This window comes from Pseudomonas sp. Marseille-P9899, assembly GCF_903166565.1.
GTDB classification, from domain to species: Bacteria; Pseudomonadota; Gammaproteobacteria; order Pseudomonadales; family Pseudomonadaceae; genus Aquipseudomonas; species Aquipseudomonas huaxiensis.
Genome location: NZ_CAESCG010000001.1, coordinates 1,547,118 through 1,604,788, shown reverse-complemented (window position 1 = coordinate 1,604,788; position 57,671 = coordinate 1,547,118). Strand labels below are relative to the sequence as shown.

Here is a 57,671-nt window from a genome sequence, read left to right as displayed (position 1 = left end):
AGGAAGTCGCGCAGCGTGTCGATGCTGTCCTGCCAGGCGCTGCCCGTCGGCCAGACCAGGTAATAGGCATCGCCGGTCGCCACCGCCCGAGGGAACGGCAACGCCAGCCGGCCATCGCGCAGATGGGCGCCGATCAACGCCAGATCGCCGACAGACAACCCATGTCCAGCCATCGCCGCAGCCATGCCCTGGTCGAGCGTGTCGAAGCAGATGCCGCGCATCAGGTCGATATCCGCCTCCAGCCCGCTGCCGCGCAGCCAGCGTTGCCAGTCGCGGCGGTCGCTGGACGGGTGCACCAGCGCAGCGCTGCTCAGACGCTGTGCATCCCACGGCGTTTGGCCCAGCAGCGACGGCGCGCAGATCGGAATCAGCCACTCTTCGAACAGCTTGCAACTCTGCACCTGCTCACCGAAATGGCCGTTGCCCAGCAGCACTGCGCAGTCATAGGGCTCACTGGAAAAATCCACGGCGTCCTGGTCCATCCACACGCTGGCCAGTTGCACGGCGACATGTTGCGGGTCTTGTCGGAAATGCTCCAGGCAGCTCAGCAGCCAGTGCATGGTCAGGGTCGACGGGGCTTTCAGACGCAATTGCCGACGCGCCCCGCGAAACGGCTGGCAGGCTTGTTCGATCAGGGTGAAGCCGGCGTTGAGCTGCCGGGCCAGGCGCTGCCCAGCGTCGGTCAGGCGCAGGCGCGGGCCGTGGCGTTCGAACAGGCGGCAGCCCAGGTGGCTTTCCAGGCTGCGGATGTGCCGGCTGATGGCGCTTTGGGTCAAGGCCAGTTCATCGGCGGCGCGGGTGAAGGAGCAGGAGCGGGCGGCGACCTCGAAGGCGCGCAGGGCATACAGCGGGGGCAGGCGGTCAGCCATGGCAAAGGCTCATGATGAGTTTGACTCATAGTAGGCCAGCGCTTTTTGCGTTTTTCAAGGCAGCGCGATCTGCCCAGAATGCGCGGATTCAACGCTACGAGAGCCAGACATGAACACACCGCTGCTGATCGCCTACCTGGGCACTGTCATCCTGTTGATCGCGACGCCGGGCCCGGTGGTGCTGGTGGTGGTGGAAACCAGTAGCCGCGCCGGCACCGCCACGGCGGTGAAAACCGCGTTGGGCGCCAACGCCGCATCGTTGATTCTGGTCGCGGCTGCCGCCGCAGTGCTGGCCGGCAGCCTGGCGATCAGCCCGCAATTGCTCCAATGGGGCGGCCTGCTGGGTTGCCTGTTTATCGGCTGGCTGGGTTTAAGCGGCTTGCGCGATTCCGCCAGCACCGAGACGGGCGTGGCCCCGCGCGCCAGCGGCTGGTGGCAAGGCTTCGTGATCGGTATCTCCAACCCCAAGGACATTCTGTTTTTCGTGGCCCTGTTCCCGCAGTTCATCCCGGTGACCGAATCGTTCGGCACCAGCATCGGGTTGTTGGCACTGCTGTGGCTGATCGTGGACCTGAGCATTCTGGCGCTGTACATCGGCCTGATGCGGCACAGCCTGGCGCAGCGTTACCGGGCGTCGGTATCACGGGTATCGGCGGGATTGCTGTTGCTGGTGGCGATGGTGGGCGCGGGGTATTGGCTGACGGTGCTGCTGGGCTGACGGGGCGCAATGCAGGGTGATTGCGCCCGGAGGGAGGGAATCAGGCGCTGGCCCGGCTGGGCGACTGGGCCTGTTGCAGCATCAGGTTCAGGCGGGCGACCTGCTCCTTGAGTTGGTCACGTTCCTGCTTCAGACGTTGCAGTTCGTCACGGCGAACCTGGACGTAAAGCGTCTGGGGTGGGCTTGCCGGCATCAGGGTTTGCATTGCGCACCTCGCAAATGGGTTGTCACAGAACTGAAGCGTAGACGCTTGACGGGGCGCGATTCTGAATTCTTTTTCCGCCGGGTGGAACTTTTTTGTTTGTCGCTGTCGTGCCGTTCGTCGTGAAACCATCCTCCGGTCGTCTGGACTAACCTTGTGCACCTGATGAGGCATTTCTTCCTTTCGAACGGAGCGTCGGCACATGCAACTGGGAATCGTGGGGCTGGGCCGCATGGGCGGTAATATCGCAAGGCGCCTGATGCGCAATGGCCATCAACTGGTGGTGAACGACCGCAATCAGGCGGCAATCGACACCTTGGTGGCGGAGGGCGCGCTAGGCGCGCCGGACCTGCCGGCGCTGGTGGCGCAACTGGGCAAGCCGCGGGCGGTGTGGGTGATGTTGCCGGCAGGCGCCCCGACCGAAGAGACCATCGCGCAACTGGCCGACCTGCTGGAGGCGGGCGACGCGATCATCGATGGCGGCAACACCTTCTACAAGGACGATATCCGCCGCGCCGGCGAGCTGAGCGCGCGTGGCCTGCACTATGTGGATGTCGGCACCTCAGGCGGGGTCTGGGGGCTGGAGCGCGGCTACTGCATGATGATCGGCGGCGAGCAGGCGGTCATCGAACACCTTGACCCGCTGTTCGCCAGCCTTGCTCCCGGTGTGGGCGACATCCCGCGCACCCGCGGTCGCAGCGGCCCGACCGGTCGTGCCGAACAGGGCTACATCCATGCGGGACCGGCCGGCTCCGGGCATTTCGTCAAGATGGTTCACAACGGCATCGAGTACGGCCTGATGCAGGCTTACGCCGAAGGCTTCGACATCCTGCGCGGCAAGGCCGGCGAGGAACTGCCCCCCGAGCAGCGCTATCAACTGGACCTGGCCGAGATCGCCGAGGTCTGGCGGCGCGGCAGCGTGGTCACCTCCTGGCTGCTCGACCTGACCGCTGATGCGCTGGCGGCCGATCCGCAGTTGAGCCATTACAGCGGCGCGGTGGACGACAGCGGTGAAGGCCGCTGGACCATCGATGCGGCGGTGGAGCAGGCGGTGCCGGTGCCGGTGTTGTCCAGCGCGCTGTTCGCCCGCTTCCGCTCGCGACAGCAGCAGGGCACCTATGGCGATCGCCTGCTGTCGGCGATGCGCTTCGGGTTTGGCGGGCATGTCGAGCGTTCCGAATGAATGAATACAACGTCGAAACCGCTCCACCTTGCACCCTGTTCCTGTTTGGCGCCAATGGCGATCTGGTCAAGCGCCTGTTGATGCCGGCCCTGTACAACCTCAGCCGCGACGGCCTGCTGGACCGCAATCTGCGCATCGTCGGCGTCGACCACAATGCCGCCACCGGCGCTGAATTCGCCGCCCGCCTGGAAGCCTTCATGCACGAACGCGACAAGGCGGCGGGCGAGGGCGCGCAGTGCCTCGACCCGAAACGCTGGGCCAAGCTGGCAAAACGCATTGATTACCTGACTGGGGATTTTCTCGACGACGCCACCTACCAGGGCATCGCCAAACATATCGACAAGTCGCGCAATGGCAACGCGATCTTCTACCTGGCGACCTCGCCACGCTTTTTCGCCGATGTGGTGCAGCGCCTCGGCGCCGCCGGGCTGCTGGACGAGCGCGACGGGTTTCGCCGGGTGGTGATCGAAAAGCCGTTCGGCTCGGACCTCGCCAGTGCAGAAATGCTCAATGCCCGCCTGCTCAGCGTGATGAACGAAAAGCAGATCTACCGGATCGACCATTACCTGGGCAAGGAGACAGTGCAGAACATCCTCGTCAGCCGTTTTTCCAACGGTCTGTTCGAAGCGTTCTGGAACAACCACTACATCGACCATGTGCAGATCACCGCGGCGGAAACCGTCGGCGTGGAAGAGCGCGGCGGTTTCTATGACGGCACCGGCGCCTTGCGCGACATGGTGCCCAATCACCTGTTCCAGTTGCTGGCGATGGTCGCGATGGAGCCGCCGGCCGCGTTTGGCGCCGATGCGGTGCGCAGCGAAAAGGCCAAGGTCATCGGCGCGATCCGGCCCTGGTCGAAAGCCATGGCCCTGAAAAACTCGGTGCGCGGGCAGTACAGCGCCGGCAAGCTCGGGCGCAAGAAGCTCAAGGGCTATCGCCAGGAGCCGCGAGTCGAGGCGGATAGCCAGACCGAAACCTATGTGGCCCTCAAGGTAATGATCGACAACTGGCGCTGGGTCGGTGTGCCGTTCTACCTGCGCACCGGTAAGCGCATGAGCGTGCGCGACACCGAGATTGCCATCTGCTTCAAGCCGGCGCCTTACGCGCAGTTCCGCGACAGCGATGCCGAACGGCCCAAGCCCAACTACCTGAAGATCCAGATCCAGCCCAACGAGGGCATGTGGTTCGACCTGCAGGCGAAGCGTCCCGGGCCTGCGCTGGCGATGGAGAATGTCGAGCTGGGCTTTGCCTACAAGGATTTCTTCAAGATGCGCCCGGCGACCGGCTACGAGACCTTGATCTATGACTGCCTGATCGGCGACCAGACCCTGTTCCAGCGCGCCGACAACATCGAGAACGGCTGGCGGGCGGTGCAGCCGTTTCTGGATGCCTGGAAGGACGGCGGCGAGGTTCATGAATACCCGGCGGGTGAGGATGGACCTGCGGCGGGGGATGAGTTGCTTGGGCGGGATCGGAGAAGTTGGCATCGGCTTGGGTGAGCATGGGTATCTACGCATCTGGTGGGAAGGGACGCAGAACCGGTGGGAGCGGATGAATCCGCTCCCACCGGTTCCGCGCCGCGTGCGAGATGTGTAGATACCTGCAGCGGCAAGGCCCGTTGTATCACCTGACCCTTCACTCAGAAAACCATCCAAACGGATGCCTGGCCTAGCCGTCAGTATTTTCCCGCATAGCCCGTAACACGCGGGCTACAGCCATTCCTTGACGCCATTTATTCGCCGCCAATGGCAACTGGCTATATTGTTTCGGATGCGGCATCTTAGAAAAAAAGCGAGCGCGATCGGGCTTTTTGCAATCCTCCACGAGAGGCCATCGCGTTTCATTTTTCACGTATCCGTTGAAGGGTTTCGCATGGACGCCGTCTTGGCAAAGTCAGGGAATTGCACGCCATGAGCCGGCCGGGTGGACTGCAACAGGTCCTGGACGACAGCAACGGGCGGTATCCGGGCAAGGCGGCGATCATCTACGCCGGCGAGACCTACACCTACGCTCAAGTCGAAGACGCCAGCCAGCGACTGGCCGGCGGGCTGTTGGGCGTCGGTCTGCGCACCCAGGACCGGGTGCTGTTGTGCCTCGGCAACCGCATCGAGACGGTCTGCGCCTTTTGGGGCGTGCTCAAGGCTGGCGGCGTGGTGGTCAATGTCGAGCCGCAGATCAGCGCCAGTCACCTCGACTACATCCTGCGCGACTGTGAAGCCACGGTACTGATCACCACCTGCGCGACCCTTGCCGGCCTGCCGTCGAGCATCGCCGGGCTGCCGCACCTGCGCAGCATCGTCCTGCTCGACGGCGAGCCGGATGCCAAGGCCACCCGCACCTTCGAAAGCCTGCTCGGCCAGGAAGCCTGGTGCGCCTCGGCGATGCCGCCGCAGGAGCAGGACCTGGCGACGATTTTCTACTCCGAGGACACCCCGGGCCTGCCCCGCGGCGTGATGGTCACCCACCGCAACATGCTTGCGGCGCTCGGTTCATTGCGGCGCAACCTGGCGTATCAGTTCAGCGACAACGTTCTGTGCTGCCTGCCGCTGTCCTCGGACTACGGTTTGTACCAGATGCTGATGGCGCTCGACGCGGGCGCCACCCTGGTACTGGAGAAAACCTTTGCCTGGCCGATAAACCTGGTTGAAAGCATCGAACGTCATGAAGTCAGCGTGGTGCCCTTTGTCGCCAACACGCTGATGCAGTTGCACGAGTATGCGGTTCGCCGCGGTCTGTGCTTTCCCGCAGTGCGGCTGGTGACCAACGGGGGTACCGGGCTGCGTCGGCGTCAGGTTGCGCGGATCGGCACGCTGTTTCCCACGGCGCAGATCTGCACGTTGTACGGGCTGCCGGAGTGCAAATGCTGCGCTTACCTGCCCGCCGAAGACGTCCACGGCAAGCCGGGCAGCCTGGGTATTCCGGTGCCCGACACCGAGGTCTGGCTGATCGACGAGGAGGGCCGCGACATTCTCCAGCCGGACCGCATGGGCCAACTGGTGATCCGCAGCCCGTCGATGATGCCGGGCTACTGGCGCAACCCGGTGGTTACGGCGCAGCGGCTCAAGCCGGGCGTCGAGCCGGGCGAGACCGTGCTGCACACCGGTGACCTGTGCAGCCGTGACGAGGATGGTTACCTGTATTACCACGGCGCGATCCAGCGCCTGGCGACCTGCGACGGCGTGCGGGTCAATCCAGTCGAGGTAGAAAGTTTTCTGCATGCCCTGGAGGGCGTGCAGGACGCCGCGGTGGTGGGCATTGCCGACCCCGTGGCCGGCGAGCGGTTGTGGGCCTTCGTGGTGCCGGACAGCAACGGGCCGCCGAGCCCCGGCGAAGTACTGGAGCGATGCCGGACCGGATTGACGGCCTGGCAGGTGCCGCAGGGGGTCACGTTCAGAAACGTGCTGCCCAGCACCGGTAGTGGTCGGGTGGACTTCACCCTGTTGCAACAATGGGCACGTAACGAACAGATGCAGGGAGATGGACCATGACAGCCGCCGAAACAACACTGGAGGAACCGAGCTTTGACTTTGACAGCATGCTCTGTTTTCGCCCTGTATTCCACCGCCAACGCCCTGATCCGCGACTACGGCGAACCGCTGCGCCGACACGGCGTGACCTACCCGCAGTTGTTGGTGCTGATCGGCCTGTGGGGCGAGGACGACCTGTCCATCAGCGCCTTGAGCGCGGTGACCCTGTTCGACCTCGGCACCCTGACGCCGATCATCCGCCGCCTGAGCGATGCCGGCTTTATCACGGTCTACCTGGATCCGGGCGACCGTCGTCGGCGCAAGGTGCTGCTCACTGACAAGGGGCGTGCGCTGAGAGTCGAGGCGGCGCGGCTGTTCGACAGCATGCAGGGCAAGTTGGCGCTGGAACCCCAGAACGTCAAACACGTGCTCGACGCCTGCCTGCATATCCGCTCACGGCTACGTTGAAGCGGATCCGTCGAGGTGCTGCGGCGTATTGAAATTGGCCAGCCGCGGATCGTCCTCGGCACAGTCCAGGGCCACTAGCGGCCCGCTGCGCAACACCCGCAACAAACTGCGCTCACCGGCATTCCAGGCGTCTGCCAGGGAGGCGCGCAAGGCCCGTGGAATAACGCTGAACATCGGCTGCCACTGACCGGCCTGGCGCACCATCACCGGCGTGTTGTGCGTCGCGGCGAGGGTCAGCATCGACGTCAGCAACCCATCGTCCACTTGCGGCGCATCGCAGGCCAGCACCAACAACCACTCATGACGGGCCACCGCGAGCCCGACCAGAACGCCGGCCAGCGGGCCGGGAAAATTCGGCTCGTCGTCGTGGACCAGGGTGTCGGCGTACAGGCGGTAAGTGTCGGCGTTGCGGTTGCAGGAGATGATCAGGTCATCGCTGAGGGGGCGCACCACCGCGTGCAGGTGGGCAACCAGCGGCGTGCCGCGCCAGGGCAGCAAGCCCTTGTCCTGACCGCCCATGCGCTGGCCGCGACCACCGGCCAGGATCAGGATCGAACAGGGCGGAAGAGGGGCGGCGCTCATTGCGAAGTGTTTCCGTCGGACAGGGTCCGCCACCTTCCCATGAGCGCCGCCGGGCTGTCCATCAGCTTTCGCTGACGCTGGCCGACGCAGCCTCGGCCTTGTTGCGGCGATAGCCGGTCAGGCGCATCACCACCACGAAGAACACCGGCACGAACACGATCGCGAGCGTGGCGCTGAGCATCCCGCCGACCACCCCGGTGCCGATTGCCTGCTGGCTGGCCGAGCTGGCGCCGGTGGCGATCGCCAGCGGCACCACGCCGAGGATGAACGCCAGCGAGGTCATCACGATCGGCCGCAGACGCAGGCGCGCGGCCTGCACCGTGGCGTCCACCAGGTCGTGGCCCTGGTCCACCAGGCTCTTGGCGAACTCGATGATCAGGATGGCGTTCTTCGCCGACAGGCCGATCAGGGTAATCAGGCCGACCTTGAAGAACACATCGTTGGGCAGTCCGCGCAGGGTCACCGCCAGCACCGCACCGAGAATCCCCAGCGGCACCACCAGCAGCACCGAGGTTGGGATCGACCAGCTTTCATACAGCGCCGCCAGGCAGAGGAACACCACCAGCAACGACAGGCCCATCAACAATGGCGCCTGACTGCCAGACAACCGCTCCTGCAGCGACAGCCCGGTCCATTCCAGGCCGAAGCCCAGCGGCAACTCCGCCACCAGCCGTTCGACCTCGGCCATGGCCGCGCCGGAGCTGTAACCCGGCGCCGGCTCGCCGCTGACGGCGATGGCCGGATAGCCGTTGTAGCGGGTCAGTTGCACCGGCCCGGAGACCCATTGGGCGCGGGCGAAGGCGGCCAGCGGGACCATCTTGCCGCTGCTGTTGCGCACATGGATCTTCAGCAGGTCTTCGACCTGGCTGCGGCGGTCGCCTTCGGCCTGCACCACCACCCGCTGCATGCGGCCCTGGTTGGGGAAGTCGTTGACGTAGCTGGAACCCACCGCGGTGTTCAGCACGGTGCCGATATCGGCGAAGGACACGCCCAGTGCGTTGGCCTGTTTGCGGTCGATCTCCAGTTGCACCTGCGGGCTTTCGGCCAGGGCGCTTTCACGCACGTTGACCAGCACCGGGCTCTTTTCCGCGGCGGCGAGCAACTGGTCGCGGGCGGCCATCAAGCGGTTGTAGCCCAGGCCACCACGGTCCTGCAGACGGAACTCGAAGCCGGTGGAGGTGCCCAGGCCGTCCACCGGAGGCGGCAACACGGAAAAGGCGATGGCGTTCTTGAACTGGCTGAAGGCGATGGTCGCACGCTCGGCAATGGCCGCGGCGGCATCGTTGGCGCTGCGCTCGGACCAGTCCTTGAGCGTGGTGAATACCAGCGCGGCGTTCTGGCCGTTGCCCGAGAAGCTGAAACCGAGGATCACCGTGGTGTCGCCGACACCCGGTTCGGCGGCGTTGTGCGCCTCGATCTGCGCCGCCACCTGCTCGGTGCGCTCGCGGCTGGCGCCGGGCGGCAACTGCACGTCGGTGATGGTGTAGCCCTGGTCCTCGGTGGGCAGGAACGACGACGGCAACTGGCTGAAACTCATCACCAGCACGCCCAGCAGCACGGCATACAGCAGCAGGTAACGACCGCTGCGGGCGATGGCGCTGACCACCCAGCGCTGGTAGCCGTTGCTCATCGACTCGAAACGTCGGTTGAACCAGCCATACAGACCGCGGCGTTCGTGGTGTTCGCCCTTGGCCACCGGCTTGAGCAGGGTGGCGCACAGGGCCGGGGTCAGGCTCAGGGCGAGGAAGGCCGAGAACAGGATCGACACCGCCATGGACATGGAGAACTGCTGGTAGATCACCCCCACCGATCCGCTCATGAAGGCCATCGGCAGGAACACCGCCACCAGCACCAGGGTGATGCCGATGATCGCGCCGCTGATCTGACCCATGGCTTTCCTGGTCGCCTCACGCGGCGGCAGGCCTTCTTCCATCATGATCCGCTCGACGTTCTCCACCACCACGATGGCGTCGTCCACCAGAATGCCGATAGCCAGCACCATGCCGAACAGGGTCAGTACGTTGATCGAGAAACCCAACGCCAGCATGGTCGCGAAGGTGCCCATCAGCGCCACCGGCACCACCAGCGTCGGGATCAGCGTGTAGCGGATGTTCTGCAGGAACAGCAGCATCACCAGGAACACCAGCACCATGGCTTCGCCAAGGGTGTTGATCACCTGGGTGATCGAGACCTTGACGAAGGGCGAGGTGTCGTAGGGGATCGACCAGGTTGCGCCTGGCGGGAAGTAGCGCGACAGCTCTTCCATCTTCGCCCGCACCAGGTCGGCGGTCTGCATGGCGTTGGCGCCGGGCGCCAGTTGCACACTGAAAGCGGTGGCCGGCTTGCCGTTGAGGCGGGTGCCGTATTGATACTCCTGGCTGCCGATCTCGACCCGGGCGACATCGCCGATGGTCACGCTGGAGCCGTCCTGATTAGCGCGCAGGACGATGGCAGCGAACTCTTCCGGGCTCGACAACTGGCCCTTGACCAGCACGTTGGCGGTGATTTCCTGGCCCGAGCGCCCCGGCAGGTCGCCGATGCTGCCCGGCGCGACCTGGGCGTTCTGCCCGGCGATGGCGGTGTTGACGTCCTCGGGCGTCAGGTTGAAGCCGATCAGTTTCTGCGGGTCGATCCAGATCCGCATGGCCCGCTCGGAGCCATACAACTGCGCCTTGCCGACACCCGGAAGACGACGGATTTCGTTCATCACGCTGCGCGCGAGGAAGTCGCTCAGAGCGGTTTCGTCGAGGCGATCGTCGTCAGCGGTGAGGGTCACCAGCATCAGGAAACCGGTGGACACCTTTTCCACCTGCAGGCCCTGCTGGGTGACGGCTCGCGGCAGGCGCGACTCGACAATCTTCAGGCGGTTCTGCACATCGACCTGGGCCAGTTCCGGGTTGGTGCCGGGCTCGAAGGTGGCGGTGATGGTGGCGCTGCCGAGGCTGCTCTGCGACTGGAAGTACAGCAGGTGGTCGGCGCCATTGAGCTCCTGCTCGATCAGGCTGACCACGCTTTCATCCATGGTCTGCGCCGAGGCGCCGGGGTAGACGGCGTAGATTTCCACCTGTGGCGGTGCCACGTTGGGGTACTGGGCCACTGGCAACTTGGGCAGCGCCAAGGCGCCGGCCAGCAGGATAAACAACGCGACCACCCAGGCGAACACCGGGCGATCAATGAAAAACTGCGGCATGGATCAGGCCCTCACTGGCCGGTGGTCTGGACGATGGGTTGGTCGCCCGCGGCGCTTGCGGTGATCTGTACCGGGTCGCCGGCTTTGACGTGCTGCAAGCCCTCGGTCACCACGCGGTCGCCGGGGGACAGGCCGTCGCTGACGATCCAGCGGTTGTTCTGTGCGCTGCCCAAGGTCACCGCGCGTTCAGTGATGCGTTGTTCGGCGTCCACCAGCAACACCCGCGGCTGGCCGGCGCTGTCACGCAGGATGGCTTGCTGCGGCACGCTGATGCCTTGCGGCTGGACCGCCTGTTCCAGGCGCACGCGGATAAAGCTGCCGGGCAGCAGGTCGAGGTCCGGGTTGGGGAATTCGCTGCGCAGGGTGATCTGTCCGGTGCTCTGGTCGACGCTGATGTCCGAGAACAACAGCTTGCCGGCCAGCGGGTAGGGCGTGCCGTCGTCCTGGATCAGGGTGACTTTGGCCTGGTCCTGGCCGACCTGCTGCAATTCGCCGGCCCGCAGTGCGCGGCGCAGGGCGTTGATTTCGCGGGTGGACTGGGTGAGGTCGGCGTGGATCGGGTCGAGTTGCTGGATGATCGCCAGCGGCGTCGATTCGTTCTGCCCGACCAACGCGCCCTCGGTGACCAGCGCACGCCCGATCCGCCCGGAAATCGGCGCGGTGACCGTGGCATAGCCCAGGTTCAGGCGTGCCCGTTCCACGGCGGCCTTGGCGGCGGCAATATCGGCGTCGGCCTGCATCATCGCGGCGCGGGCGTTGTCGCGGTCCTGGCGGCTGACCGCGTTGATTTCGATCAGCTCGGCGTAGCGCTGGTCTTGCAGGCGTGCTTGATAGCGGGTCGCCTCGGCCTTGGCCAGGGTGGCGCGGGCGCTGTCGAAATCGGCCTGGAACGGCGCCGGGTCGATGCGGAACAGCACATCGCCCAGTTTCACGTCGCTGCCTTCGCGGTATTCGCGTTTGAGCACTACGCCAGCCACGCGCGCGCGCACTTCGGCAATGCGCGGCGCCTGGATGCGCCCGGACAGCTCGCTGCTGATGGCCAGCGGCTGGACCCGCACGGTTTCCACCGAGACATTCGGCGCGGGGGCTTTTTGTTCCTCGGGGGTCTTGCTGTCGCAGGCGCTCAGCAACAGGGCGAGGGCGGTGACGGGGAGCAGACGTCGCAGACGGGCGGGGCTTGAAGGAAACATACGGATCTTCCATAAATGACCGGCGAATGGTAAGGCAGGCGCGCGATCAGCGGCTGTGAAGCTCTGTAGAGCGTCTGTTAAAAAGTGTGAACAAATAACTCGTTACCTTTTCCGGTTCTATATTCTGCGTTCCTTTCTCTGTCTTCCAAGTCAACTCATGCCCAACATTCTCCTGGTCGAAGACGACTGCGCCTTGTCCGAACTGATTGCCAGCTACCTGCAGCGCAACGGCTTTACCGTGAGCGTCATCGCCCGTGGTGATCTGGTGCTGGAGCAGGTGCGCCGCGACAAGCCGGATCTGGTGATCCTCGACCTGATGCTCCCCGGCCTCGACGGCCTGCAGGTCTGCCGCCGCCTGCGCGGCGAGTCGCAGAGCCTGCCGATCCTCATGCTCACCGCCCGCGACGACAGCCACGACCAGGTGCTGGGCCTGGAAATGGGCGCCGACGATTATGTCGCCAAGCCCTGCGAGCCGCGGGTGTTGCTGGCGCGGGTGCGGACCTTGTTGCGCCGCAGCAGCATCACCGAGCCGCACCTGGAAAGCGACCGGGTATTGATCGGCGCGCTGTGCATCGACCTCGCCGAGCGCACCGTGTCCTGGCGCGGGCAGCCGGTGGAGCTGTCCAGCGGCGAGTTCAACCTGCTGGTGGTCATGGCGCGCAATGCCGGCACCGTGCTCAGCCGCGACCATATTCTCCAGCACCTGCGCGGCATCGAGTTCAACGGCACCGACCGTTCGGTGGACGTGGCGATTTCCAAATTGCGCCGCAAGTTCGACGACAACGCCGGTGAAGCGCGCAAGATCAAGACCGTCTGGGGCAAGGGCTACCTGTTCAGCCGCGTGGAATGGGAGGTCTGAGACCGGGCCATGCTGAAGATCCTCGTTCGCCTCTATTTGCTGACCATCATCACCTACGCCGGGGCGATCTTTCTGGTGCCCGAAGTGATCCTCAAGGTCTTCAACGAACGTTATATGGCCTACAACCTGGAGCAGGCGCGGGGCGTGCAGGGGTTGATCGTGCGCCAGTTCCGCCAGGCACCGGAAAGCGAATGGCCAGCGCTGGCGAAGGCGCTGGCGGCTGATTTCGCGCCGTTGGCCATCGAACTGATGCCGAGCACCTCGGCCGATATCACCGAGCAGGAGCGGGAACGCCTGGGCGCGGGGCAGAACGTGGTGCGCCTGGGTGACTGGGGCTATTACGAGACCGCCATCGCGCCGCTCAACGGCCAGTGGCTGGTGGCCTTGCGCAATCCGCCGGACCCGTTCGACATCAACCTGTTGTCCTGGGGCATCACCGTGTTGATCGGTGCCGCGCTGCTCGGTTGCCTGCTGCTCTGGCTGTGGCCGCACTGGCGCGACCTGCAACGGCTCAAGGCCACCGCGCAGTTGCTGGGGCAGGGGCAGTTGTCGGAACGCACGATGATTTCCTCGCGTTCCAATATCGGCGAACTGGCCCAGGTGTTCGACACCATGGCCCACGACCTGGAACAACTGCTGACCCAGCAACGCGAGCTGCTCAACGCGGTGTCCCATGAGCTGCGTACGCCGCTGACCCGCCTCGATTTCGGCCTGGTGCTGCTTTATGACGAACTGCCGGCCACCAGCCGCAAGCGCTTGATGCAATTGGTCGGGCACGTTCGCGAGCTGGATGAGCTGGTGCTCGAACTGCTGTCCTACAGCCGCTTGCAGACCCCTGGGCAAAACGTCGAGCGGGTCGAGGTGTCGTTGCTGGAGTTTGTCGACAGCATTCTCGGCAGCTTTGCCGAGGAACTCGACAGCCGCGACATCTGTTGGGAAGTCCGTGCGGCCAGCGACCTGCCGCGGTTCGCCCTGGACCCGCGGCTGACCGCTCGCGCCGTGCAAAACCTGATCCGCAATGCCATGCGCTACTGCGACAAGCGCCTGATGCTAAGCCTCGACCAGGACGCCGCGGGCAACTGCCTGCTCAGCGTCGAAGACGACGGCATCGGCATCCCCGAGCACGAGCGTGAGCAGATCTTCCAGCCGTTCTATCGTCTGGACCGCAGCCGCGACCTGGCCACCGGCGGGTTCGGCCTGGGCCTGGCCATCAGCCGTCGGGTTATCGAAAGCCAGGGCGGGCAACTGACTGTCGACCAGTCGGCATTGGGCGGCGCCCGGTTCATGATTCAACTGCCTCGGCGCTAAGCACTCGGCGCTTTTCCCACGGCGCCGGGTGTACTCACAAAGAATCCTTCCTCCCGCAAAAACGTGTGCAGGCCACGCGCCTTTTGCCCATTTCCCCGAGCGGTTTCATCGGCTGTGAGTAAGCTCGGTGGGAAATTTCCCGGTGTCACTGGGATACGTCTGATGTAAGCCTTTTTCCCAGTCACGAATAATCCGTCCTGTCCATCGACGCCAGCAATCCTTCCCCGGCGGCGTCCTTGATGGGCTTCGGAATTTTCGTCACTCAAATAGGGAAAAGATCATGAAATACAGTGCGTTCGCGCTTCCGTTGGCGTTGATGCTGACGGCGGGTACGGCTTCTGCGGTCGAGCCGATCACCAAGCAAGTCCAGATCGTTGGCACCATTCCGACCGAGTTCTTCACTGTGATCGATAGCGGCAACTGGTGGGGCAAGAACCATGCGTTGAACTGGGTGGAGGGTGAAGGCTTCGCCTTGTTCAAGCAGCGGCTCATCCTCAGAAGCACAGTGGGTGCGATCACCGCGCACCTGACGCTGCCGGCGCAACTCACCAATGATAAAGACGACGTGATCAGCATGCGTCTCAGTGTGCACGGCAAGACCCTGAGCACCTTGCCGCAAGAGGTGACCACTGCGGAAGAGATGCTGACCGGCAAGCCCCTGATGGTGGATTTCTTGATGTCGTCCGACTCAACGACGGTACCTGCACCCGGCGACTACTCGGGGGTCTTCGGGATGATGTTCGAGACTGCTGCGCCTTTGTAACCGGCAGTCAATCGTCGAAATCAATCCGTACTCCCACAAGGAACTGAATCATGAAACAAAGTCTTTTTGCGCTTCCTCTGGCGCTGATGCTGGCCTCGGGCGGGGCATCAGCCGTCCAGCCTATTGAGGGCAATTTCACCGTCTCGGGGACGGTGCCCACTGAAAGCTTCAGTGTGATCGATCCCGCCAGTTGGATGAGTAAGCCCCAGACACTGCCTTGGAACAGCATCGGTACATCGTTCAGCGGGTTCTATGAAAAAATCCTGCTGAAAAGCACGGTAGGCGCCATCACCGCGTACCTGACTGAACCGGCGCAAATCAGCAGTGGCGACAACGTGCTTCCGATGCAGGTGACGGTCAACAACGTTTCCCTTACTGAATCGCCTAGAGTGGTCCTCAGGGCGGATCTGGCTCCTCCTGGGCTACTGGTGAATTTCAGTACCTACGTGAGCAACCCTAGCTCCGCCAAATACACCCCAGGCGATTACGCCGGCACATTGAGCATGATGTTCGAAACCGCCCCGCCGCTGTAGCCCTTCAACGGGCCCTCGTTGCCTATTACCGGGTCGTTCCCAGTCCTTGCCTGAACAGGTCAGGGGCGACCGCTGGCCTCTTTCCATTCGCTGACGAGCCGCGATCTGTCTTGGCGATACCCACCGACCGGCCTCGGCGCCGGGTCGACGGCCAATGACCTGTCGCAACCCTGGTAGTCGCCGGTCTTTCGGCGCAGCGGGTTGATGAGTTCACGCAACACGGTTCTTCGCGGCATGGGCCAGTTGTTCGAGACCGCTCTCCATATGTAGCCCTGCACGGGCTGCTTGCCCACCCCCGGGTCGCGCCGACGCATGTCGGGGTGCGGGGGTGGGGCGAGCGCGGGCCTTTTCCTCTCGCTGACGAGCAGTGACATGTCTTTGGCCATATCCATTCGACTGACCTTGGGCTGCTGTGCCGCAACGGTCTGGCTGGCGTCCGCCAGCGCAAACGGGTCGACGGAGCAGAGCAGTCGATCAGGGGTTCTCCGGCAGGCGGCAGGCTTGCCCAGAGGATTTGATGAACATTTTTTCGAAGTGCCGCTGGCGGTGCGGGTCGACCTGGATGGTCGCCTGCTCGGCGAAGCACTGGTGGTGCTGAGCCGCGACGACCGCGTCCAGTTACTGAGCTTCACCGATAGCCGCGACAGCCAGGAGCCTGAAATCCTGCGCCAGGCCTGGGCCGTCGCCTTGGGTAACGGGCTGGCGCTGGGCAACTGCGAGCGTAGCTGCCCGCGTGACCTGCTGGCGCTTCACTACGACCTGCTGGAGTCGCGGCTGTCGATCCTCACCCGCGGTGCGGAAAGCACCGGGCAGGAGGCTTATCACCGCCTGCCGGAGCAGGGCAGTCGCGGGTTGATCCTGCGTAACCAGCTCAATCTCAGCCGCGACGGCGAACAGACCGCCGGGCGCTACGCGCTGCAGGGGCAGGCCAGTGTTGGCAACTGGACCACGTTGGCCGAAGCCCGTTTCGACCGCAGCGCGGGTCGTTATGGGGAAACCCGGCAGAACATCGACCAGCTCTACGCCGAGCAAGTCCAGGAGGACCGCTTCTTCCGACTCGGCTATTTCACCCCGGACGTCCAGGGCCTGAGCCGCCAGCCGCTGTCGCTCGGCAACACGCCGCAGACAACCCTGGGTGTGATGTTCGGCAGCAGCGACAGCCTGGCGGTCAACAATGGCAGTGCCAGTGTTACGCCGATCTATGTCACGCCCAACCGCCAGGGCCAGGTGGAAATTTACCGCAACGGCCAGTTGATCCAGACGCAGCCGGTCGCGCCGGGCTTGCAGGTGCTGGACACCCGTGGCCTGCCGGGCGGCATCTATGAGGTGGAGGTGCGCCTGATCGAAGACGGTCAGGTCACCTCGCAGAGCAACGAGTTCGTCTACAAGCCCAACAACTGGAGCAACACCGATTCGCCCTGGCGCTACAACGTCTATGCCGGGCAACGCCAGGAGTTGCTGAGCAATGACGACGAACCCGCCGCCAGCGGGCTGAGCGCCGGGGTGATCGCCAACTACCTGCTGCACCCGCGGGTGGTCAGCGGCTTTTCCGCGCAGCGGGTCGATGAGTACATGCAATACGGCACGTCCCTCGATTGGCATGTGCTGGATCGCCTGCAACTGCTGGGCAGTGTGTTTCGTACCGACGGCCTGGGCGATGGCTACGACCTGCGGGGCATCTTCCAGTACACCAATGGCAGCGTGATTCTCAGCCGCAGCAGCACGGTCTTCGAGCCGCGCCAGGTCGGCCGTGATGAGCTGATGGCGCCGGGGCGCAGCGGTCAGTTTTCACTGTCGTTGAATCACCGCCTCAGCCGTGAATACAGCGCCAGCCTGCGGGTGAGCCGCGACGATGGCGGCAACGGTGGCACGGCGATGGACCTGGGCCTGTCCTATTTCGGCAGGCTCTGGGACAGCAATGCCAACTGGCGGGTTTCGCTGTTCGACCGGCCGGGCACCGAGAGCAGCGGCGATCGCCGCAGTCGCGGGATCAATTTCAGCATCAGCACCAGCCTCGGTGGCCCGAACCGGCGCCTGTCCGCCAGCCTGGGCACGCGGACCTCGCGTGACGGCGGGCAGGACCGCAATGCCGCGCTGACCTACCAGCACCTGCCCGAGCAGGGCAGTGTGCGCAGCCTTGCCGGCACGGTCAGTTTCGACCGCTACGGCACCGGCCTGGCAGCGGATACCCAATTCGAAAACAGCGTGTTGAACGGCGATGCCTTCATCCAGCAATCGTCATTCAACCAGGACTTCAGCGCCGGCCTGAACCTGGACAGCACCCTGGCCGTGGGCGGTGATCACCTGGGCTTCAGCGGCCAGTACCTGCCGTATGCCGCAGGGCTGATCGTCGATCTGGAAACGGATCTGCCAGACATCCAGTTGCTCGCCAGCGACTCCCAAGGCAGCAGCAGCGTGTTGCGTCCGGGGCGCAACGTGGTGCCGGTCAATGCCTATCGGTCCGGTCATGTGATGCTGGACTTCCAGTCCGGGCATGACGCCAGCGCCGTCATCCAGCCGCCCACCCTGGGCTATCACCTCAACCGCGGCGGCGTGGAGTACCACACCCTGCGGGTCATGCGCACGGTCACCGTGATCGGTCGCCTGCTGGATGAGCACAGCAAGCCACTGCGCGGCGCGATGTTGATCAACCACGCCAGCCGCGGGGTGAGTGAAGCGGACGGATTCTTCGTGGTGGAGATCAGCGAGTCGGTGCCCACCCTGGAGGTCCAGCACAAGGGGCGGCAGTTGTGTGTGCTGCGCCTCAATCCGCAAGGACCGCGTGAAGACGATGTGCTGCTGGCGGGCGATCAGCGGTGCGAAGCGAGGACGCTGGTTCACGGTGAGCCTGGCCGGCCAGGAGGTGGTGTATGACGCAACGTTGCGACTGGAAAACGATTTCAGGCTTGCTCCTGATGCTGCTGGCGATGCCGGCCAGCGCCACGGAGCTGATGGTCAGTGCCGAGTACCGCGGTGGTCTCGACTTTGTCCACACGTCCCCGGCGCCCGATTTCTGCGGGCGCTGGCCAGGGCAGTGCAATGCCGGGCCGGCGCTGGATCTGCCGATCAGCTACGAGCTGGCGATGCCGGACAAGGAGGCCGACGCTGCGGGTTACTCGATCAGGGTGCCGGGCCGGCGTCAGGTCACGGTCACCAACGAGCGCAGCGGCGAATCCTACGCGTTGACCTTCGAGATTCTGGCGCTGGGCCTGCAGGTCGATGCGCCGACGGGCGCGGCGGCGACCCGGGCTGTGCAGGGCGGCTGCTCGGTCGCGGGTGCGCAGAACGCCGGGGCTCGCAGCCATTACCTGTGGCGCATCAACACCCCGGCGCAACCGGCAAGCTGCTTTTCGGCCAGGCCGGATGACGGCGGTGACGCCGCAGCCCGGCTGCGCATCGGTGAGCTGGGTCTGGCCTACCGACTGACCACGCCATCCCCGTTGAAGATGAAACCGGGCAAGTACCGCGGACGCCTGACGCTGAGCGTCGGGCCGGGCGCGGATTTCGACCTCGGCAGCGGCGTGACCGCACTCAGCACCGACAGCCTCGGGGTCAGTTTCGAGCTCGACGTGGTGCATGCCTTCCGCCTGGAGTTCGCCCAAGGCAGCGAGCAGGTGCTGCTGGAACCACCCGGTGGCTGGAGCCAGTGGTCCAACCGGCTGCCGAGCCGGTTGTACCGCGACGTGGCCCTGCGCATCTGGTCGTCCGGTCCATTCAGTGTCCACCTGCGTTGCCAATACCCCGAAGGGCAACGCTGTGGCATGCGCAATCGGGGCAATGAACATCAGGTTCCGCTTCACGTCGCCCTGACCCTGCCGGGCGGCTTCCTGCACTCCGGGCAGGCCGTCAGCCGGCTGCCGATTCCGGTGGGCGAGTCCATGGCGCTGAAACTGGAAAGCCTGCAACCGATGCTCAACCAGGGAGGACTTCTGCATTTCGACGTGGGCAAGGCGCACCTCGGCGAAATGGCCCGCTACCCCGGAATGGAGTACGTGGGCGATGTGACGGTGATCTTCGATGCGGGCATGTAGCGCCCGGCATCAGGCGTATTTTTGACAAGGTGATAAACGATGAAAAAACTCCTTTGCGGTGTGTTGTTGCTGGTAACCGGTGCTTCGCTGCAAGCCGCCCCCCAGATCAATGTGGGCAACCTGTACGACTACCTGGAAAGCGAGCGCAGCACCATGCTCAAACGGATACGCAACAGCGGCGACACCACGGCGTTCGTCAAGGTCAGCGTGTTCGAGCTGGTCTATGACGCCCAGGGCAAGATCACCGAGGTGCCGCAAGACGACCTGCCCCTGGAGCAGCGCCCGCTGATCGCCAGCCCCGCCAGGCTGATCGTGCCGGCCTCGGGGATGCAGACGATGCGTGTGCTGTATCGCGGCGAGCGGGACAAGGAGCGCTATTTCCGCCTGCGCTTCATTCCGGTGGTGCCGGCGCGCGGTGACGGTTTTGCCATCAGCGAAGAGGACGCTGAAAAATATGACGCACTCAAGGCCAAGGTGGAAATCCTCACCGGGTTCGGCTCGCTGTTGTTCGTCCATCCCAACGGCGTGCAGTACCAGACCGATGTCTCCCAGCAAAGCCAGCGCTTCACCGTGCACAACCGGGGCAGCAGCACGGTGGTGCTGGACCACTTCAACGACTGTGACGCCAGCGGCAAGCAGTGCTCGGTGGCGACCAAGCACCATATCCGTCCCGGTAGCGACCGCGATTTCAGCCGCGACCCGGGCCGGGTGTACCGCTTTGAACTGATCGAAGGGCAAGAGCGGCGCCGCGTGGAGATCAAGGGCTGAAATAGACGCTGGGAAATTTCCCTCGCTGTTTAGGGAATCGTCCGATGCACATGTACCTGCCTTGCGCCCGATACTCTGCTCCCTAAGTGCTGGCCTTTTGATGCTATTGAATCGCTTTCCCCAAGGTAGGCATCGCATCCGAAGTTGACCCGGCACGCTCTCCAAAACAGGAAGGATTCATGTACAAAGCCATGATCGTGGACGACCATCCGTTCATCCGCGCCAGTGTCAGGATGCTGCTGCGTCAGGAGCAATTCGAAATCGTCGCCGAGGCCGACAACGGCATCGACGCCATGCGTCTGATCCGCGAGCACGAACCGGACATCGCCATCCTCGATATCGCCATCCCGCGGATCGACGGGCTGGAGATCATCACCCGGGTCAAGGCGGCGCAACTGAACATGAAGATGCTGGTGCTGACGTCCCAGGCGGTCGGCTATTTCTCGCTGCGCTGCATGCGCCTGGGGGCTTCGGGCTTTGTCTCGAAGAACGACGACTTGAGCGAGCTGCGCAAAGCGGCACTGGCGATCATGTCCGGCTACACCTACTTCCCGGAAATCTCCCTCAGTTCGGTCAACCGTTTCGACTGCCACGCCACCGAGACGCAGCGCATCGAAAAACTCACCGACCGCGAGCTGTTGATCCTCCAGCAACTGGCCCGTGGCCTTAGCAACAAGGCCATTGGCGAATCGATGCTGCTGAGCAACAAGACCATCAGCACCTACAAGACCCGCCTGCTGGAAAAGCTGCGGGTCAGCTCCCAGGTCGACCTGGCCGACCTGGCCAGACGCCACACGCTGATCTGACGTCCACTTGCTGCCTCTCTCTCCTGTGCGGCGCACCTTGCTGCTGTCGCTGGCGGTACTGTGCGTGTGCCTGCTCAGCGGCCTCGCCTGGGCGGAAACGCCGAACCTGCTGGCCCGCTCAAGCCTCGACGACAACCTGCGCCTGGACCTGGGCGACAACGACCGCCACTGGCTGTGGGCGCGGCGGACGTTGTGGCTCGGGGTCAGCCGGCCCGACCGCGTGCCGTTCGACATCACCGCCACCGGGCGCGACTACGAAGGCCTCACCGCCGATTACGCCGGGCTGCTGGGCGAACTGCTCGACGTGCAGATCCGCGTGCGGCGCTATGGCTCCCGCGCCGAGGCGATCAGCGCGTTGCAGCGCGGCGATATCGACCTGTTGGGCACCGTGTCTGCCGATGAGGCGGCGCGCAGTCGCCTGCTGTTGTCGCGGGCCTACGTGGAAAACCAGCCGGTGCTGGCCACCCGCAGCGACGACGGCGGCGCGCCGGATGTCGACCGGCCTGGCGTGCGCCTGGCACTGCGCGAGGGCTACCTGTCCGAGGAGCGTGCCCGCGAGCTGTTTCCCAACGCCCGCCTGGTGTTCTACCCGTCGCTGCTCAATGCCCTCGGCGCCGTGGCGTTCGGCCAGGCCGACCTGTTTCTCGGCGATGCGCTGGGTGCGCAATACCTGTTGCACAAGAATTACCTGGCCCACTTGCAGTTGTTCCCCACCGAATTGCTTGAGGGTGGGCACTATGGCTTTGCCGTCAACAACGACAACCTGCGCCTGAAAAGTCTGGTCAACCAGGCGCTGGAACGGATTTCCGAACAGGCGCGGCTGGCCATTCTGCGGCGCTGGAGCGGCGGTGCGACCAGCTTCGCCGCGCGCGGACAACTCGACTTCACCGACGCCGAGCGCGAGTGGTTGCGCCAGCACCCGCGGCTGACGGTGGCCATCGACGAGCAGTTCCTGCCGGTCAGCTACCTCGATGACCAGAGCGTGTTTCGCGGCATCAGCGCCGATTTGCTGGAGCGCATAGCCCAGCGCACCGGGCTGGCCTTCGACATCGTCGCTGGCGGCGGCTTCGATGACATGGCGCAGCGCCTGGAGGTACAGCAGGTCGATCTGGTGGCGGCGATGCCGTTCAGTCGCGGCCGCCAGGAACAGGTGGGTTTCAGCCGTTCCTACCTGAGCAACAGCCTGGTGCTGGTCACCCGTGACAACGACCGTTACCTCGACAGCCTCGACGACCTGGCTGGCAAGCGCCTGGCCCTGGTTCAGGGCAGCGTGCTCGAAGACTACATGCGCGAACGTCACCCGCAGGTCCAGGTGCTCTGGAGCAGCGGCCCGCAGCAGGCGCTGGAACGTGTCGCCAACGGCGAGGCGCAGGCGGCGGTGACCAGCCTGATCGGCGCGCGCTACAGCATCGCCCGGCAGTTCCGTGGCCAACTGAGCATCCGCGCCGCGCTGCCGGTGCCGGCGGTGCATTTCGCCTTCGGGACCCGGCGCGGCGCGCGGGAGTTGCTGTCGATCATGAACAAGGCGCTGCTGAGCATCGCGCCGCAGGAGATGGACGAACTGACCAATCGCTGGCGCAACGAAGTGATCGTTGTCGACAGCTATTGGCAGAAGTACCGCGGGATGATCCTGCAGGGCTTCCTGATGGCCCTGATCCTGTTGCTGCTGGCGATGTACTGGATTCGCAGCCTGCGCCGCCAGGTGCACAAGCGCTTGCAGGCCGAACAGGCGCTCAACGACCAGCTTGAATTCATGCATGTGATGATCGACGGCACGCCGCATCCGATTTACGTGCGCGACCACGAAGGCTGCCTGCTGACCTGCAATGCCAGCTACCTGCGGGCCCTCAACGTCGAGCGCGACGCGGTGATCGGCCAGCCGGTGCCGGAATGGCTGATCGGCGCGGACCAGGCGCGGCGTTACCGCGAGTCCTATCGCCGGGTCATCGCCCAGGGCGCGTCGGTGGTGGAAGACCGCGAACTGCTGCTGGCCGGCGAACGGCTGATCATCTACCACTGGATGCTGCCGTACCGCGCGAGCGACGGCCGGGTGGCCGGGGTGATTGGCGGCTGGGTCGATATCTCTGAACGCCAGCAACTCTACGACGCCCTGCAACTGGCCAAGGACGAAGCCGAGGCGGCCAATCAGGCCAAGACCACGTTCCTGGCTACCATGAGCCATGAGATCCGCACGCCGACCAACGCCTTGCTGGGTATGCTCGAACTGGCGCTGCGCAAAGCCGAGGAGGGCGTGCTCGACCGCCTCGCCATCGAGGTGGCATCCGGCGCGGCGCGGGGCTTGCTGGACCTGGTGGGCGACATCCTCGATATCACCCGCATCGAATCCGGGCACCTGGAACTGGTGCCGCAGCAGGTCGACCTGTGCCGCGAGGTGGAAAGCACGGTGCGCATGTTCGAGGCCCAGGCCCGGCAGAAACGCCTGCACCTGGCGCTGGACATGGACAGCCACTGTTCGGTGCAGGTGCTGGTCGACCCGGTGCGCTTCAAGCAGGTGCTGTCCAACCTCATCAGCAACGCGATCAAGTTCACCCACGAAGGCGAGGTCTGCGTGTCCCTGGCGCTGGACGTGGACTGTGAACGGGTCGGGCTGTGCCTGTCGGTGGAAGACACCGGCGTCGGTATTCCGCCAGACGAAATGGCCCTGCTGGGCAGCCCGTTCCGCCAGGCCAGCAACAACCAGCAGAGCGCCCGTTGCAGCTCGGGGCTGGGCTTGAGCATCAGCCACACGCTCTGCGCCATGATGGGCGGCGACATGTTGCTGGACAGCACCCTCGGCGTGGGCACCCGGGCGCGGATCAATCTCGATCTGCCGCGCCTGACGCCGTCCGAGGCGGTATTGGCCAGCCTGCCGCAACTGCCCGCCCGCAGCGATGCGCCGCTGGACATCCTAGTGGTGGACGATTACCCGGCCAACCGTCTGCTGTTGCAGCAGCAACTGAGTTTTCTCGGCCACCGCGTGGTGACCGCGACCAACGGCCACGAAGGGCTGCGCACCTGGTTGCGGCAGCGTTTCGATGTGCTGATCACCGATTGCAATATGCCGGGCCTCAACGGCTACGCCCTGGCCCGGGCGGTACGCGAGGACGAGCGGCGCAAGGGCAAGGTTTCGATCCTGCTGCTCGGCTGCACCGCCAATGCCCAGCCCCAGGAGCGCAAGCGGTGTATCGAGGCCGGCATGGACGATTGCCTGTTCAAGCCGCTGAACCTGAAGGACCTCGCAGGCAAGCTGGCGTCGGGCGAGCCGGGCCTGGTGTCCGACGTCAGCGACGGCGAGTTGAAACCGGGCAACGGCCTGGACCTGTCCAGCCTGCACAAGATCACCGGCGGCGACCCCTCGGCGATCAAGGCCCTGCTGCAGGACCTGCTGACCAGCAACCGCGAAGACCTGGAGAAACTCGCTTACCTGCACGACGAGGGCGACCTCGGTGGCCTCGCGGATCTGGTGCACCGGATCAAGGGCGGCGGGCGGATCATCAAGGCGCGCTGGCTGCTGCACGCCTGCGAAAACCTGGAAAAAGCCTGTCAGGACAGCGCCCCGGCGGAACGGATCGATCCGCTGGTGGACGACCTGCGCCAGGCGGTGAGCGCACTGACCCGGCGCCTGGAAGTGTTTTGCCAGTCGTGAAGCGTCGGAGATTTCCGCCGAATGCTGGGAACCCTCCTGATTCTTCCTGGCGGCACCGATAGGAATATGGGGCCTGGCCTATACGAGGGAAGCGGTTGTGCCTGCGAAGTCTTTGCGTGTCCTGATCCTTGAAAACCATTCTTTTCAGCGCGCCATCGCCGTGAAGATCCTTTGTCAGCTCGGTTGCCGTGACGTCTTGGAAGCGTCCGCCGGCAGTGAAGCGATCACCTTGCTGGAGCGCATCGGCCGGGTCGATGTGGTGGTCTGCGATGTGCGCATGGAGGGCATGGACGGCCTGGAATTCCTCCACCGTGCGGCGCAGGCGTCGCTGATCGGCGGGGTGATCGTCAGCAGCGGGCTGCATTCCGAGGTGCGCCGGGCCATTACGCTGCTGGTTGCCCGCCTGGGCGTGGTGTTTCTCGGCGATGTCGGCAAGCCGTTGCACCTGGAGAGCATGCGCGACGCACTGGCGCGGGTGCGCACCTTGCCCGCGCGCTCACTGGCCGCACCGGCCCAGGGGGTGGTGGTGACCGAAGCGGATATCCGCCGAGGGCTGTCGTACAAGGAGTTCGGCGCGCATTTCCTGCCGCGCTGTGATCTCGGTAACGGCGAAATCAAGGGCGTGGACGTGCGGGCGACCTGGAAGCACCCGGTCCATGGCCTGCTGGCCGACAACCTGTTCATGCCCCTGGTGGAACGCGCCGGCCTGCTGGACGACATGCTGGTGGTGTTGCTGGAACAGGGCCTGGCCTTGCAGCGCGAACTCATGGCGCAGGGGCGGGTGCTGCGCCTGTGCTTTGCCCTGCGCTTGTCGCAGCTGTGTGGCCGCAGCCTGACCCGGCGGATCAAGTCGCTGATGCAGTTCCATCGCTCGGTGGGCCAGGGCATCGCCTTCGAATTGGCGTTCTGCAGCCCGCTGGAGACTTCGGCGATGCACCTGGAAAGCCTGACGCGCCTGCGTATGCTCGGTTGTGGCTTGTGCCTGGGGGAATTCGGCAGCAATGGCGGGGCTTTCCAGCGCTTGTGCCAGTTGCCGTTCAATGAAATCAGGCTGGCCAGCCAGTTCATGCACGAACTGGAACACCAGCCGCGCCACCGCGCGGTGATCAGGAACAGCCTGGCCCTGGCCGGGTCGCTCGGCCTGGGCGTCACCGTCACCGGGGTAGAAAGCGCCGGCCAGCACCTGATCCTCATGGACATGGGCTGCGCGGTCGGCCAGGGCAGCTACTTCGCACCGGTGCTGGACCGTGAAGAACTGCTCCGGCGCCTCGGTCGTGGCACGCGCGGGTGCTGAAGGACATTTTTATGACGGAAGGAGGTGCGGTGCGTCTGTACCGAATGCTAGCAATGTGCTACAAACTTTCGCCTTAAATTCAGGCTTTTAACCGCGCAAGGAAGGTGACCCCGTGACTGCAAATACCCTGATCGAAACCGTAAGTGCCGATTCCCTGACCACCCTGCTGCAAGACGCCGGTTGCCGGGTCAACCGCACCGAGCAAAACGCTGTGATTCAACTGCTCAGCGCCAGCCAGGGCGTCGGTTACGCCGTGCGTTTCGGTAACAGTGCCCCGGAAGAAGGACAATTCCTGGACTTCACCTACAGCTGCGCACTGCGCATCCAGGGTGAGCTGCCTGAAGGCCTGACCAACCTGTGGAACGCTTCGCGCCGTTTCTCCCGTCTGGCTCAACAGGGCGAGTTCCTGGTGCTGGAAAAAGACGTGATCGTTGCTGACGGCGTCAGCCTCAAGCACCTGCAGGGCTCCCTGGTGCTGTGGGACCGCCTGCTGCAAGAATTCGTCGTCTACCTGCGTGACTACAGCCGCAACGTCGCTGCTGCCCAGGCTCCTGTGGAAAGCGCTTCGTGAGTCGCGGTCGCCTGTGGGCCGGCGCTGGTGCGCTGGCTGTGCTGACCGTTGCGGTCACCCTGGCCCTGCGTCCTGGCGACGACCTGGAGGCGGCCAGCCGCACTGTTCCGGAAACCGAAAGCGGTACCGCGCTGGCTCGCCTGGGTGACCAGCAGGTCAACGCTGAAGAGCTGAAGGCGCTGTTCGCCCAATTGCCGGAGCAGGCTCGCCTGCAACTGCGCAATGATCGTCCTGCCCTGGAAACCTGGATCCGTGCACGCCTGGCGGAAAAGGCCCTGTACCAGCAGGCCGAAGCCAAGGGCTGGTCGAAGCGTCCTGACGTCGAAGCCCAGACCCGCGCCGCGATCGAGCAGATCGTACTGCGCAGCTACCTGAACAGCGTGACCAAGGTAGCGGATGACTATCCGCCCGAGCAGGACCTGAAGCAGGCCTACGAGAACGGCAAGGCTTCGTTGCAGGTGCCGGCGCTGTACCGGGTCAGCCAGATCTATCTGGCCGTACCGGACGAGCAGGCCCTGGAATCGGTGCGCAAGCAGGCTGAAAGCATCGCCAAGCGTGCCCAGGCTTCCGGCGCCGACTTTGCCAAGCTGGCCGAGACCTACTCGCAGGACACCGGCAGTGCGAAGCAGGGCGGCGATATCGGCCTGCAACCGCTGACGCAGTTGCTGCCGGAAGTCCGCACCGCAGTGTCGAAGTTGAAAGTCGGCGCGGTCAGCGAACCGTTGCAAAGCCCGCTGGGCCTGCACATCGTCAAGCTGGTCGAACTGCAGCCGGCGCGTGTCGCCACCTACGACGAAGTTCGCGGACAACTGCGTGACGCCCTGCGTGCGCAGCGTCAGGAACAGTTGGCCAAGACCTACGTCGAAGGCATGTTCAACAGCGCCACTCTGAGCATTGACGGGGCTGTACTGAACAAGGTTATCGAAGCCGAGAAGTGAGATATCGCTGACAAGCCAGCTCCCACAGGCCCATGTGGGCGCTGGCTTGCCAGCGATTAGCATGGGTATCTAAACATCTCCCAGGCAATTGCAAACCGCCAGCCGACTGCGATCCTGTGGGAGCGGATTCACCGGACGCCGGACCGCCGCGAAGGGCCGGCGTCCGGTGAATCCGCTCCCACAGTTTGTGGTGATCTGAAGCTTTTTGCTTACCTGCGAGATGTGTAGATATCCATGCAGCGATGAGCCCCTGGCGTCAAACAGCAACCGCAGCACCCTCCGAAATACCCTCAGCCTTCGCCTGCAACTGCCGCCGATACCGTGGCAACGCCATCACCAGAAACCCCGCCGCCAACACCAGCAACGACACCGACGCCGCCAGCGCATAGCGCAGCGATTCGCCGCCGAGCGAAGCGACGAAGAAGTCACTCAGCACACCAATCACCAACGGCCCCAGGCCAACCCCCAACAGGGTCATGGACATGACGAAGATCGCCGTGGCCTGAGCCAGGCGCGTGGCCGGGAACAAATGGGTGATCGCGCCCAGGCACGGTGTCGCCCACCACACGCCGAAGAAACCGAACGCGCTGTAGAACAGGAACGCCTCGGGCACCGGGATGCTGCCGATATGAAACGCGATGCCCTGCGGCCAGAGGAAATAGGCGAGGGCGAAAGGAATGCTCAGCAGGGTGCCGAGCAGCGGCACACCGATCTGCCAGCCGACATCACGCCGTGCCAGGCGGTCGGTGAGCAGGCCGCAGGCGAGGGTGCCGATGGTCGAGCCGGTACCGCCGACCACGCCCACCAGAAAGCCGGCTTCCTGCATGTTCAAGCCATGGGAGCGAATCAGGAAGCTCGGGCTCCAGGTGCCAATGGCGTAACCGGCGATCGCCGCCGTGCCACCGGTCAGCACCAGCCAGAAGAATGACGGCATGCGGAACAGTTCCATCAGGGTCTTGGCCCAGCCATCCTGCGTGGCGGCCGTGGCCTGGCGGATCTGCGCGGGCTTGGGTGCCCGCACGGTCAGCAGCAGGATCAGGCCGAGCAGGATGCCCGGTGCGCCAATCAGCAAAAACGCATAGCGCCAGCCGTGGTGCTGGGCAATCCAGCCGCCGAGGCCGAGGCCGACAATCGCGCCCAGGCTCGACCCCAGCATCAGCACCGACAGCGCGGTGGAGCGGCGGTTGGCCGGGTACAAATCGGAGACCATCGCCACCGACGGCGCGGTGCCGCCGGCTTCGCCCACCGCCACGCCAATCCGTGCCAGCACCAAGGTGAGGAAGTTGCCGGCCACGCCGCAGAGCATGGTCATCAGGCTCCAGGCCATGCAACTGAAGGCGATCACCGGCTTGCGTCCGATGCGGTCTGACAGGCGCCCCAGCGGGAAGCCGAAGACGGTGTAGAACACCGCGAAAGTGACCCCCGAAAGCAGGCCGATGCCGGTGTCGGAAATGCCGAATTCGAGCTTCACCGGCTCGATCAGGATCGCCATCAACTGGCGGTCGATGTAGTTGAAGACGTAGATGCTGGCGAGCACCAGAAGCGCGTAGTGCGTGCGCCAGGTGACGGGATTGGGTGGGTTCACTGCACTGCTCCGGTTCTTGTTATATCGAGCTCGATCGTCGGCGCATCCCGCACCTGTTTCATCGTCCGTTCAGACCATTTTTCCTGCGCGTTTCAAGGCGCTGCCAACCCTACCTGAAGCCGCAAAACTAGTCTTGTCGGACGATGTTTCAGCCTCGCCACGGATCAATCATGCAGCCCATATCCGGGGTTGCGGCAATGCTCCAAGCGGCCGGTCAGCCCCGGGCACAACAAGAACTTAAGGAGCTGACATGAGCATCTTGTTCGAGCCGGTGCGCCTGGGCGAACTGCAACTGGCCAACCGTATCGTCATGGCCCCGATGACCCGCAGCCGCGCCGATGCGCAGGCCGTGCCCACTGCCGAGATGGTCGAGTACTACCGCCAGCGGGCCGGCGCCGGGCTGATCGTCGCCGAAGGCACCGCGCCGTCGGCCGGTGGTCTGGGCTACTGCCGCACCCCGGCAATCTACAACGCCGAACAGATTGCCGCCTGGCGCCAGGTGACCCGCGCCGTGCATGCAGAGGGCGGGCGTATCGTCCTGCAACTGATGCACGTCGGCCGCGCCGCCAGCCGCTACAACAAGCCGGCCGGTGCCGCCACCGTGGCGCCGTCGGCCCTGCGCGCCAACACCCAGGTGTTCACCGACGCAGTGGGCATGGCCGACACCGAGCAGCCCGAGGCCTTGAGCGTCGCCGGTATTGCCGCGGTAATCGCCGAGTACCGCCAGGCCGCGCTGAATGCCCGCGAAGCCGGCTTCGACGGCGTCGAGCTGCACTGCACCAGCGGCTACCTGCCGATGCAATTCCTCGCCTCGGGTAGCAATCAGCGCACCGATGCCTATGGCGGCAGCGCGGAAAATCGCGTGCGGTTCGTCGTCGAGACGGTGCAGGCGATGGCCGATGCCATTGGCGGCGGGCGGGTCGCCGCGCGCTTCTGTCCGGGCAACCCTTACAACGACATTCAGGACGATGACCCGGCCGCCACCGCGATTGCCCTGTGCACCGCGCTGGCGCCGCTGGAGCTGGCCTACCTGCATGTGATGCGTTCGCCGCTTGGCACCCTCGATGCCTTCGCCCTGGCCCGTGCCCACGGCAACCAGCGGCTGGTCCTCAATGACGGTTTCGACGGTGCCTCGGCCAATGCCGCGCTGGAAGCGGGAGAGGGCGTGGCGGTGTCGTTCGGTCGGCATTTCATTGCCAACCCGGACCTGGTCGAGCGCCTGCGCCAGGACCAGCCGCTGGCCGCCTTCGACCGCAAGACCCTCTACACCGCCGGCCCACGCGGCTACACCGATTATCCCGCGCTGAGCCTCGCGGCGGAGGTGACTCCATGAACCTGCCATCGTCCGGCCTGCCGGCCAGTGCTGTAGTGCCCCGCGAGCAGACCCAGGCCATCCTCGACCGTCGCGGCGCGGCGGCGGGACAGATCAAGCCTTCGGACCACTACACCCTGGCCGACCGCCTCGAACAACAAGCCGCGCGCTTCGCCGAGCGGCCTTTCCTGATCTACGGCGAGCAGACCCTGAGCTACGCCGAAGTGGACGCGCGCGCCAACCAGATGGCCCACACCTTCTACGCCAAAGGCCTGCGCGCCGGCGACGTGTGCGCCATGGTCATGGAGAACCGCCCGGCGTTCTTCTGCACCTGGTTCGGCCTGGTCAAGCTCGGCGTGGTGGTAGCCTTCATCAACACCCAGGTCAACGGCCGGCCGCTGCTGCACGCACTGGAAACCACCGGCGCCAAAGCCCTGGTGATCGGCGAAGAATGCCTGGGCAACGTGCTCGCCACCGAGGGCCTGCCGACGCTGGCCTACTGGCTGGTGGGCGATGAGGAAAATCCATGGGCCGGTGATCTGCCCGGCTTCGTCGACCGCCAGTTCGCCACCCGCCTGGACAGCGCGCCGCGCAGCGCCTTCCCGCGGGATATCCGCGCGGCGGTCGAGGCGCAGGCGACCACCTTGCTGATCTTCACCTCCGGCACCACCGGCCTGCCCAAGGCGGCGCGCTACAGCCATATGCGCTGGATGTCCTCGGGGGACGTGATGGAAGTCACCCTGGCGGCGACCTGCGACGACGTCTTCTACTGCTGCCTGCCGCTGTATCACGGCGCCGCCGCGACTTCGGTGACCTCCACCGCGCTGCGCGCCGGAGCCAGTATCGTGGTACGGCGCAAGTTCAGCGTCAGCGAGTTCTGGCGCGATGTGGTGCGCCACAACATCAGCGTGTTCCAGTACATCGGCGAGATCTGCCGCTACCTGCTCAACCGCCCGGAACAGCCCGGCGAGCGCGACCACAACCTGCGCTGTATGCTCGGCGCCGGTCTGACCCCGGAGTCCTGGCAGCGCTGGATCGAGCGCTTCGGGCCGGTCCAGGTGTTCGAAGGCTGGGGCGCGACCGAGGCCAACACCGCGCTGATCAACGTCGACAACTACGTGGGTTCCTGCGGACGGGTTCCCGATTGGGCGCGCACCAACCTGCGGCTGATCCGCTTCGACGTAGAGAACGACTGCCATCCACGGGATGAAAACGGTTTCTACCAGGTCTGCGAAGTGGGCGAGCTGGGCGAAGCCATGGCCTTTATCGTCAACCACCCGGACATCGGCGGCGGGCGCTTCGAGGGATACACCTCGGCCGAGGCCACCGAGAGCAAGATCCGCCGCAATGTGCTGCACGAAGGCGACGCCTGGTGGAGTTCGGGCGACCTGCTGCGCCAGGACGCCGATGGCTACTGCTACTTTGTCGACCGCATCGGCGACACCTATCGCTGGAAGAGCGAGAACGTTTCGACCCAGGAAGTGGCCGACGCCCTCGGTGATCTGCCGGGCCTTGAACTGATCAATATCTACGGCGTGCAGGTGCCGGGCCACGAAGGCCGCGCCGGGATGGCGGCGGTGTTAATGCAGGCCGGGCAGGTGTTCGATCCCGCCGCGCTGTATGCGCTGAGCGAAGCGCGCCTGCCGCGCTATGCCGCGCCACTGTTCGTGCGGGTCAGTGCTGCGGCGGACCTGACCAGCACCTTCAAGCTGCGCAAGGTCGATCTGCAGCGCCAGGGTTATTGCCCGGACGCCTGCCGCGACCCGCTGTATATCCGCGACGAGCAGTCCGGCACTTACCAGCCGTATTCGCAGGCGCTGCTGCAACGCCTGGAGCTGGCACCGTTTGTGGCCGCCGATCATGGCTGACCTCGACCATAACGGCCACGAACTGCGCGATGGCCTGCGCTACCCGTGGCCTGAGGCGCCGGCCGGCGGTGAAGTGCGCCAGGTGGCCGACGGTGTGTTCTGGCTGCGCATGCCGCTGCCGTTTCGCCTTGATCACATCAACCTTTACCTGCTGCGCGACGGCGATGGCTGGGTGGCGGTGGACACCGGGATGAACACCGAGCAGACCCGCGAAGTCTGGGAGCAGGTGTTTGCCAGGCTGTGCGCCGGCCAGCCGCTGCGGGCGGTGGTCTGCACCCATTTCCATTCCGACCACGCCGGTGTCGCCGGCTGGCTGGCCGAGCGTTTTCGTTGCCCGGTGTACATGACCGAGGCCGAGTACCAGTCGCTGTACGTCAAGGTGCCGACCGACGTCGAACCGGGCTGGGACTTCCTTGTGCACTACGCCAGGGCCGGCTTCAGCGCCGAGCAGGCCGGCGACATGTACCGGACCATCCAGAACGGCCATTTCCGCCCACTGCATTTCAACAGTTACCGGCGCCTGCGCGAGGGCGATCGCCTGCGCATCGGCACCCGCGAGTGGCGGGTGGTGGTGGGGCGCGGGCATTCACCGGAACACGCCTGTCTGTACGCCGAGGTCGACGGCCTGCTGATTTCCGGGGACCAGGTGCTGCCGCGCATCACCTCGACGGTGGGCGTGCACGCCACCGAGCCGGACGCCGACCCGCTGCGCGACTGGCTGGCCTCCATCGATCACCTGCGCGCGGTACCCGACAGCGTGCTGGTGCTGCCGGCCCACGAACGTCCGTTCTTCAACCTGCATGCGCGCCTGGACCAGTTGGCGGCCCATCACAGGGCCCACCTGGCGCTGCTGTTGGCCACTTGCGACGAGCCGCGTAGCGCGCTCGAGCTGATGGCCGTGTTGTTCCCGAAGCTGTCCGGTCGTTTCGACGAACTGATGGCGCTGGGCGAAACGTTGGCCCATGCCAACTTCCTCATGGCCGAAGGGTCGCTGTCGCGGGCGGAACACGGCGGGCTCTACCGCTACCGACGGCGCGATCCCGACGCACCCGCCACCGATCCGCCCGACGTGTTGTGAGCGTCCGGCACGGCGGCAATGTTGCTCAAACCCGGCAGCCTGACGGCTGCCACACAGGAGAGTCAGTGTGATCGATAAAAACAACAATAATGCGCCTGGCCTTGGCTCACGCGGGGTCCAGGTCACCCACCTGGCGGCGGCCATTGCCCTGGCATCGACGCAGGCCTTGGCCGGCGAGACCATCGAGTTCAACAACGGCGCGACCATCGACTGGTCGGTGACCACCAGCTACGGCGTCGGCGTGCGCCTGGGCGAGCAGAGCCGGCGACTGATGGGGGTCAACGCCGACGATGCCAACCGCAACTTCGACCGGGGTTCCCTGACCACCAACCGTATCGGCGCCCTTGGCGAGATGATCCTGCGCAAGGACAACTACGGCGCGGTGGTGCGCGCCAGTACCTTCTACGACGACGTCTATCACAAGGGCAACGACAACGATTCGCCGGCCACCGTGAACAAGCGCGGTGACCACGACGAGTTCACCAGCGACACTCGCTACTACAGCGGCGGCCGCACCCGTCTGCTGGACGCCTATGTGTTCGGCGGCTGGCGTTTTGACAACGACACCATGCTCGACGTCAAGGCCGGGCGGCATATCGAGTCCTGGGGCGAGAGCCTGTATTACCCGGGCGTGAACGGCGTGCAGAACCCGTCCGATGCGGTCAAGGCGGCGCAGCCGGGGGTCGAGGTCAAGGAGGTGCTGCTGCCGGTGGGACAGGTTTCGGCCTCGTTCCGCCTCAACCCGCAAATCACCTTCGGCGCCTATGTGCAGTACGAATGGAAGGGCACCGAACTGCCGCCGGTGGGCAGCTACCTGTCCAGCAGCGACGTGATCGGCCCGGGTCGCGAGTTCATTTACAGCGGCAACAGCAAGATCGCCTACCGCGGCACCGATGAACCGCGCGACAGCGGCCAGTGGGGCGTGCAGGTGCGCTTCCGGCCGGTGCCGGCAATCGAAATGTCGCTGTTCCACGTCAACTACCACGACAAGAACCCGGCCACCGCCCTGGTGGGCTACGACCCGGTGCCGGTCGGCGGCGGCCTGTATGCCTTTGCCGCCAATGGCTACAAGGTCAAGTACTTCGAGGACATCAAGCTCACCGGTATCAGCGCCTCGACCAAGCTGGGCGAGTACCAGATCGGTGGCGAATGGTCGTACCGCGACGGCGCGCCGGTGATGGTCAATACCGGCCTCGGTCCGGTGCCGACCCGTGGCAAGGGCCAGCAGATGCAACTGTCGGCGATGCGCGTGCTGGGCGACCGGCCGTGGGCCAGCCAGACCACGCTGACCGCCGAAATCGTTCATGTACGGGTGGACAGCGTCGACGACGCTTCCGCCGCGCCCAACCTGCAAGGCGTGAACCTGCTGCCATCGCTCGGCGGCATGGTGGGGAATTCCGATGACTACACCTACAAGACCTCATCTGCCTGGCGCAGCCGCGACTCCAGCGCCTACACCCTGGGCACATCGTTCAGTTATCCGGGGGTTTTCCAGGGCTGGGATCTGGAAGTGCCAGTGCGCTTCTCCAACGTGTTCAGCGGCTCGACACCCATGTCCGGAAGCATCGCCGGCGTGCAGGGCGACCGACGCCTGAGCGTGGGCACCACCTTCAAGTACCTGGGCAACCTCGAAGTCGGCCTTAACTACACCGGCTACCTGGGCTCGGCCGACCCGGTCAAGCGCCCGTTCGCCGACCGCGACTACGCCACGTTCTCGATGAAATACAGCTTCTGAGTCGCACGCGCCCCGGGTTTGCCCGGGGCTTCATCATCGCTATGACAACCGGGCCTCAGGCCCGGACGGGGAGAGACTATGGGCCTCAAAGGGCACGCGGCCATTGTTGGCACCGCGCAATACAAGCCGGAGAAGTACGCCACGGCGCCGAAGATGTTTCACCTGGAGCAGGTCGCCGACCTCGCGGCCCGCGCCCTACGCGACGCCGGGCTCAAGGCCGAGGACCTCGACGGGCTGGTGATCAACGGCCCGCAGTTTCATGAAGCCTCGGTATTCGTCCCGGCCATGGCCGCCGAATACCTGGGCCTGCGCCTGAACTTCGCCGAAGTGGTTGACCTCGGCGGCTGCACCTCGGTGGGCATGGTCTGGCGCGCTGCCGCCGCTATCGAACTGGGGCTGTGCCAGGCAGTGCTGTGCGTGCTGCCGGCGCGCATGGCGCCGCTCGGCCCGGATGAAGACCCGAGCTGGATGGCCCGGGCCATGCGCTTCGGCGGCCACAGCACCGCGTTCGGTGCGCCGGAAGCCGAGTTCGACCTGCCTTACGGGCACATGGGCCAGAACACCGGCTACGCAATGATCGCCCAGCGCTACGCGGCGCAGTACGGCTACGACCCGGTGGCCCTGGCGAAGATCGCCGTGGACCAGCGCACCAACGCCCAGGCCAACCCGGACGCGATGTTCTACGGCCAGCCGCTGACCATCGAACAGGTACTGGCCAGCCGCATGGTCGCCGACCCGCTGCACGTCCTCGAAATCGTCATGCCGGTAGCCGGTGGCGCGGCGATGATCATCGCCTCGAAGGAAGTCGCGGCCCGTTCGCGCAAGCGCCCGGCTTTCGTCACCGGTTTCGGTGAGCACCTGGCATTCAAGTCGCCGTCCTATGCCGCAGACATGATCCACACCCCGATTGGCCCGGCGTCCCAGCGCGCCTTTGCCATGGCCGGGCTCAAGCCCACCGATGTCGATGCGGCGCAGATCTACGACTGCTACACCATCACCGCGTTGCTGACCCTGGAAGATGCCGGTTTCTGCGGCAAGGGCGAGGGCATGGCCTTCGTTCGCGAGCACGACCTGACCTTCCGCGGCGATTTCCCGATGAACACCCATGGCGGCCAGCTCAGCTTCGGCCAGTCCGGCGCTGCGGGTGGCATGTCGCAGGTGATCGAGGCGGTGACGCAGATCGCCGGCACGGCGGGCGAGCGTCAGCTCAACGGCTGCGACACCGTCTATGTCTCCGGCACCGGCGGCGTGATGAGCGAGCAGGGCGCATTGATTCTTCAGGGAGCATAAGAGCATGTCCAACAATAAACCGATGCCCATTGCCACGGAGATTTCCGCGCCGTTCTGGGAAGGGATCAAGGCCCGTCGCCTGCTGATCCAGCAGTGCAATGCCTGTTCGCACTGGGTGTTCTACCCGCGCCGGCACTGCCCGACGTGCCTCGCTCACGACCTGGCCTGGCGTGAAGTGCCGGGCCGGGCAACGCTGTACAGCTACACCCTGACGCGCATCCCGACCCTGCCGGACTTCGCCGATGAAATGCCGCAGAAACTGGCGGTGGTCGAACTGGCCGAAGGCGTGCGGATCAACAGCAACCTGGTGGGCCTGGACGAAGACGAAATTCACGTCGGCATGGCCTTGCAGCCGGGGTTCGCCGAGGTGGACGGCAAGGGTAATCGCCTGTTGCGTTTTACCGGTCTGGACAAGGACGCCCCTGCGCTGGAGCCGCTGCCGGGCTCGGAGCCTGAGCCGCAACCGGCCGAAGACACGGCGTCGGTGCGCAGGATCGACTTCAACGATGCAGCCGCGTTGCAGTCGCTGGTGAGTGACAGTTTCAGCGATTGGAGCAATGTGATCGTCGTTGACCAGGCGCTGATCGACGCCTTTGCCCAGCTGTCCGGCGATGACTACTGGATTCACACCGACCCTGAGCGGGCGCGCCTGCAGAGCCCGTTTGGCGGCACCATCGCCCATGGCGCGCTGGTGCAAGTGTTGCAGTCGCGGATGAAGCTGGCGCTGGGTTTCGAGATCACCGGCTTCAGCACCCAGATCAACTACGGCTCTGACCGCCTGCGCTTCCCGGCGCCGGTCCCGGCAGGAGCGCGGATCCATGCGCGGGCACGGGTCAAGAGCGTGGAACTGCTCGGGCGGGGCACGCAATTGACCCTGGAAATCAATATCCATGTGCTGGGGCAGGAGCGGCCTTCGGTGATCAATGATCTGGTGATTTTGTACCGGGCCTGATCGGCGCTGTTGTGGTGAAAGCAGGTTCTGTTAGGGGCGCACCTGATATTTCTGTCAGTTGCGCCAATAACTGTGCGGTGCTGGGATGGTGCACGACTCGCCTCTGCAGGAGCACTGTTCATGGCCGCTATCCATCAGGATCTCTTCCACAAGCATGTTTCCATTGATCCGCAGACCGGCCAGGGCATGTTCTCCTTGCCAATCGCGAACCTGTATGCGGATGAAGGGCTGTGTACGCCTTACAAGTTGAGCCTGTTCTGCATGCTGGACAGCCCCCATCTGCAACTGATTCCCTCGGGCACCTGTGTGGAGAAAAGCCATGGCGCATTCGTCGAAGGATTACCGCTCAGTGATGGGCGGCTGATCAGCGAGGAACTGGCGTGGGAGGATAATGACTGCGGTGATCTTGGTATTACTTACACGCGCCACAAACATGAAATAGCCGTGTCTCACAAGGGCGGCGACAAAGAGGTATTTTCGATATTTGGTGAAGGTACCGCAGACGTTGTCTTGACCCGACTGACCCTCGCCGGCGGCAAGTTCCTGAAGTTGAAGTGGTCATATGATCGCAAGGTGCATGATCGAGAAGATAGTTGTGTGCGACTGACCTCCATTGATGCCGGTGATCGATGCCTGTTCAAGGTCAAGGGCGAACAGTCCAGTCGTGTGGTCGCACGGGTGTTGATAAATGGGGAACGCGAACGCGTTTTGAAGGACATGCAAACGTTCGAAGAGTTTGTCCTGTTCCCCGATACGCCTGAGCAGGTGACCTATACCTTCAAGGAAACCGAGCGGGCAGGGCTCGACCCGATTATCGACATTGAGGTCGAAGGCGGCGGTGTGCTTGGGAAAACGGTCTATCGGCTGGAAACGACCGATAAGAAGCTCAGCAAGATCGACGTCAGCCGGGAACACAGCATTCCCGGTGCCAAAGAAGGCGATGCAACTGTGGTGGAGTGTTTCACCCACACCGAAACGTTGCTCTTCGCCGACGATAACGTCAGTCAATACAGCATTTCACCCGGGGCCGGGGTCGACGCGCTGGTTGAAACCTACGAATACGCTGACGACAAAACCACCATTACTTGCCGCCAGGTCAAGGCGGGCGATGACGTAGCCAAGGGCACTGTGCTCAGTGTTCGAGAGTGCCACTTCAAGGACGGGCGCCAGGTATCGGAGTCGGTGGTGGCCAACGGCGTCAACGTCACTCAGGAACAGCACATCACCCTGGACAAGAATCGTTTGGTGGCCGCCGTCAAATCCACCAGGAAGGTCGATGGGGTGACGGTCGATGAGGAAACCCTGGAATACGACCCGAGTGGCAACCTGGTGTCCAGAACCCAGAGCGGCACGGTCACCGAGTGGACGTACTACAACAATTACAAAAGCTACCGCGTAGAAGAAAAAGCCAAAAGGTTCGAGGACACGAGCTTCTTCGGTCTGATCTTCAAAGCCTTCGACTACTTGAACCCGATTGGTTGGGCGCTGCGTGGGTTTGCGTCAAAGGGTTTCACCTGGGGCACCGTCATAGACAGTGAGGTGACCATGAGCCACGCCGCCAACAATTACGCCAAAGAGGCGTTTCAGTTGCCGGTGGATGCCAACTATCCCGGTGATGAAGGCGGTGGTTGCAAGCATGTGGAGTCAGAATTCGTTTACCGCAAGGATGGCGAGAAGAAGCTGGCCCTGAGTCTGACTTACTACGGTTATGTAACCCTCGGTACGCGGGTTGTTCCTGCACAGAAACTCACTGTTTTACAGCCATCGTACGAAGAAATCGATGTGTCCTCCCAGCAACTCAAGGTGGCCAATGCCGCCGCCAAGGAGTTGCTGGACAGTTTGAAAAAACAGAACGCCACCGATGACCTGGCCGACCTGGAAAAGAGCCTGCTCGCACAAAGCAAGGAAAACGCCCGAGGGTTCAAGCTGCTAAAACCCTGGGTGGACGGTGGCATGTTGCTGGAAACGCTGGCCTACCAGAGCGATGAGAAAAAACCGGGTTACGGGATGGTCACGCAGAAAACCCGCCGTCAGCTCGACGCCAATGGTCTGCCCAAAGACGTTGACGGCGTTGTTTCCACCTTCGACTACCGGCTGGAGGGTTCGCAGGACGACGGCGACCAGGCGCTGTGCATCGACACCAGCGTGACCGGTCGGAGAAGCGCCACCGTCACCAGCCCCGCGCTTCACTCGTCCCAGCACCGCTCGATCTACACCGGACGTCCGCAGACGACGAAGGACAGCGACGGGATCGAGACCGCTTACCGCTACGACGAACAAGGCATGCTGGCCGCCCGCGAAGTGACGCTGCCGGATGGCACGCGCACGGATCGGCTGTATCAGTGGAGCGTACTCAAGGGCGGTCTGTACCAGTGTGAAACCCACAGCACCGAATCAACCAGGCGCACCCGTGTGATCAAGGATGTGCTGGGTCGGGAGCGCGAACGCTGGGTTAGCCCGGATGGCACGGTCTGGCTGAAGACCAACAGCGCGACGTATCACCCCAGCGGTCGCTTGGCCAGCCGTTGTGAGTACGATTACGACAGCAGCCACAAGGCCTGCATGACCCGTGAAACGCTCTGCAGCGACGCCGACAGCCAGAGCAGCCGGACCATCACCCATGTGCTCAAGGATGCCGAGGGCAAGGAACTGGACCGCAAGAGTCAGACGTTGGCCGTCACGGCTGACGGCGAAACCCTGACCCAGGGCAGTTTCCAGGTACAGCGCCGATACGGCGAGCACGGCGCCCTGAGCGAAACCTTTGGTGCGCCCGGAAAAGACCGCTTGCAGATTGACCGCACTTGCAGCGGGACCGGGCAGTTGGAGTCGGTGAGCTACTCGAGGCTGGACAAGGACGGCAAACAAACCGAGCTGGACAAGCTTGCGTTCAGCTACGACGCCTTTGGCCAGCTCGAAACGCTGACGCCCACCTTCGGCGGGGCGTCGGCGTACACCTACGACGTAGTGGGACGCGTGCTCACCTCGACCACCGACGGCGTCGAAATCAGCAAGCGCTACACCAACGTCACCTCCAGCGCCGTGGACATCTACCTCAAGGTGATCGGCAGCGAAGACGATCCCCTGATGGTGGGCGGCCAGGATGCGGACGGCCTGGGCAAGGTGTATTCCCAGCGCGTCTGGGGGCAGGTCAAGGAATTCGGCGCTTCTACTGCAACGGCGGAGGGCGAGGACGAAGCCGAGGGCGAAGACGTTGCATCACCGCCAACCCTGGAAGGCTACGAAAGCGACAGTACCGGCTTCAGCAGCAGCGAACGGATTGTCGTCGCGCAGGGCACTTGCGAATCGATCTCCCGTTACAGCCTGCGTGGCAACCTGCTCGGGTTCGAGGGTCTGGAAGGCGGGCTGACGAGCTATCAGTACGACGCCCTTGGGCGTATCACCCTTTCCAGCAACGCGGGCTGCGAATCGACCTTCGCCTATACCGACAGCGGCCTGCTGGCATCAGAAACCATCAAGGCGCTGAACCCCGACGTCAGCATGACCGTGACGTATCAGTACAACGAAAGCGGCCAGGAAATAAGCCGCAGCTTCGCCTGTGACGGCCTCGATACCCATGTGATCGAACGCACGCTGCTGGGAGACGGCCGCCTGCAAAAGAGCAGCTTGAAGGTCAAGGGCAAGATCACGCGTAGCGACAGCTACGACTACGACGGGCTCAAACGGCTGGAAAGCTGGTCGTGCAGCGGTCCTGGCGTGAGCGACGGCGAGGGCCAGCGTTGTGTCCGGCAGGTCTTCACCTATGGCCCGTTGGGGAATGTGCTGTCGCGGGCAGACGACCGTTACAGCGGGGATAGCCGTCCCGATGCCTGCACCACCCGGACTCTCGACTACAGCTACGCAAAGCTGGAAGAGCTCACCGCGTCGAACAGCGGCGCCACCGAGCATGATCCCTTGGGCTTTGTGACCCGGCAGGCAGACCGCCGTTTCACCTATCACGGCAATGGCCAGGTCAAATCCTGTGCTGTCGAGGGGGAGAAGGACTATGTGTTTGCCTACGACGATCGGGGCCGGATCCGCGGCGCACATCAGGGCGAATGGAGCGAGCACTACCATTACCGTCACGAGCGGATTTACGCATTGGTCCAGCGCGATGGCGAAAGCAGCCACGGCTTCAGTGAACGCCGCTTCGTGCTGCTGAACGACAGCCCGTCTTGCTACCTGCAGGAGCGGGTGGTGTTGAACGGTGCGGGCGACCCTTGCCGGAGCCGATCTTTCGAGTTGCGCGATGCCGCCGGCAGCATTTTCGCCAGCGTCGACTTGAGCAACAAACAGGTGACGCACTTCACCTATACGCCTTACGGCTACCGGGAAGCCGACCCGCGCGCGGTGACCTGGCTCGGTTTCAAAGGCGAGCCGCTGAATGCGCTGGGGCTTTACCACCTGGGCCTCGGCTATCGGCTGTACGATCCGCAACTGCAGCGTTTCCAGGCAGCAGATAGCTGGAGCCCGTTTGGAGCGGGCGGGCTGTCCCGGTTCAGCTACTGCGATGCCGACCCGGTCAACAACCATGACTTCAACGGGCACCAGGTGATTGCCCAATACAGCCGTTATGGCGGGACGCCCTTGATCCATTCCCGGGAGTTCGGTGTGGTAATGACCGGTCTCGGCGCCATGATGGCGCCTTTGACAGCGGGCAGCTCACTGGCCTTTTCCATTGCGGTGACGGGGGTTTCCGCAGCGTCGTTCTATTTCGATCTGGCGTCGATCATCTTGCAGCACAGTGATCCGAAACTGTCCAAGGCCCTGAGCACTGCGGGGCTTGCGTTCGGCATCGCCGGCATCGCTGCCGGTGTCATAAAACCCGTAGCGGGACTGGCGGCACATGCGGTGTCCCATGGATCGAACTCAATTGCCCGCGCGGCTCAGTCCCTGAGCAAGAATTCGCTGCTCCTCTCCGGCCGTTACATGCGTCTGCAAACATCGGTAATCGGCAAGTCTGCGTTGGGCGCGACCCAACGCTGGCAACACGCCGCCAAGGCCTCGAATCATCTCTATGCCGGTGCGAGCAGGGTTTCTCAGCGTGCGCACAGCACCTTCATGAAACTGCTGCTCGAAAAGGCCTCCACCTCGCAGTTGGCCGTATCGCTGTCTGATGACGCGCTTCGCTACTGGACCCAGATCCAGGACTTCCAGGTTCTGGCCTCGACTGACACCTTCAGTCATTCGATGGGCGGGGAAGGGGATTTCGACGAGACGGTGGACCTGGAAGAGTTTGACGACGAAGACCCGTTTGAATACCCGGAGATAGAGCCGGTGCCGGTGCATCGATAAAGCTTTTGCGCCGAATGTAGGCAGTGTGTCGTTGGCAACTTTCAATAAAGGCTTTTAGCAGATTGTTTTACGGCCACAACTGATATTTCTGTCAGTTGTGGCCTTCTTGCGTTGGTGGTGGAATCGGTGGGGCGTAATGCCATTCCTTTCAGGAGCACCCTTCATGTCTTCCAGCCAGGATCTTTTCGAAAAACATATCTCAATCAATCCGCAGACCGGTCAGGGTAGGTTTTCAATCCCTGTTGGTAGTTTTCGTGCAGATGAAGGGGCGAGCGCGCCGTTAAGCGTGAGCTTGTTTTGTACCTTGAAAACTCCCGATATTAAGTTGATGCCTTCTGGCCATATACTCGAAGTGTCCGGAAAGAAGGGCGATGAAGTCCTGAATATGTATGAGCTGCCCATACGTGATGGACGCTTGATCACTGCGAAGGTTAGTGCGGGTAGCGAACGGGATTTTGGTGATTTTACAATGGCAGTGGGCAGCCTCAATGGTGGTTTCTGTGATATCGAAGTGCGGCATCAAGACGGTGGTAAAGAGAAACACGCTTACTCTCTACGTGGTGGCATATTGACGGATTACTTTGTGTCCACAGGAAAGTCATTAAATTTAAAGTGGGAGACCGATATTTATAAGGGGGCTGCTGCAGAAACGCCGGGTTCCAGATTGCTTTCAATTAATTCGGGTGATCGGTGCCTGCTAAAAACTGAAGCGGCACCCCAGAAGAGCACTGCAATTGGCATGGGCAGAGAAATTCCGGTTTTCAAACGGCTCATCGTGTTTCCCGATACTTGTGAGCAAGTGACTTATGAGCTGGAGCAGAAAACCGATAAAGGCCATGGGATGTCCCTCTACTCTCCTGACGCTGGCCCGAGTAAGCGCTCGGGTACAACCACGGTCACGGTCACGGGGTGCGGAATCCCGGGCAGGAAAATATATAAGATCAAGATCGTCGACGATAAACTCAGCAGCCTCGATATCACCACAGAACACACGATTGCCGGGGCAAAGGCAGGTGACGCTCCGCAGGTAGAAAAGCTCACTCATACCGAGACCGTGACCTACATCGGCGATAAAGTCAGTGAATATAAGGTTTCACCTGGCGCAGGCGTCGACCCTCTTGTTGAAAAGTATGAGTACACGACCGACAAGACCACCGTCACCTGCCGCCAGATGAAAACCGGTGATGAAAAAGGTGTTGTGATCTGGACCCGTGAGTACCAGTACAAAGACAAGCGTCAGGTGTGGGAGAAGGTCACGGCCAATGGCGTGGTTGTCATTCAGGAGCAAGAGGTCAAGGTAGACGAAGCGCGTGCCGTGGCCACGGTGAAAACCACCAAAAAAATTGATGGGGTCACGGTCGATGAGTTGATACTTGAATATAGCCCCGGCGGTAACCTGGTGTCGAAAACACAAGGTGGCATAGTCACCGAATGGACTTATTACAATAACTACAAAAAATACACTGTAGTGGAGAAAGAGGTTAGATATCACAATACAAGTTTCTTCAGCTTCCTCTTGAAGCCCTTCGATTATTTGTTCCCGACTGGATGGGGCACTCTTGCATTCGGTTCGTCCGGGTTTACCTGGGGTACTCGCATCGAAACAACAGTAAGCATGGGTCGCGCGGCCAATGACTATGCCAAAAAAGCATTCAATTTGCCCGTGGATATCAAATATCCAGGTGATGAAAATGGCGGATGCACGCATGTTGAATCAGAGCTTGTCTACCGGAAAGTGGGTGACAAGAAACATGCCTTGAGCCTGACTTTTTATGGTTATAAAACGCTGAACAAGATCTCCTCCGGCGTGCTGGTGGTACCGGAGGTAAAATTAACGGTGTTACGGCCGGGCTACAGCGAAGTAGATGTTACCGCTTTGCAGTTGGCGGTGGCCAAAGGTGCTGCCCAGGCACTACTGGACAGCCTGAAAAAACAAGAAGGAGAAAAAGCCAAAGCAGTGCTGGCCGATCTGGAAAAAAGCCTGATCTTTCAGAGCAAGCAGAATGCCCGAGGGTTCAAGCTGGGGAATGTCGAATCGCCGTTCAGAATATCCAGAGAAACATTAACGTATCAAGCCGACAGTAAGTTGCCAGGCTTTGGCCTGATCAGTAAGAAGGAAACGGAGTGGCTCACCTCTAAAGGTGAAAAAGAGGCAGGGTCAGGGGTTACGACCACCTTTTCCTATAAATTGAATCCTGCGGCGCCAGGGCGCGACGCTGAGTCCCTGACCGAAATCGTTGTTCAGCCCCAGACCCGATATTCGGGGCCTGAGCCCGTCAAGGAAATTCGTACTTCTCGTCGCAGTTCCATTTATACCGGGCGTTTGCACGGGTTGAAAAACGCCGAGGGAGTCGATACGTCTTACGAATATGACAGACAGGGCAGGCTGACGGCGCAGAAGGTGACGTTCGCGGACGGTACAACCACTAACCGGTATCATCAGTGGACTGCGCTCAAAGACGGACTGTTTCAATGTGAAACCCACGTGGGTGGGGCTAGCGTAAGAGTCCGGGTCATCAAGGATGCGCTGAATCGGGAGCGTCAGAGTTGGGTAAGCCCTGATGGCAAGACATGGCTTTCAACCACCACCTTCATCTATCACTCTGGTGGTGAAATCCGCGGCCGGCTTGACTACGATTACGACAGCGCCAACAAGAAATGCATGACCCGCGAAACGTACTGGACTGAGGTCGGCACGGACGGCAACCAGAAGGTCACCCAAATACTCAGGAGAGGCGACGACAAAGAACTTGATCGCAAAATCCAGACGTTCACCGTTGCCGCGGGTAGTGAAACCTGGACACGGGGCAGTTTTCAGGTCAAACGCCAACGCACTGCGCAGGGTACCAGTGAAACCTACGGGCCCTCGGGCGGAGCTCGCTCCAAGGTTGTTCGCGCCATCAACGCTGCCGGGCAACCGACGTCGATCAAGTATCTGAAAATGGACAAGGACAACAAGGAGACCGAACAAGATAGCCTTGCCTTCAGCTACGACGATTACGGCCAGCTCACGACCCTCACTCCCCGCATAGGCTCCGCTACGACCTGCATCTATGACGCGAGCGGGCGCTTGCTCACTTCCACAACTGACGGGCTTACCTCCTCCATCGCCTGGAGCGACCGTTACTCGAAGACGCTGAGTACCGGGCTCAAGGGTGAGGAGACCATGTCCTTGGGCTCTCAGGTGGACGATGCCCTGGGCCGTGGCGTTGTACGGGCGGTGTGGGGCCAGACACGTATGATCGATGACTATGGAACCCCCGTGGCTGGAACAGCAGCCCCAACTGCGGGAAAAACCACACCAGCAGGAAAAACCAGCGGCGAGCCATCTCCCCTGACAGATTACAAAACCGAGAGCACCGCGTTCACCCGAAGCGAAAGCATTGTCGAGCCGGCAGGTACAGGCGTTTCAAAGACCACCTTCAGCTTGCGTGGCTGCCTGCTCGAGTTCGAAGGGTTGGAGGCAGGTGTCACCCGCTACACCTATGATGCCTTTGGCCGCATCACCTCCTCGAAGAACAACAGTTGCGAAACAACCTCGGCCTACGCGGATAGCGGCCGCCTGGAAAAAGAGACCATCACGGCGTTGAAAAGCAAGGTCACGATGACCGTCACCTACACATACAACGAGAGTGGCCATGAGATCAGCCGCACGTTTACCTGTGATGGCGTTGATCCCCATGTCATCGAGCGCAAGTTGTTGGGCGACGGCCGTCTGCAAGAAAGCACTTTGAAGGTCAAAGGCACGCAGAAATATTCCGACGGTTATGAATACGACGGTCTAAAGCGCTTGAAGGCATGGCTCTGCGCGGGCCCAGGTGTTGAAAATGAAAAAGGCCAGCGCTGTGTCAAACAGGCCTTCGTTTACAACAGTGTGAGCAACGTACAGTCACGCGAGGACGGCTGCTATACCGGAACCACTCGTCCCGCCTCTGTCGCGACCACCAAGATCAACTACACCTATGGGAAAAAACCGGAGGAGATGACAGGGCCGGATAAGGTCGAAACCAAGTATGACCTTTTTGGTTTTGTCCTCAAGCAGGGTAAGAGCAGCTTCGCTTACCATCGCAACGGGCAGGTTGACTCCTGCACGATCGATGGTGAAGACCCCTATGTCTTTGTGTATGACGACCTGGGCCGGGTTCGCGGCGCAAACCAGGGTAAATGGAGCGAGCGCTACCATTACCGCAACAACCGGATTTATGCGGTGGTTCAGCGCGACGAAAAAAGCACCCACGGTTTCAAGGTACGCAAACTTGTGCTGCAAAACGACAGCCCGAGTTGCTACCTGCAAGACGCAGTGGTATCGATCGGTACCGCCGCAGCGGCGACCAGTTGCTCTTTTGAACTGCGCGATGCGGCAGGTACGGTATTCGCCAGTATCGATGTCGCCAGCAAGAAGGTTACTTACTTCACCTATACCCCTTACGGCTATCGCAAACCTGATCCGAAGTCCGTGACCTGGCTCGGTTTCAAAGGTGAGCCACTCAACCGCTTGGGACTCTACTATCTGGGCAACTACCGCCTGTATGACCCGCAGTTGCAGCGGTTTCAGTCACCGGACAGTTGGAGTCCGTTTGGCGCTGGAGGGCTCTCACGGTTCAATTACGGCAATGCCGACCCGGTCAATAACGAAGACCGCGATGGGCATCAGGTGATCATGCAATACAGTCGCTTTGGTGAAAAAGCGTGGATGGAAACGCGGGAGTTTGGTCTGGTGCTCACCGGGATCGGGGCGATATTTGCACCCCTGACATCCGGCGCCTCGCTGGCCTTTGCAATCGCGGTGACGGCTATTTCAGCGGCATCCTTCTATTTCGAGTTGGCCTCGATCATTACCAAGGACAGCGACCCGGAAACGTCCAAGGTCTTGGGGAAAATCGGCCTCGGCCTCGGGCTGGCGGCAGCCGCAGGCGCTCTGATGGGGCCAGCAGTGAGCTTCGCGGCGCTAGGTGTTTATCGGACCCTGAAACCCGTCGCTCAACTAAGCCAAATACTGAGCAGAACCTCACTTACTATGGCTGCTCGTTATATGGCAGTTCAGTCAACGGTGATCGGCAAGAACGCGTTGGCTGCCGCCAAGCGTTGGTCCCGTGCGGCACAAGCGCCTCATTATTTATATGAGGGTGCGCACGCGGTTTCATCTCGCGCACATGCTGCCCACCTGAAATTGCTCAATGAAAACGCGCCCAAAACCGTTTATAAACTGGTAGAAATCGCTGACAACGGACTTGATTTCTGGAGCGTGACTCAAGCCAGCGAACCGATACTGGACAATCACGCCATCAGTAATCAATTGGCGGGCCCCCCGGACATCAGTGATGTAACCCTTTCCGGCAATGCTCGTTCTGCCAATCCCTTCCAGTCTTAGGTGCTAAACCTGCTGGTGCCTCTGGAGAAACCCCGTGGCCTGTCGACGTTCAGACAAGCCACGGGTTTTTCACGTCAGCGCTTAGGCTCTGTATGAAAAGCCTTGAGACGAAGGTCAGGCAAGGCGAAAACAGCCGAGGAAGCGGAGTTTACGGGTTGTAAATGAGCATTCCGAGGCTGTTTTCAACGCAGCATCACCGAGTATCAAGGCTTTTCATACAGAGCCTAGTAACCCATTTGGACGATGCCACCAATCCTCTCAGCCTTGACTATCCCCTGAAACAAGAACACCGGATCAGGGAGCGGGTTGCATGAGAGGCGCACGATGAATCAGGTCAGACAATGGGTGACGCATTGCGTCGAAGTCATCGCCGACTGGCTGATGGCCTGGCGCAAGGGGCTGCTGGCGCTGTTCGTGCTGCTCAGCCTGGGGCTGGGCTACAGCGCCCTGAACACGCAACTGGACCCCGGCTTCAACAAGCAGATCCCGGTGCGCCATGCCTATATGGTCAACTTCCTTAAGTTCAGCCAGTACTTCACCGGCGCCAACCGCCTGCTGGTCAGCGTGCGCTGGAAAGGCGAGGGCGACATCTATAACCCCGAATTCCTCGAAACCCTGCGCAAGGTTACTGACGATGTGTTCTTCATCAGCGGCGTCAGTCGCCCCAGTGTGACGTCGCTGTTCACCGCCAACGTGCGCTATATCGAGATCACCGAGGAAGGTTTCTATGGTGATGTGGTGGTGCCGCCACGTTTCAGCGGCAGTCCCGACGACCTCGCCCAGGTGCGCAGCAACGCTGCGGCGTCAGGGCAGGTCGGCCGGCTGATCGCCAATGACCTGAAGTCGGCCATGGTCCGCGCCGACCTGCAGGACCTCGATCCGCGCAGCGGCAAACCGGTGGACTACACTCAAGTGGCCAACAGCCTGGAAGAGATCCGCCAGAAATACGCCAGCGACACCATCGAGATCAACGTCGTCGGCTTCGCCAAGCTGGTGGGCGATGTGGTGGAGGGGCTGACCACGGTGATCGGTTTCTTCGCCATCGCCTTCGTCATTACCGGGCTGTTGTTGTGGCTGTATTCCCGCTCCCTGCGCCTGACCCTGGTGGCGCTGGTAGTAGCGTTGCTGCCGGTGGTCTGGCTGCTGGGGTTGCTGCCGCTGCTGGGCCTGGGCATCGATCCGATGTCGATTCTGGTGCCGTTCCTGATCTTCTCGATTGGCGTGTCCCACGCGGTGCAGATGACCAACGCCTGGAAACAGGACGTGGTCGCTGGCGCCACCTCGCTGCAGGCGGCGCGCACGGCGTTCTGCAAGATCTTCATTCCCGGCTCCCTGGCACTGCTGATGAATGCCCTGGGCTTCGGCGTGATCATGCTGATCGACATTCCCATCGTTCACGAACTGGGGGTGACGGCGTGCATCGGCGTGATGCTGATGATCATCACCAACAAGCTGATGCTGCCGATCATCATTTCCTGGCTGCCGCTGGAGCGCGGGCTGTTGAGCCGCGAACAGGCCGGCCGGCAAGAACGCCATAAATTGTGGTGGCGCTTGTCGGCGCTGGCCGAGCCGGGGCCGGCGCTGGCGGTGTTCGGCCTGAGCCTGTTGCTGCTCGCGGCCGGCGCCTGGAAAGCCCGTGACCTGGCGGTGGGCGATATCGGTGCCGGCGCGCCGGAGCTGCGCGCCGACTCGCGTTACAACCAGGACAACGCGCGGATCATCAGCAGCTATTCCATTGGCCTGGATGTGCTCGCGGTGTTCGTCCAGACCCACGACGTCGAGGAAGGCTGCCTGAACCCGGAAGTGATGCGCGCGGTGGAAGGTTTCGACTTCCGCATGCGGGCAGTGCAGGGCGTGCAGTCGGTGCAGAGCGTAGCCGGGATGGGCAAGCGGGTGATCGCCGGCAACAACGAAGGTAATCCTCGCTGGGCGGCGATTCCAGGTTCCTCTCGCGGCCTGAGCCAGGGCGCTCGCGCGTATATGCCGGACGACGGGCTGGTCACCGATGGTTGCCAGCAGATGCAGATTCTGGTGTTTCTCGCCGACCACGAAGGCGCCACCGTCAGCCACGCAGTCAACGAAGCGAAGCGGATCATCGCCGAGGTGGCCACGCCGCGGGTGGAGTTCCTCCTGGCGGGCGGCAACGTCGGCGTGATGGCGGCCTCCAACGAGGCGGTCAAGCGTGCCGAGGTGATTATGCTTGCGGCGTTGTTCGGTTCGGTGGCGCTGTTCTGCTGGCTGACCTTCCTCTCGGTGCGAGCGGTGCTGTGCATCCTGGTGCCGCTGGCGATCGTGGCGATTCTCTGCAACGCGCTGATGGCGATGCTCGGCATCGGCCTGAAAGTTGCGACCTTGCCGGTGATGGCCTTGGGCGTGGGCGTTGGCGTGGATTACGGCATCTACCTGTACGAGCGCATCCAGCACGAGATGTCGGCCGGCGCCGACCTGCGCGAGGCGTTCTACCAGGCCATGTGCCAGCGCGGCACGGCGGCGGTGTTCACTGCCCTGACCATGTCCATTGGCGTGTGCACCTGGGCCTTTGCGCCGCTGAAGTTCCAGGCCGACATGGGCGTGCTGCTGTCGTTCATGTTCCTGGTCAACGTGCTCGGCGCGATCTTCCTGTTGCCGGCCCTGGCGGCCTGGTTCAACCGCGGGCGACCGCTGGTGGCCCGGGAGGCGCAAGCGGTGGAGGTGGTGCGCGGTGAATTCCGCCAGAAGAAGCAACCGGCAGCACCACACATCCGATAGCTGCGGATATCAGGGAGCGCCCTATTGTGGGCGCTCCGGGAGATAGCGAGACTGCAACGCGACGTGCACTTCGAGGGGGCTGATGGCCCCCGAGTCGAACTCATAACAATAAGAAGGGAAGGCCCAGCCTTACCCGAGCGAGGAGAAGACTGTGGAGAACCCTGTGCTGACCCCGGATGGCCTGAGCAAGCTCGGTCTGGATCTTGCCGGTTACGACCGGCTGGTGAGCGAAGTCTACGACGGCGCCATCAACCCCCGGCAGATGGCCCGCGCCCTGACCAGCTTCCGCGACCTTTACGGTGCCAACTACGTGACCCTGATCCTGAGGGTGCCAGACCAGCCTGACATGGGCCTGATGATCATCGTCGGCGATATCGAAGGCGCGGGCGAAGTCAGCTACATGACCTACCCGCAAACCCAGACGCCCTTCACCAACCAGCCGCTGGACTACGTCTTCACCGTGGATGATGTGCTCACCAGCAGCCAGTGGGAGCAATCGGCGTACTTCAAGATGTTCTGCGGGCCCCAGGATGTCTACCACGTCATGGGCGCCGATATCTCCACCGCCGATGGCGGCAAACTGCGCCTGCGCATCACCCGGCCCAAACGGGCGCCGGCCTTCTCCCGCGACGACCGGGCGCTGTGCGCGATGTTCCTGCCGCACCTGCGTCGCGGCATGCAAATGCACAACCTGCTCGACCGCAGCGAATCCCTCAGCGACCTGTACGCCCAGGCCATCAGTCGCCTGTCGGTGGCGACCCTGGTGCTGGACGAGAGTGGCAGCGTGCTGCGGGTCAACCCGGTGGCCCATGACCTGCTGGCCCAGGCCGATGGCCTTAAACTGGTCGGCGGGCGCCTGGAAGCCACCTATCCCAGCGACAACCGCGAGTTGCAACGCTTGATCCGCGCGGCGTTTTCTCAGGATGCACCGAAAAGCGCCGAGGCCATGTCGGTGACCCGGCCGTCCGGGCTGGTCAACCTGGGGCTGGTGGTGGAACCGATTCCGTCGCTGGACTGGGCGGAGGGCAAGGGCAAGCCGGCGGCGCTGGTGTACATCCGCGATGCCGCCAGCAAGTCGCTGGCAAGCGAATTGGTGACCAAGCAACTGTTCAACCTGACCAAGGCCGAGACCGCGCTGGCCATGGAACTGGCCAACGGCCTGTCACTGGAAGAGGCCGCCGAGGAACTGAACATCCGCCGCAACACCGCGCGGGCGCACTTGCGTTCGATCTTCTCCAAGACCGGCGTGCGCCGGCAGACCGAGCTGGTGCGGATCCTGCTCAACAGCGTGGTGGCGTTGGGCAAACCGAAAATGCCACTGAAGGCCCCCGGCAAACTGAAGGTTCCTCCGCCGCAACTGGCGGTGCCGATGGCGCGGCGGGCGTGAAGGGCTCATGCGTGTTGTGAATAAGCGTTAGGCCAAAACGGTCTTAACAACTATCAGTTATGTCAGGTGTGCAACAGGTGCGGCACGCAAAGAATGGGGGCAACGGGCAGGCAGCTTGCCGCCCCTTCTTTTCGAGGTGAACCGATATGGCCGGCGTAGATGACATTGTTCTGAAAGTGTCCCAACTCACCAAGGTCGCGGAATTGAACGCGGTGACAGACGCGGTTAAAAGCCGATTGGCCGCTTTGCCTCGCGTAGCTGTGTACCACTCAGATGGGACTATCCCGGGAGGCCTTATTGAAGTGCCTACCCAGGCGGAACAACTGAAAGAGATGCAAGCCCTTCTTGACCGTATGAGATCTCAAGGCGACGAAAAGACGGAATAGAAAAGGGCAGCCTCTGTCCCTTTCCGGCCCCATGCAAAAGCCCAGCCTCGTCCAGCTGGGCTTTTGTTTGTAGTGTGTTTTTAGTCTTCTCGGACGATGTTTTCGATCGGGTTGCTGCTGATCATGGGGCTGCTGTGCAGCCCTTCGCGAGCAAGCTCGCTCCTACGGGGATTGCGGTGTTTCTGCTTCTGTAGGAGCGAGCTTGCTCGCGAAGGATCAACGCCCAACTCATGGAGATTCCAATGCCCACAACCGCCATCACCGGCTCTGCCTCCGGCATCGGCGCCGCCGTTGCCACGGCCTTGCGCGCCGCCGGCCACCGCGTCATCGGTATCGACCGCGGCAACGCCGAGGTCATTGCCGACCTGTCCACCCGCGAAGGCCGCGATGCGGCCACCGCGCAGGTTCTCGAACTCAGCGACGGCGTCCTCGATGGCCTGGTCTGCTGCGCCGGTATCGGTGTCACCGCGCCGTCCTGCGGGTTGATCGTGGCGGTCAACCATTTCGGCGTCAGCCAACTGCTCGGCGGTCTTGAAGGTGCGTTGGCCAAGGGCAGCAACCCGGCGGCGCTGGTGATCGGCTCGGTGGCGGCGATCCGTCCCGGCGCCGAGCAGGAACCCATGACCCTGGCCATGCTCGACAACGACGAGGCCCGGGCGCTGGACATCGCCAACACCCTGGGCGAACCGCAGGTGGCCTACGCCTGCTCCAAATATGCGATCACCCACCACGCCCGGCGCCTGGCGGCGGCCTGGGGAGCCAAGGGCATTCGCCTCAACGTGGTCGCGCCCGGCGCGGTGGAAACCCCGTTGCACGACGCTTCGCGAAACGACCCGCGCTTTGGCGATGCGGTACGTGCGTTTGTCGCGCCGCTGGGGCGCAACGGTCATCCCGAGGAAATCGCAGCGCTGATCGCTTTTCTGCAGTCGCAACAGGCGAGCTTTATCCACGGCAGCGTGATGTACATCGACGGCGGCATGGACGCCATGGTCCGGCCGCAGCGGGTCTGAGGAAAACACATGAACAAGGTTGCATTCATCACCGGCGCCAGCCGCGGTATCGGCCGCGCGGCGGCGCTGGCGTTCGCCCGGGCCGGCTTTGACCTGGCGATCAGCGCCCGCACTCTGGACGAAGGCGAGCAGCACCCGCACGCCTTGCGCGATGCCAGCGGCGCGCCGCTGCCGGGCAGCCTCAACGGCACCGCCGAAGCCATCCGTGCGCTCGGCCGCAAGGCGCTGGTGGTGCCGATGGACCTGCTCGACAGTGACTCGGCACTGGCTGCGTGCAAAGCGGTGCTCGCCGAATACGGCCGCATCGACGTGCTGATCAATAACGCGATCTACCAGGGCAGCGACCTCAATGCCGGTTTCATGGCATTGCAGCCCGAGACGCTGGAGAGGATGTTCAAGGGCTACATTCTCACGCCTTTCCTGTTGACCCGCGCCGTGGCCCAGGTGATGGCGGAGCAGGGCGATGGCGTGGTGATCAACGTCACTTCCGGCGCCGGCGAAAGCGATCCGCCGGTTGCGGCCGGGAAGGGCGGCTGGGGCTATGCCTATGGCGCGGGCAAGGCGGCGGTGTCGCGGTTGTCGGGGATCGTTGCGGTGGAGCTGGGTGATGCCGGGGTTCGCGCCTACACCGTCAACCCCGGAGTGGTGACCACCGATGCGCTGAAAGCCACTATCGGCGAGAAGGGTGTGATTGCCCTGCGCGCCGGCAGTGCGCCGCCGGAAGTGCCGGCGGCGGTGATGTTGTGGCTCGCCACTCATGAAGAGGCCAGCCAGTATCAGCGCCAGACCCTCGCGGCCCAGCCGTTTGCCAGGAAGCTTGGGTTGTTTGCCGGCTGAGTCGGACTTTCAGGCTCAGTGTGGGGGCGAGAGAACTCGCGCCCACCCCAGGCTGAGCCCCGTGGCAGACGCGGCGCAGACGTGGTGCTTGAGAAACCTTGCACGCAAATTTTTCTATTGAGCGGTAGCTGTTAAAGTGCCATCAATAAAAAATGTTTCATCTCGCCAAGGTCGGGCCCGTCAATTGCTAGCGTAGCCCTGCTGCGCCGTCAGGGATGAGTCGCCTGATCCACACTAGGAGTTGTTGTGGACAGACGTAGAACTGCAGTACCTCGCACGGCCCGTACCCGCTTGTCGCTGGCTGTCAGCCTGGCCATGTTCGGCGCCTTCACCGGCATCGACCCTGTTTTCGCCGCGTGTACACCCGGCGCACCCGCCGATAACGCGGCGGTGAACTGCACGGGCACCAGCCTGGACGTAGCGCTGAACGCCAACTCGCTGACGGTAACGGTCGGCATCGGCGCACTGTTGACGAGGAACGACATTACCTTCCCGACGCTGGCCATTACGGGTATCAACAACACCTTCATCAACAACGGCAACATCGACCCGGGCTACTACGGACCGCCACCTGTCCGCATGTCGCCGGTCAAGATAACCAGCCCCACCGCCTCGAACCTGACGATCACCAACAACTCAGGTACCGGCAACAACGGCCAGATCGTCGGTTACAGCGGCTTCCTCGGCATCGGCATGACCAACCTCACCGGTGCGGCGCTGGACATCAACAATGGCTCTGGCGGGCGCACGAACATCAACAACTACGGCCGGATCCTGTCGATCCTGCTCTCTGGCGCTACAGAAACCGAGCCCGACCTGCCAGTGATCGGGGTCTACGGCGGTAGCCAGGTGACGTTCACCAACACCGGCACCATCACCGGGCGGATTGCCTTCGAAAGTTCGGGCGAGGGCAACATCTTTATTAACCAGGGCACCATTACCGGCGGCGTGTCGTTGGGCCAGGGTGGTGGCAACAATGAGTTCAGGGCAATAACCGGCTCGTCAGTCGTCAGCGGCGGCGGCAGCGGCGCGGCGCTGTCGATCAATGGCCTGCAGTTCGCCGCCACCGGCATCGTCGATGGCGGGGCCGGCGGCGACAATACGCTGTACCTGCAGAACACCCTGAACGGCGGCACGGGTACCAATACGGGCGTCGGCAACATAAACCTGAGCTCCTACGTCAATTTCGGCTTCCTGAATCTCCTCGGTGGGACCTGGACTGTGCAAGGCGCTCTGACCGACGGCGTCATGGCCGTCCTGCAGGGTGGCACGCTGCAAACCGACAACAGCGGCTTTATCGGTACCGGCCTTATCGGCGGCTATGGCGGTACGATCGCCAGTTCTGCGGCGACGATGAACTTCGCCAACAATTTCTACCTGGGTTATTCGTACGACATCGCCGCCGGCGGCCTGACGTTCAGCAGCAACACCACCGCGTTCACCCTCTCGGGCACAATCGACGGGGAGATCAATTCCCAGCTGGTCAAGACCGGTACTTCGTCGCTGCGCCTGAACGGCGTTAGTACTTACATTGCCGGCACCATGCTCAATGGCGGCTCGCTCATCATCGGCAGCAACCAGGCGCTGGGTACCGGCAGTGTCACCGCAGCGACCGGTACCCGGATCGACTCCGCAGCCACCTCGACCCTGAGCAACACCTTCAACCTGGCGGGGACCGTGAATTTCGGCGGCACCAGCTCACTGACCCTGAGCGGGTTGGTCCAGGGCAGTGGTGCCCTGCTTAACAAGGATGGCTCGGGCACGTTGGTGCTGACGCGCAGCAATACCTACAGCGGCGGCACAACGCTGACGGCCGGCACCCTGGGGATCGGCAGCAACCAGGCGCTGGGCGTTGGCAGCGTGGCCGCGGCAAACGGTACCCGGATCAACTCCGTGGCTACCTCGATCCTGAACAACAGCATTCTCATGACTGGCACCGTGAATTTCGGTGGCAGCAGCACGCTGACCCTGAACGGCACGATCCAGGGCGCCAGCGCCGTGCTCAACAAGGACGGCTCGGGCACGCTGGTCCTGACCAGCGCCAACACCTACGGCGGCGGCACCACGTTGAGCGCCGGTACGCTGACGCTCGGCAGCAACAGCGCAATCGGCTCCGGCAACTTGACGGTAACCGGGGCCTCGACCCTGACCAGCAACCAATTTGTCACCTTCCTCAAAGATGTTGCGCTTAACAGCACCCTGACCGTGGGCGGCAACAACGATCTGCGCCTGCTCGGTAACATCACCGGGAGCTCAAGCAACAAGCTGATCAAGACCGGCAACGGCAATCTCATTCTGGGCGGGAACAACAGCTTTACGGGCGGGATCGAGCTCAATGCAGGTTCCGTGACACTGCTCATCGCGGGTGTGCTGGGCAACGGCGGCCTGACGGTCACCGGCAACAGCAGCCTGGTGGTCGAGATGCAGCAGACCAACCTCCAGCCGGTCGCCATCAATTCGGGCGCAAGCTTGCAACTGGTCGCCAACCAGGCCTACGCGCTGCAGGGCGTGCTGTCCGGCAGCGGAACGCTGGTCAAGGATGGCACCGCAGACTTGTCGCTGATGGCGATATCGCCGAACTCCTTCAGCGGCCTGTTCGATGTGGTCAAGGGCCAGCTCGCCTCAATGATTCCGGGCAGCCTGGGCACCAATCCGAGCGTGAATATCGGCAGCAACGGCACCGTCAGCCTGGCAGGCAGCGAAACCATCGACGCTCTCAGCGGCACTGGCAGCCTGGTAATCGGCGACGGCGGCATCCTGAGGGTCGGCAGCCTCAACAGCAGCTCCACCTTCGGCGGCGCCCTATCGGGCGCCGGCACGCTACAGAAGATCGGCACCGGCAACCTGACCCTCACCGGCACCAGCGTTATCGGCGGTGTCACCAGCGTCAGCGCCGGGCGCCTGACGCTCGGCTCGGGTGCCAGCCTGAACAGCGCCGGGGTGACCGTAGTCAACGGCGCCAGCCTGGCAGGCAGCGGCACCGTGCTCAGCAACCTGACCGTCAACTCTGGCGGTCACCTGGTGCTCGCCTCGGGAGGCACCCTGACGGCCAGCAGCCTGAGCCTGAGCAACGGCAGCATTGTCGACGTTGCACTCGGCACGCCTTCGCTGACCCCGATGCTCAACATCGGCGGTGCTGCAACCATGGGCACCACCTCGTTCAATTTCACCGATCTTGCGGACATCGCCAACGGCACCTACCGCCTGGTCACTCACCAGTCGGGGCTGCTGGCACCTACGGCCACGATCGCGTCGATGCCGACCGACTTCCTGCCGGGCGAGCTGCTGCTGCAATATGTCAGCGGCGGGATCAACGTCATCGTCAACTCCATGAGCCTGGCCACCCAGTACTGGGATGGCATCGCCTCGGGCGCCAACGGCAGCATCGATGGCGGCGGCGGTGTCTGGAATGCGGGCAACACCAACTGGACCAA

General features: G+C 63.1%; 37 protein-coding genes (2 of these 37 cut by a window edge). 30 read left to right on the top strand and 7 right to left on the bottom strand.

Annotated features, from left to right (window positions below):
* A protein-coding gene (locus tag HWV67_RS06955) for a LysR substrate-binding domain-containing protein (protein WP_175650524.1) crosses the window boundary here: on the bottom strand, positions 1-869 show its 5' portion. It extends 58 nt beyond the left edge of the window; only the first 869 of its 927 coding nucleotides appear in the window; its start codon is at positions 867-869; its stop codon lies off the left edge, out of view.
* A gap of 109 nt (positions 870-978) precedes the next feature.
* Here HWV67_RS06955 and HWV67_RS06950 point away from each other — a divergent pair, with 109 nt between their 5' ends.
* A complete protein-coding gene (locus HWV67_RS06950; RefSeq protein ID WP_175650523.1) occupies positions 979-1,587 on the top strand; it encodes a LysE family translocator in 609 nt (202 codons plus the stop codon).
* Between the two features lie 40 nt (positions 1,588-1,627).
* On the opposite strand, the gene HWV67_RS06945 is transcribed toward HWV67_RS06950, so the two are convergent.
* On the bottom strand, positions 1,628-1,792 hold the full coding sequence (locus HWV67_RS06945; protein ID WP_175650522.1) for a DUF6026 family protein: 165 nt from the start codon (positions 1,790-1,792) through the stop codon (positions 1,628-1,630).
* Between the two features lie 199 nt (positions 1,793-1,991).
* On the opposite strand from HWV67_RS06945, the gene gnd reads away from it, so the two are divergent.
* From gnd to HWV67_RS06925, 4 genes are all read left to right on the top strand, one after another.
* On the top strand, positions 1,992-2,972 hold the full coding sequence (gene gnd / locus HWV67_RS06940; protein WP_175650521.1) for a phosphogluconate dehydrogenase (NAD(+)-dependent, decarboxylating): 981 nt from the start codon (positions 1,992-1,994) through the stop codon (positions 2,970-2,972).
* Positions 2,969-4,471 carry a glucose-6-phosphate dehydrogenase gene (gene zwf / locus HWV67_RS06935; protein WP_175650520.1) on the top strand — a complete coding sequence of 501 codons (1,503 nt, stop codon included), beginning with the start codon at positions 2,969-2,971 and terminating at the stop codon, positions 4,469-4,471. Before gnd ends, zwf begins: the two co-directional genes overlap by 4 nt.
* 411 nt (positions 4,472-4,882) lie before the next feature.
* Positions 4,883-6,460, top strand: coding sequence for a class I adenylate-forming enzyme family protein (locus HWV67_RS06930; protein WP_175650519.1), 1,578 nt, complete (start codon positions 4,883-4,885; stop codon positions 6,458-6,460).
* Positions 6,461-6,493: 33 nt separating this feature from the next.
* Positions 6,494-6,907, top strand: a complete 414-nt coding sequence (locus HWV67_RS06925) for a MarR family winged helix-turn-helix transcriptional regulator (protein ID WP_256680030.1) — start codon at positions 6,494-6,496, stop codon at positions 6,905-6,907.
* Here HWV67_RS06925 and mobA read toward each other — a convergent pair.
* The 3 genes from mobA to HWV67_RS06910 form a co-directional block, all read right to left on the bottom strand.
* Positions 6,899-7,489: a molybdenum cofactor guanylyltransferase MobA gene (gene mobA, locus HWV67_RS06920; RefSeq protein WP_175650518.1), complete on the bottom strand. Its 591-nt coding sequence runs from the start codon at positions 7,487-7,489 to the stop codon at positions 6,899-6,901. The genes HWV67_RS06925 and mobA overlap by 9 nt on opposite strands.
* A 61-nt stretch (positions 7,490-7,550) precedes the next feature.
* Positions 7,551-10,679 carry an efflux RND transporter permease subunit gene (locus tag HWV67_RS06915; protein ID WP_175650517.1) on the bottom strand — a complete coding sequence of 1,043 codons (3,129 nt, stop codon included), beginning with the start codon at positions 10,677-10,679 and terminating at the stop codon, positions 7,551-7,553.
* A gap of 11 nt (positions 10,680-10,690) precedes the next feature.
* Positions 10,691-11,869, bottom strand: a complete 1,179-nt coding sequence (locus HWV67_RS06910) for an efflux RND transporter periplasmic adaptor subunit (protein ID WP_175650516.1) — start codon at positions 11,867-11,869, stop codon at positions 10,691-10,693.
* A 157-nt stretch (positions 11,870-12,026) separates the two neighbouring features.
* Between HWV67_RS06910 and HWV67_RS06905 the strand changes: the two genes are divergently transcribed.
* From HWV67_RS06905 to HWV67_RS06890, 4 genes are all read left to right on the top strand, one after another.
* Positions 12,027-12,728 carry a response regulator transcription factor gene (locus HWV67_RS06905; protein WP_175650515.1) on the top strand — a complete coding sequence of 234 codons (702 nt, stop codon included), beginning with the start codon at positions 12,027-12,029 and terminating at the stop codon, positions 12,726-12,728.
* A 9-nt stretch (positions 12,729-12,737) separates the two neighbouring features.
* The gene (locus tag HWV67_RS06900) at positions 12,738-14,036 is read left to right on the top strand and encodes an ATP-binding protein (RefSeq protein WP_175650514.1); all 1,299 of its coding nucleotides are present in this window, start codon (positions 12,738-12,740) and stop codon (positions 14,034-14,036) included.
* A 280-nt stretch (positions 14,037-14,316) separates the two neighbouring features.
* Entirely contained in the window at positions 14,317-14,799 is a 483-nt protein-coding gene (locus HWV67_RS06895; protein WP_175650513.1) for a CS1 type fimbrial major subunit, read from the top strand.
* Between the two features lie 50 nt (positions 14,800-14,849).
* Positions 14,850-15,332 carry a CS1 type fimbrial major subunit gene (locus HWV67_RS06890; RefSeq protein WP_175650512.1) on the top strand — a complete coding sequence of 161 codons (483 nt, stop codon included), beginning with the start codon at positions 14,850-14,852 and terminating at the stop codon, positions 15,330-15,332.
* Between the two features lie 59 nt (positions 15,333-15,391).
* Here the strand turns inward: HWV67_RS06890 and HWV67_RS06885 are convergent, their stop codons facing one another.
* On the bottom strand, positions 15,392-15,724 hold the full coding sequence (locus tag HWV67_RS06885; RefSeq protein ID WP_175650511.1) for a hypothetical protein: 333 nt from the start codon (positions 15,722-15,724) through the stop codon (positions 15,392-15,394).
* On the opposite strand from HWV67_RS06885, the gene HWV67_RS06880 reads away from it, so the two are divergent.
* The 8 genes from HWV67_RS06880 to HWV67_RS06845 all read left to right on the top strand — a co-directional run bounded on the left by HWV67_RS06880 (position 15,705) and on the right by HWV67_RS06845 (position 27,386).
* Positions 15,705-18,206, top strand: a complete 2,502-nt coding sequence (locus HWV67_RS06880; RefSeq protein ID WP_175650510.1) for a TcfC E-set like domain-containing protein — start codon at positions 15,705-15,707, stop codon at positions 18,204-18,206. The genes HWV67_RS06885 and HWV67_RS06880 overlap by 20 nt on opposite strands.
* A complete protein-coding gene (locus HWV67_RS06875; protein WP_175650509.1) occupies positions 18,203-19,363 on the top strand; it encodes a hypothetical protein in 1,161 nt (386 codons plus the stop codon). Before HWV67_RS06880 ends, HWV67_RS06875 begins: the two co-directional genes overlap by 4 nt.
* Positions 19,364-19,402: 39 nt before the next feature.
* Complete coding sequence (locus HWV67_RS06870; protein ID WP_175650508.1) at positions 19,403-20,131, top strand: fimbrial biogenesis chaperone; 729 nt, start codon at positions 19,403-19,405, stop codon at positions 20,129-20,131.
* Between the two features lie 179 nt (positions 20,132-20,310).
* On the top strand, positions 20,311-20,937 hold the full coding sequence (locus HWV67_RS06865) for a response regulator transcription factor (protein ID WP_175650507.1): 627 nt from the start codon (positions 20,311-20,313) through the stop codon (positions 20,935-20,937).
* A gap of 7 nt (positions 20,938-20,944) precedes the next feature.
* Positions 20,945-24,583 carry a transporter substrate-binding domain-containing protein gene (locus HWV67_RS06860; RefSeq protein WP_175650506.1) on the top strand — a complete coding sequence of 1,213 codons (3,639 nt, stop codon included), beginning with the start codon at positions 20,945-20,947 and terminating at the stop codon, positions 24,581-24,583.
* 97 nt (positions 24,584-24,680) lie between these two features.
* The gene (locus HWV67_RS06855) at positions 24,681-25,877 is read left to right on the top strand and encodes an EAL domain-containing response regulator (RefSeq protein ID WP_175650505.1); all 1,197 of its coding nucleotides are present in this window, start codon (positions 24,681-24,683) and stop codon (positions 25,875-25,877) included.
* A 112-nt stretch (positions 25,878-25,989) separates the two neighbouring features.
* The gene (locus HWV67_RS06850) at positions 25,990-26,448 is read left to right on the top strand and encodes a YbjN domain-containing protein (RefSeq protein ID WP_095154995.1); all 459 of its coding nucleotides are present in this window, start codon (positions 25,990-25,992) and stop codon (positions 26,446-26,448) included.
* A complete protein-coding gene (locus HWV67_RS06845) occupies positions 26,445-27,386 on the top strand; it encodes a peptidylprolyl isomerase (RefSeq protein ID WP_175650504.1) in 942 nt (313 codons plus the stop codon). Before HWV67_RS06850 ends, HWV67_RS06845 begins: the two co-directional genes overlap by 4 nt.
* A gap of 256 nt (positions 27,387-27,642) precedes the next feature.
* Here HWV67_RS06845 and HWV67_RS06840 read toward each other — a convergent pair whose 3' ends face one another.
* A complete protein-coding gene (locus HWV67_RS06840) occupies positions 27,643-28,971 on the bottom strand; it encodes a spinster family MFS transporter (protein ID WP_175650503.1) in 1,329 nt (442 codons plus the stop codon).
* 250 nt (positions 28,972-29,221) lie between these two features.
* Here HWV67_RS06840 and HWV67_RS06835 point away from each other — a divergent pair, with 250 nt between their 5' ends.
* The 13 genes from HWV67_RS06835 to HWV67_RS06775 all read left to right on the top strand — a co-directional run.
* Complete coding sequence (locus tag HWV67_RS06835) at positions 29,222-30,304, top strand: alkene reductase (RefSeq protein ID WP_175650502.1); 1,083 nt, start codon at positions 29,222-29,224, stop codon at positions 30,302-30,304.
* A complete protein-coding gene (locus tag HWV67_RS06830) occupies positions 30,301-32,151 on the top strand; it encodes a long-chain-acyl-CoA synthetase (RefSeq protein WP_175650501.1) in 1,851 nt (616 codons plus the stop codon). The genes HWV67_RS06835 and HWV67_RS06830 overlap by 4 nt, the downstream gene beginning before the upstream one ends.
* A complete protein-coding gene (locus HWV67_RS06825; protein ID WP_175650500.1) occupies positions 32,144-33,229 on the top strand; it encodes an MBL fold metallo-hydrolase in 1,086 nt (361 codons plus the stop codon). Before HWV67_RS06830 ends, HWV67_RS06825 begins: the two co-directional genes overlap by 8 nt.
* A 67-nt stretch (positions 33,230-33,296) precedes the next feature.
* Positions 33,297-34,964 carry a DUF1302 domain-containing protein gene (locus HWV67_RS06820; RefSeq protein WP_175650499.1) on the top strand — a complete coding sequence of 556 codons (1,668 nt, stop codon included), beginning with the start codon at positions 33,297-33,299 and terminating at the stop codon, positions 34,962-34,964.
* 78 nt (positions 34,965-35,042) lie between these two features.
* Positions 35,043-36,254, top strand: a complete 1,212-nt coding sequence (locus HWV67_RS06815; protein WP_110972595.1) for a thiolase family protein — start codon at positions 35,043-35,045, stop codon at positions 36,252-36,254.
* Positions 36,255-36,258: 4 nt separating this feature from the next.
* A complete protein-coding gene (locus HWV67_RS06810) occupies positions 36,259-37,206 on the top strand; it encodes a bifunctional OB-fold nucleic acid binding domain-containing protein/MaoC family dehydratase (RefSeq protein WP_175650498.1) in 948 nt (315 codons plus the stop codon).
* 120 nt (positions 37,207-37,326) lie between these two features.
* Positions 37,327-42,498, top strand: coding sequence for an RHS repeat-associated core domain-containing protein (locus tag HWV67_RS06805; RefSeq protein ID WP_175650497.1), 5,172 nt, complete (start codon positions 37,327-37,329; stop codon positions 42,496-42,498).
* Positions 42,499-42,661: 163 nt separating this feature from the next.
* Entirely contained in the window at positions 42,662-47,869 is a 5,208-nt protein-coding gene (locus HWV67_RS06800) for an RHS repeat domain-containing protein (RefSeq protein WP_175650496.1), read from the top strand.
* Positions 47,870-48,193: 324 nt separating this feature from the next.
* Positions 48,194-50,617, top strand: a complete 2,424-nt coding sequence (locus HWV67_RS06795; RefSeq protein WP_175650495.1) for an efflux RND transporter permease subunit — start codon at positions 48,194-48,196, stop codon at positions 50,615-50,617.
* 151 nt (positions 50,618-50,768) lie between these two features.
* Complete coding sequence (locus tag HWV67_RS06790; RefSeq protein ID WP_175650494.1) at positions 50,769-52,004, top strand: helix-turn-helix transcriptional regulator; 1,236 nt, start codon at positions 50,769-50,771, stop codon at positions 52,002-52,004.
* Positions 52,005-52,632: 628 nt separating this feature from the next.
* Positions 52,633-53,400 (top strand): SDR family oxidoreductase, encoded by a 768-nt coding sequence (locus tag HWV67_RS06785; RefSeq protein ID WP_175650493.1) that lies wholly within the window; start codon positions 52,633-52,635, stop codon positions 53,398-53,400.
* Between the two features lie 9 nt (positions 53,401-53,409).
* On the top strand, positions 53,410-54,237 hold the full coding sequence (locus tag HWV67_RS06780) for an SDR family NAD(P)-dependent oxidoreductase (protein ID WP_175650492.1): 828 nt from the start codon (positions 53,410-53,412) through the stop codon (positions 54,235-54,237).
* A gap of 246 nt (positions 54,238-54,483) precedes the next feature.
* Positions 54,484-57,671, top strand: the beginning of a protein-coding gene (locus HWV67_RS06775; protein WP_256680029.1) for an autotransporter-associated beta strand repeat-containing protein. It continues 7,366 nt past the right edge of the window; 3,188 of the gene's 10,554 nt are visible here — the first part of the coding sequence; it begins with the start codon at positions 54,484-54,486; the stop codon falls past the right edge of the window.

Bases quoted from the DNA above. Each gene is read 5' to 3' on its own strand.
- HWV67_RS06810 (WP_175650498.1), top strand. From the start codon at position 36,259: ATGTCCAACAATAAACCGATGCCCATTGCCACGGAGATTTCCGCGCCG.
- mobA (WP_175650518.1), bottom strand. From the start codon at position 7,489: ATGAGCGCCGCCCCTCTTCCGCCCTGTTCGATCCTGATCCTGGCCGGT.
- HWV67_RS06815 (WP_110972595.1), top strand. From the start codon at position 35,043: ATGGGCCTCAAAGGGCACGCGGCCATTGTTGGCACCGCGCAATACAAG.
- HWV67_RS06795 (WP_175650495.1), top strand. From the start codon at position 48,194: ATGAATCAGGTCAGACAATGGGTGACGCATTGCGTCGAAGTCATCGCC.
- HWV67_RS06805 (WP_175650497.1), top strand. From the start codon at position 37,327: ATGGCCGCTATCCATCAGGATCTCTTCCACAAGCATGTTTCCATTGAT.
- HWV67_RS06895 (WP_175650513.1), top strand. From the start codon at position 14,317: ATGAAATACAGTGCGTTCGCGCTTCCGTTGGCGTTGATGCTGACGGCG.
- HWV67_RS06930 (WP_175650519.1), top strand. From the start codon at position 4,883: ATGAGCCGGCCGGGTGGACTGCAACAGGTCCTGGACGACAGCAACGGG.
- HWV67_RS06910 (WP_175650516.1), bottom strand. From the start codon at position 11,869: ATGTTTCCTTCAAGCCCCGCCCGTCTGCGACGTCTGCTCCCCGTCACC.
- HWV67_RS06915 (WP_175650517.1), bottom strand. From the start codon at position 10,679: ATGCCGCAGTTTTTCATTGATCGCCCGGTGTTCGCCTGGGTGGTCGCG.
- HWV67_RS06885 (WP_175650511.1), bottom strand. From the start codon at position 15,724: ATGGATATGGCCAAAGACATGTCACTGCTCGTCAGCGAGAGGAAAAGG.
- HWV67_RS06865 (WP_175650507.1), top strand. From the start codon at position 20,311: ATGTACAAAGCCATGATCGTGGACGACCATCCGTTCATCCGCGCCAGT.
- HWV67_RS06800 (WP_175650496.1), top strand. From the start codon at position 42,662: ATGTCTTCCAGCCAGGATCTTTTCGAAAAACATATCTCAATCAATCCG.
- HWV67_RS06825 (WP_175650500.1), top strand. From the start codon at position 32,144: ATGGCTGACCTCGACCATAACGGCCACGAACTGCGCGATGGCCTGCGC.
- HWV67_RS06950 (WP_175650523.1), top strand. From the start codon at position 979: ATGAACACACCGCTGCTGATCGCCTACCTGGGCACTGTCATCCTGTTG.
- HWV67_RS06830 (WP_175650501.1), top strand. From the start codon at position 30,301: ATGAACCTGCCATCGTCCGGCCTGCCGGCCAGTGCTGTAGTGCCCCGC.
- HWV67_RS06780 (WP_175650492.1), top strand. From the start codon at position 53,410: ATGAACAAGGTTGCATTCATCACCGGCGCCAGCCGCGGTATCGGCCGC.
- HWV67_RS06835 (WP_175650502.1), top strand. From the start codon at position 29,222: ATGAGCATCTTGTTCGAGCCGGTGCGCCTGGGCGAACTGCAACTGGCC.
- HWV67_RS06870 (WP_175650508.1), top strand. From the start codon at position 19,403: ATGAAAAAACTCCTTTGCGGTGTGTTGTTGCTGGTAACCGGTGCTTCG.
- HWV67_RS06875 (WP_175650509.1), top strand. From the start codon at position 18,203: ATGACGCAACGTTGCGACTGGAAAACGATTTCAGGCTTGCTCCTGATG.
- HWV67_RS06900 (WP_175650514.1), top strand. From the start codon at position 12,738: ATGCTGAAGATCCTCGTTCGCCTCTATTTGCTGACCATCATCACCTAC.
- HWV67_RS06785 (WP_175650493.1), top strand. From the start codon at position 52,633: ATGCCCACAACCGCCATCACCGGCTCTGCCTCCGGCATCGGCGCCGCC.
- HWV67_RS06880 (WP_175650510.1), top strand. From the start codon at position 15,705: ATGTCTTTGGCCATATCCATTCGACTGACCTTGGGCTGCTGTGCCGCA.
- HWV67_RS06905 (WP_175650515.1), top strand. From the start codon at position 12,027: ATGCCCAACATTCTCCTGGTCGAAGACGACTGCGCCTTGTCCGAACTG.
- zwf (WP_175650520.1), top strand. From the start codon at position 2,969: ATGAATGAATACAACGTCGAAACCGCTCCACCTTGCACCCTGTTCCTG.
- gnd (WP_175650521.1), top strand. From the start codon at position 1,992: ATGCAACTGGGAATCGTGGGGCTGGGCCGCATGGGCGGTAATATCGCA.
- HWV67_RS06945 (WP_175650522.1), bottom strand. From the start codon at position 1,792: ATGCAAACCCTGATGCCGGCAAGCCCACCCCAGACGCTTTACGTCCAG.
- HWV67_RS06890 (WP_175650512.1), top strand. From the start codon at position 14,850: ATGAAACAAAGTCTTTTTGCGCTTCCTCTGGCGCTGATGCTGGCCTCG.